The organism is Paenibacillus xanthanilyticus (assembly GCF_042682185.1).
Taxonomy (GTDB): domain Bacteria; phylum Bacillota; class Bacilli; order Paenibacillales; family Paenibacillaceae; genus Paenibacillus_Z; species Paenibacillus_Z xanthanilyticus.
This window is the reverse complement of record NZ_JBHUHA010000002.1, coordinates 3,335,172-3,391,915: the sequence shown is the minus strand read 5'-3', so window position 1 is coordinate 3,391,915 and position 56,744 is coordinate 3,335,172. Positions and strand designations below refer to the sequence as shown.

General features: G+C 60.3%; 51 protein-coding genes and 1 pseudogene (2 of these 52 cut by a window edge). 17 read left to right on the top strand and 35 right to left on the bottom strand.

Going from position 1 to position 56,744, the window contains the following annotated elements:
• Positions 1-162: the 3' portion of a hypothetical protein gene (locus ACFSKT_RS32455; protein WP_377717340.1), read on the top strand. Its footprint begins 87 nt before the window's first position; 162 of the gene's 249 nt are visible here — the last part of the coding sequence; its start codon lies beyond the left edge, outside the window; it ends in the stop codon at positions 160-162.
• Positions 163-236: 74 nt separating this feature from the next.
• Here ACFSKT_RS32455 and ACFSKT_RS32450 read toward each other — a convergent pair whose 3' ends face one another.
• The 7 genes from ACFSKT_RS32450 to ACFSKT_RS32420 form a co-directional block, all read right to left on the bottom strand.
• On the bottom strand, positions 237-527 hold the full coding sequence (locus ACFSKT_RS32450) for an alpha/beta-type small acid-soluble spore protein (RefSeq protein ID WP_377717342.1): 291 nt from the start codon (positions 525-527) through the stop codon (positions 237-239).
• Positions 528-593: 66 nt separating this feature from the next.
• Positions 594-2,012, bottom strand: a complete 1,419-nt coding sequence (locus ACFSKT_RS32445; protein WP_377717344.1) for a transglutaminase domain-containing protein — start codon at positions 2,010-2,012, stop codon at positions 594-596.
• Positions 2,013-2,392: 380 nt separating this feature from the next.
• Positions 2,393-3,493 carry a DegT/DnrJ/EryC1/StrS family aminotransferase gene (locus ACFSKT_RS32440; protein WP_377717345.1) on the bottom strand — a complete coding sequence of 367 codons (1,101 nt, stop codon included), beginning with the start codon at positions 3,491-3,493 and terminating at the stop codon, positions 2,393-2,395.
• 31 nt (positions 3,494-3,524) lie between these two features.
• On the bottom strand, positions 3,525-4,853 hold the full coding sequence (locus ACFSKT_RS32435) for a UDP-glucose dehydrogenase family protein (RefSeq protein ID WP_377717346.1): 1,329 nt from the start codon (positions 4,851-4,853) through the stop codon (positions 3,525-3,527).
• A 602-nt stretch (positions 4,854-5,455) separates the two neighbouring features.
• Positions 5,456-6,373 (bottom strand): hypothetical protein, encoded by a 918-nt coding sequence (locus ACFSKT_RS32430; protein WP_377717348.1) that lies wholly within the window; start codon positions 6,371-6,373, stop codon positions 5,456-5,458.
• 364 nt (positions 6,374-6,737) lie between these two features.
• Positions 6,738-7,220, bottom strand: a complete 483-nt coding sequence (locus tag ACFSKT_RS32425; RefSeq protein WP_377717350.1) for a hypothetical protein — start codon at positions 7,218-7,220, stop codon at positions 6,738-6,740.
• A 166-nt stretch (positions 7,221-7,386) separates the two neighbouring features.
• The gene (locus ACFSKT_RS32420) at positions 7,387-8,274 is read right to left on the bottom strand and encodes a LysR family transcriptional regulator (protein ID WP_377717351.1); all 888 of its coding nucleotides are present in this window, start codon (positions 8,272-8,274) and stop codon (positions 7,387-7,389) included.
• A gap of 133 nt (positions 8,275-8,407) precedes the next feature.
• Between ACFSKT_RS32420 and ACFSKT_RS32415 the strand changes: the two genes are divergently transcribed.
• Together ACFSKT_RS32415 and ACFSKT_RS32410 are read left to right on the top strand one after the other, a co-directional pair.
• A complete protein-coding gene (locus ACFSKT_RS32415; protein ID WP_377717352.1) occupies positions 8,408-9,745 on the top strand; it encodes a uracil/xanthine transporter in 1,338 nt (445 codons plus the stop codon).
• A 330-nt stretch (positions 9,746-10,075) separates the two neighbouring features.
• The gene (locus tag ACFSKT_RS32410; RefSeq protein ID WP_377776384.1) at positions 10,076-11,614 is read left to right on the top strand and encodes an IS1182 family transposase; all 1,539 of its coding nucleotides are present in this window, start codon (positions 10,076-10,078) and stop codon (positions 11,612-11,614) included.
• A 126-nt stretch (positions 11,615-11,740) separates the two neighbouring features.
• On the opposite strand, the gene ACFSKT_RS32405 is transcribed toward ACFSKT_RS32410, so the two are convergent.
• From ACFSKT_RS32405 to ACFSKT_RS32380, 6 genes are all read right to left on the bottom strand, one after another.
• A complete protein-coding gene (locus ACFSKT_RS32405) occupies positions 11,741-12,706 on the bottom strand; it encodes a Gfo/Idh/MocA family protein (RefSeq protein WP_377718782.1) in 966 nt (321 codons plus the stop codon).
• Positions 12,707-12,802: 96 nt separating this feature from the next.
• Positions 12,803-13,285, bottom strand: a complete 483-nt coding sequence (locus ACFSKT_RS32400; RefSeq protein WP_377718783.1) for a hypothetical protein — start codon at positions 13,283-13,285, stop codon at positions 12,803-12,805.
• 258 nt (positions 13,286-13,543) lie between these two features.
• Positions 13,544-14,944, bottom strand: a complete 1,401-nt coding sequence (locus ACFSKT_RS32395; RefSeq protein ID WP_377718784.1) for a sensor histidine kinase — start codon at positions 14,942-14,944, stop codon at positions 13,544-13,546.
• On the bottom strand, positions 14,941-15,615 hold the full coding sequence (locus ACFSKT_RS32390) for a response regulator transcription factor (RefSeq protein WP_377718785.1): 675 nt from the start codon (positions 15,613-15,615) through the stop codon (positions 14,941-14,943). Before ACFSKT_RS32390 ends, ACFSKT_RS32395 begins: the two co-directional genes overlap by 4 nt.
• A gap of 24 nt (positions 15,616-15,639) precedes the next feature.
• Positions 15,640-17,199, bottom strand: coding sequence for a serine hydrolase domain-containing protein (locus tag ACFSKT_RS32385; RefSeq protein ID WP_377718786.1), 1,560 nt, complete (start codon positions 17,197-17,199; stop codon positions 15,640-15,642).
• A complete protein-coding gene (locus ACFSKT_RS32380; protein WP_377718787.1) occupies positions 17,192-18,694 on the bottom strand; it encodes an alpha/beta hydrolase family protein in 1,503 nt (500 codons plus the stop codon). Before ACFSKT_RS32380 ends, ACFSKT_RS32385 begins: the two co-directional genes overlap by 8 nt.
• 190 nt (positions 18,695-18,884) lie before the next feature.
• On the opposite strand from ACFSKT_RS32380, the gene ACFSKT_RS32375 reads away from it, so the two are divergent.
• The 3 genes from ACFSKT_RS32375 (at position 18,885) to ACFSKT_RS32365 (ending at position 20,592) form a co-directional block, all read left to right on the top strand.
• Positions 18,885-19,802 (top strand): DNA-primase RepB domain-containing protein, encoded by a 918-nt coding sequence (locus tag ACFSKT_RS32375; RefSeq protein WP_377718788.1) that lies wholly within the window; start codon positions 18,885-18,887, stop codon positions 19,800-19,802.
• 182 nt (positions 19,803-19,984) lie between these two features.
• On the top strand, positions 19,985-20,173 hold the full coding sequence (locus tag ACFSKT_RS32370) for a CsbD family protein (RefSeq protein WP_377718789.1): 189 nt from the start codon (positions 19,985-19,987) through the stop codon (positions 20,171-20,173).
• Between the two features lie 218 nt (positions 20,174-20,391).
• Entirely contained in the window at positions 20,392-20,592 is a 201-nt protein-coding gene (locus ACFSKT_RS32365; protein WP_377718790.1) for a hypothetical protein, read from the top strand.
• 103 nt (positions 20,593-20,695) lie between these two features.
• On the opposite strand, the gene ACFSKT_RS32360 is transcribed toward ACFSKT_RS32365, so the two are convergent.
• From ACFSKT_RS32360 to ACFSKT_RS32325, 8 genes and pseudogenes are all read right to left on the bottom strand, one after another.
• Complete coding sequence (locus ACFSKT_RS32360; RefSeq protein WP_377718861.1) at positions 20,696-20,944, bottom strand: YiaA/YiaB family inner membrane protein; 249 nt, start codon at positions 20,942-20,944, stop codon at positions 20,696-20,698.
• Positions 20,918-21,139: pseudogene (locus tag ACFSKT_RS32355) on the bottom strand (YiaA/YiaB family inner membrane protein); the annotation flags it as partial. The pseudogene ACFSKT_RS32355 and the gene ACFSKT_RS32360, both read right to left, overlap by 27 nt.
• Before the next feature lie 137 nt (positions 21,140-21,276).
• Complete coding sequence (locus ACFSKT_RS32350; RefSeq protein WP_377718791.1) at positions 21,277-21,720, bottom strand: DoxX family protein; 444 nt, start codon at positions 21,718-21,720, stop codon at positions 21,277-21,279.
• An 83-nt stretch (positions 21,721-21,803) separates the two neighbouring features.
• A complete protein-coding gene (locus ACFSKT_RS32345; protein ID WP_377718792.1) occupies positions 21,804-22,652 on the bottom strand; it encodes a M56 family metallopeptidase in 849 nt (282 codons plus the stop codon).
• A 3-nt stretch (positions 22,653-22,655) separates the two neighbouring features.
• Complete coding sequence (locus tag ACFSKT_RS32340) at positions 22,656-23,069, bottom strand: BlaI/MecI/CopY family transcriptional regulator (RefSeq protein ID WP_377718793.1); 414 nt, start codon at positions 23,067-23,069, stop codon at positions 22,656-22,658.
• Between the two features lie 55 nt (positions 23,070-23,124).
• Entirely contained in the window at positions 23,125-23,613 is a 489-nt protein-coding gene (locus tag ACFSKT_RS32335) for a CBO0543 family protein (RefSeq protein ID WP_377718794.1), read from the bottom strand.
• On the bottom strand, positions 23,573-24,106 hold the full coding sequence (locus tag ACFSKT_RS32330) for a CBO0543 family protein (protein ID WP_377718795.1): 534 nt from the start codon (positions 24,104-24,106) through the stop codon (positions 23,573-23,575). Before ACFSKT_RS32330 ends, ACFSKT_RS32335 begins: the two co-directional genes overlap by 41 nt.
• A gap of 241 nt (positions 24,107-24,347) precedes the next feature.
• Positions 24,348-24,947 (bottom strand): 5' nucleotidase, NT5C type, encoded by a 600-nt coding sequence (locus ACFSKT_RS32325; RefSeq protein ID WP_377718796.1) that lies wholly within the window; start codon positions 24,945-24,947, stop codon positions 24,348-24,350.
• Between the two features lie 136 nt (positions 24,948-25,083).
• Here ACFSKT_RS32325 and ACFSKT_RS32320 point away from each other — a divergent pair, with 136 nt between their 5' ends.
• Positions 25,084-25,899: a PPK2 family polyphosphate kinase gene (locus ACFSKT_RS32320; RefSeq protein ID WP_377718797.1), complete on the top strand. Its 816-nt coding sequence runs from the start codon at positions 25,084-25,086 to the stop codon at positions 25,897-25,899.
• 217 nt (positions 25,900-26,116) lie between these two features.
• Here ACFSKT_RS32320 and ACFSKT_RS32315 read toward each other — a convergent pair whose 3' ends face one another.
• From ACFSKT_RS32315 to ACFSKT_RS32295, 5 genes are all read right to left on the bottom strand, one after another.
• Positions 26,117-26,287, bottom strand: coding sequence for a nucleotidyltransferase domain-containing protein (locus tag ACFSKT_RS32315; protein WP_377718798.1), 171 nt, complete (start codon positions 26,285-26,287; stop codon positions 26,117-26,119).
• A 69-nt stretch (positions 26,288-26,356) separates the two neighbouring features.
• Entirely contained in the window at positions 26,357-27,034 is a 678-nt protein-coding gene (locus ACFSKT_RS32310) for a DUF421 domain-containing protein (RefSeq protein ID WP_377718799.1), read from the bottom strand.
• An 81-nt stretch (positions 27,035-27,115) separates the two neighbouring features.
• A complete protein-coding gene (locus tag ACFSKT_RS32305; protein ID WP_377718800.1) occupies positions 27,116-27,778 on the bottom strand; it encodes an HAD family hydrolase in 663 nt (220 codons plus the stop codon).
• Between the two features lie 93 nt (positions 27,779-27,871).
• A complete protein-coding gene (locus ACFSKT_RS32300) occupies positions 27,872-28,561 on the bottom strand; it encodes a queuosine precursor transporter (RefSeq protein WP_377718801.1) in 690 nt (229 codons plus the stop codon).
• Positions 28,562-28,756: 195 nt separating this feature from the next.
• A complete protein-coding gene (locus tag ACFSKT_RS32295) occupies positions 28,757-29,254 on the bottom strand; it encodes a glutathione peroxidase (protein WP_377718802.1) in 498 nt (165 codons plus the stop codon).
• A gap of 281 nt (positions 29,255-29,535) precedes the next feature.
• Here ACFSKT_RS32295 and ACFSKT_RS32290 point away from each other — a divergent pair, with 281 nt between their 5' ends.
• The 3 genes from ACFSKT_RS32290 to fdhD all read left to right on the top strand — a co-directional run bounded on the left by ACFSKT_RS32290 (position 29,536) and on the right by fdhD (position 33,224).
• A complete protein-coding gene (locus ACFSKT_RS32290) occupies positions 29,536-29,886 on the top strand; it encodes a Na-translocating system protein MpsC family protein (RefSeq protein WP_377718803.1) in 351 nt (116 codons plus the stop codon).
• A gap of 156 nt (positions 29,887-30,042) precedes the next feature.
• Entirely contained in the window at positions 30,043-32,400 is a 2,358-nt protein-coding gene (locus ACFSKT_RS32285) for an FdhF/YdeP family oxidoreductase (RefSeq protein WP_377718804.1), read from the top strand.
• Positions 32,397-33,224: a formate dehydrogenase accessory sulfurtransferase FdhD gene (fdhD, locus tag ACFSKT_RS32280; protein ID WP_377718805.1), complete on the top strand. Its 828-nt coding sequence runs from the start codon at positions 32,397-32,399 to the stop codon at positions 33,222-33,224. The genes ACFSKT_RS32285 and fdhD overlap by 4 nt, the downstream gene beginning before the upstream one ends.
• A gap of 56 nt (positions 33,225-33,280) precedes the next feature.
• Here fdhD and ACFSKT_RS32275 read toward each other — a convergent pair whose 3' ends face one another.
• From ACFSKT_RS32275 to nirB (ACFSKT_RS32250), 6 genes are all read right to left on the bottom strand, one after another.
• On the bottom strand, positions 33,281-33,769 hold the full coding sequence (locus tag ACFSKT_RS32275) for a hypothetical protein (RefSeq protein WP_377718806.1): 489 nt from the start codon (positions 33,767-33,769) through the stop codon (positions 33,281-33,283).
• Positions 33,770-34,154: 385 nt separating this feature from the next.
• Complete coding sequence (gene nasC / locus ACFSKT_RS32270; RefSeq protein ID WP_377718807.1) at positions 34,155-36,302, bottom strand: assimilatory nitrate reductase catalytic subunit NasC; 2,148 nt, start codon at positions 36,300-36,302, stop codon at positions 34,155-34,157.
• Positions 36,299-38,704, bottom strand: a complete 2,406-nt coding sequence (gene nirB / locus ACFSKT_RS32265; RefSeq protein WP_377718808.1) for a nitrite reductase large subunit NirB — start codon at positions 38,702-38,704, stop codon at positions 36,299-36,301. The genes nasC and nirB (ACFSKT_RS32265) overlap by 4 nt, the downstream gene beginning before the upstream one ends.
• Positions 38,705-38,759: 55 nt before the next feature.
• A complete protein-coding gene (locus ACFSKT_RS32260) occupies positions 38,760-39,944 on the bottom strand; it encodes an MFS transporter (protein ID WP_377718809.1) in 1,185 nt (394 codons plus the stop codon).
• Between the two features lie 37 nt (positions 39,945-39,981).
• Positions 39,982-40,317: a nitrite reductase small subunit NirD gene (nirD, locus tag ACFSKT_RS32255; RefSeq protein ID WP_377718862.1), complete on the bottom strand. Its 336-nt coding sequence runs from the start codon at positions 40,315-40,317 to the stop codon at positions 39,982-39,984.
• Between the two features lie 26 nt (positions 40,318-40,343).
• Positions 40,344-42,773 (bottom strand): nitrite reductase large subunit NirB, encoded by a 2,430-nt coding sequence (gene nirB / locus ACFSKT_RS32250; protein ID WP_377718810.1) that lies wholly within the window; start codon positions 42,771-42,773, stop codon positions 40,344-40,346.
• A gap of 952 nt (positions 42,774-43,725) precedes the next feature.
• On the opposite strand from nirB (ACFSKT_RS32250), the gene ACFSKT_RS32245 reads away from it, so the two are divergent.
• The 3 genes from ACFSKT_RS32245 (at position 43,726) to ACFSKT_RS32235 (ending at position 45,695) form a co-directional block, all read left to right on the top strand.
• The gene (locus tag ACFSKT_RS32245) at positions 43,726-43,953 is read left to right on the top strand and encodes a PspC domain-containing protein (protein WP_377718811.1); all 228 of its coding nucleotides are present in this window, start codon (positions 43,726-43,728) and stop codon (positions 43,951-43,953) included.
• A 150-nt stretch (positions 43,954-44,103) separates the two neighbouring features.
• Positions 44,104-44,832 carry a PspA/IM30 family protein gene (locus tag ACFSKT_RS32240; RefSeq protein ID WP_377718812.1) on the top strand — a complete coding sequence of 243 codons (729 nt, stop codon included), beginning with the start codon at positions 44,104-44,106 and terminating at the stop codon, positions 44,830-44,832.
• A gap of 524 nt (positions 44,833-45,356) precedes the next feature.
• Positions 45,357-45,695, top strand: a complete 339-nt coding sequence (locus ACFSKT_RS32235; protein ID WP_377718813.1) for a hypothetical protein — start codon at positions 45,357-45,359, stop codon at positions 45,693-45,695.
• Between the two features lie 121 nt (positions 45,696-45,816).
• Here the strand turns inward: ACFSKT_RS32235 and ACFSKT_RS32230 are convergent, their stop codons facing one another.
• Complete coding sequence (locus ACFSKT_RS32230) at positions 45,817-47,202, bottom strand: amino acid permease (protein ID WP_377718863.1); 1,386 nt, start codon at positions 47,200-47,202, stop codon at positions 45,817-45,819.
• Positions 47,203-47,621: 419 nt separating this feature from the next.
• Between ACFSKT_RS32230 and ACFSKT_RS32225 the strand changes: the two genes are divergently transcribed.
• The 4 genes from ACFSKT_RS32225 to ACFSKT_RS32210 all read left to right on the top strand — a co-directional run bounded on the left by ACFSKT_RS32225 (position 47,622) and on the right by ACFSKT_RS32210 (position 53,840).
• A complete protein-coding gene (locus ACFSKT_RS32225) occupies positions 47,622-50,417 on the top strand; it encodes a multicopper oxidase domain-containing protein (protein WP_377718814.1) in 2,796 nt (931 codons plus the stop codon).
• A 395-nt stretch (positions 50,418-50,812) separates the two neighbouring features.
• Entirely contained in the window at positions 50,813-52,099 is a 1,287-nt protein-coding gene (locus tag ACFSKT_RS32220; RefSeq protein ID WP_377718815.1) for a glycoside hydrolase family 18 protein, read from the top strand.
• Between the two features lie 572 nt (positions 52,100-52,671).
• Positions 52,672-53,406, top strand: a complete 735-nt coding sequence (locus ACFSKT_RS32215; RefSeq protein WP_377718816.1) for a DsbA family protein — start codon at positions 52,672-52,674, stop codon at positions 53,404-53,406.
• Positions 53,403-53,840: a disulfide oxidoreductase gene (locus tag ACFSKT_RS32210; protein WP_377718817.1), complete on the top strand. Its 438-nt coding sequence runs from the start codon at positions 53,403-53,405 to the stop codon at positions 53,838-53,840. Before ACFSKT_RS32215 ends, ACFSKT_RS32210 begins: the two co-directional genes overlap by 4 nt.
• A 198-nt stretch (positions 53,841-54,038) precedes the next feature.
• On the opposite strand, the gene ACFSKT_RS32205 is transcribed toward ACFSKT_RS32210, so the two are convergent.
• On the bottom strand, positions 54,039-55,028 hold the full coding sequence (locus tag ACFSKT_RS32205; protein WP_377718818.1) for a hypothetical protein: 990 nt from the start codon (positions 55,026-55,028) through the stop codon (positions 54,039-54,041).
• Positions 55,029-55,046: 18 nt separating this feature from the next.
• Positions 55,047-56,744, bottom strand: partial view of a heavy metal translocating P-type ATPase gene (locus ACFSKT_RS32200; protein ID WP_377718864.1) — the 3' portion only. The gene runs 543 nt beyond the window's last position; only the last 1,698 of its 2,241 coding nucleotides appear in the window; its start codon lies beyond the right edge, outside the window; its stop codon occupies positions 55,047-55,049.

Genomic DNA, 56,744 nt, shown 5'->3' with positions numbered 1-56,744 from the left:
CCTAACCTGCAGAGCCTGGAGCGGCTGGAAGCCGGCGGCCCGATGAAGGTGACCGATTGGAGCGTCCTCCCTGCCCAGACGCGTCTCCTCGTGCTGCTGCTGGCAGTGGCGGCGCTGGGAGCCGTCGGCTTCGCGGCTTACGCCGCGATCGCGGTCCATTGATGACGTCCGCCGCGGCAGACGGCGAGAAAGCCCCGTCCGGTATCGGACGGGGCTTTCATATTGTGGAATCGATGCTACGGCTGCCGCTGCTTGACCAGCTGCTCCTGCGCGAGCCGAATCATCTCGCGGACCATGGTACCGCCGATTTGGCCGCCGATGTGACCGGCCGCCTCCGTGGTCAGATTGCCGTTGTCGCCTTCGCGCGTCAGCGGCACGCCAAGCGATTTGGCCACCTCGTATTTGACGTCGTCCGGCCGGCTGGGATCGACCGCGTAGCCTTGGCGACGCATCACTTCCGCCTTGAACGCCGCCAACCCCTGCTCGGAGCCGGGCACGACGTGTTTTCTCCGGTTTCTTCGCGCCATCTTCGCTGCACCTGCCTTATCTGAAAGGATGTGCCGTTATCGTGCCCGGGATGGCGCGCTTCTATGCTACAAATAGCGGAAGGTCAACGTTACGACGCCTCCGCTGCCGAAGGCGCATTCGAAGGAGTGCACCGCTCCGGTCCGGAATACGGCGGCTTTGAGCGGCTCGATGTCTTTGGCCGACGTATAGATCCGCTTCATCGTCAGCATCGGCTCGCGATTGGCGATGGCTTCCTCCACCTTCGCTTCGAATTGAAGCGGATCCGCCGCCAGGAGCTGGTTAACCCGATAATAATTGTACAGCGTCCCCATCGCGGCGGGCAGCCCGGTATCCAGCCACTCGTGATCCTGCCGCAATTCTTCGTCCGTGACGTTGAAATACCCGTAATAAACGCGTCCCTGCTTGTCGGGTACCGGATCGTCCCACGTGACGTCCACATTGTAGTAATCGCCCTCGAGCCGGATTTTATTCCAGGCATGCGGCTCGCCGCCGACCGTCCCGGTCACGATGTGCGCTTCGAGCCCGGCCATGTTCAGCAATAAATTGGCCGCGTTCGCGTACCCCTGGCACACCGCAATGCCCTTCACCAGCGCGCCGTAAGCGCTGTAGGAGTCGTCGGGTACCGTCCCTTGCCTGTAATTCGCTTCGTCGTATGCGGTATGCAGGACGAGGTAATCATGGATGGCCAGCTCTTTCTCGTAGTCGCTCATGCCCGGTTCCACGATATGCCGCAGCGCCGATTGGGCGGCACGGTAAGTCTCGGCCATTCGCTCATCCGTCACGACCGGCGCATAGCCCCGTCGCACCGCCTCGAGCAGTTCCTCCTCGCTGGACGCGCGGATGGCGCCGTACTGCTCGCGGATGCGGTTCACGAGCACGGCCGCCTGCTCGACCGTCGCTTCGCCTTTGGGCATGAAGTACACCCCATTCGACCGGATGCTGCCCTGCATGAGTCCGCTTGCCGCCATCGCCCCTACGGCCTTCTTGGACCAGCCGGCGATGCGGTCCGCGTCCGCGAACGTTTCGACCGGTTCGACCTTCATTTGGTCCCGAATGCCGGCCTTGCCGATCGCATTGTAGAGCATGAGCGCCATCTGCTCGCGCGTGACCGGCGACTTCGGGTCGAATCGCCCGCTGCTGGCGCCGTTCACGAAGCCCAGCTTATACCCAAGCGCCGCGTAGAAGTTGCGCGTATCCTGGAACGGATTCGCGACCGGATCATCCAGATGCTGATCAGTCAACGCTTCAAAAAGAAGCACCGCGAGTTCCGCAAATTGCTCTCTAGTGATCGTGCTGCCATAACGGCCGCTCGCCCATGACGGCATCAAGTTGTACGCGCTCGCTTCCCGTATATCATCGGCCGCCCATTGGCTGGGCTCTCGTCCCGCTGCCGCTGCTTGCGGTTGTCCCGCTCCCCATGGCCCGAACGCCGCGCCGCCCGCAATGGCGAGCAGCAGTCCTACTAGCATCGTTGTCGTTCGCATGCGTCCCATATTCCCGTTTCCCAACTCCCGTGTTCAATCCGCGCGGAAGCGCGTTCCGGTTTCCCTTCCGCCTCCGCGCGCCTTAAATTAAACGCCTCCAGCAGCAAGAAGTTTCGCGCCGAACAGGAACTTTTTTACAGGCGAAACAAAACGGCCATTGCCGTCTTCTTCGAAGGCGCAGCCGGAATACACACGTTGACCAGCTTACTTCTTGCCTCCCGCTTCTGGATCGCTACGGATAAGGCTTCCTCAACCGCCTCACCCGATTCGCGACTTGCACAAAAATAAGGCGATCCTTAGGCCTCCATAGGATGAGCGCAAGAATCGCCTATTTGCCCGGAAGCGCGCGGCAGCGGTAGCGTCATTATGACGTTTGTCTATCAGACCGCGCTTACGGACGCCGCATCTCGGGGAGCATAGTTAACTTCTTGATAAAAACGCTCCACGCAGCTTGCGATGTAATGCGCATCCGCCTCGCTAAGATGGATCCCCATCGGCAAGCTCAAGAGCTCGGTCACGTAATTTCTCGATTTGTACGCAGCATATAACAGCTCATTATCGGGAAGGAATGATTCCTGACTAATAGCGGTTGGATAATGAATGCCGCATTCCACGCCTGACTTCAAAAGGAATTGTATCAATTCATCCCTGTATTCGCATCGTATCGCATATTGATGGTAGACATGGCGATTCCCCGGGTCAGCCGTTGGAATTACGATAGATTGCACACCCGCGAAGTTTCGCGCGTAAGCTGCAGCGATCGCATTGCGCCCTTCAATCCAAGTTTCCAAATAATCTAATTTGGTTGCGAGTACGGCCGCTTGGATTGAATCCAACTTGGAATTACGGCCGGTTCGGCGATATTCGTATTTGGATATCCGTCCATGGTCTCGGATCAACCTGATTCTGTCCGCTAAGGTCTCGTCATTCGTCGTAATGGCCCCCGCATCGCCGAAAGCCCCCAAATTTTTGCTCGGATAGAAGCTGAAGCATCCCAAGTCTCCGATCGAGCCGGCCATGCGGCCCTTGTACAATGCACCGTGGGCTTGGGCGCTATCTTCAATGACCGCTAGGTTATAGGTCCTCGCTAATGCCATGATCGCGTCCATATGAGCCGGATTGCCGTACAAGTGAACGGGAATGATCGCTTTGGTGTCCTTGGTGATCAATCGTTCGAGTCCATCCGGGTTCATCGTCAAATCAAGGCCTACATCCGCAATCACCGGTCTCAGACCGGCGTTGACGACGGCATTCGCGGTTGCGATAAACGTGCAGTCCGGAATGATCACTTCCGCATTCTTCGGCAATTCAAGCGCCGCCAAGGCAATCTCTAGCGCATCCGTCCCATTGCCGACCCCAAAGCAATACTTCACCCCTAGATAGCGGGCGAACTTCTCTTCGAAAGCGAGAACGTCGCTTCCGTTAACAAAGGCGTTATCACGAATGATCGCCGTAATTTTTTCGATGACCTCGACGTTCACCTGCTGATTGACGGCTGCGATGTCCGATAATTTAATCATGATCGCGTCCCGCCCCAATTTGGATAAGTTCGACTCGGCTAGTGCGGCATTGCGCATTCTTCAGCACTCTTCTGCCGTCATAGATGAGCGGCTGGCGCATGCGTTCTTTCAATTGTGCCAGATCAGGCTCGTAGAACTCTTCCCATTCCGTTAGAATCAGCAAGGCATCCGCATGGAGGACGGCTTCGTACTTGTCGGCCGCCATTTCAACCGACGTCCCCTCCAGCAGCATCTGAGCTTTGCGCCGCGCGGCCGGATCATAGGCGCTTATGGACGCCCCCAGCGCGCTTAATGCATGAATCACATCGAGGCTTGGCGCTTCCCGCATATCATCCGTACCGGGTTTGAACGCCAATCCCCAGACGGCAAATCGGTATCCGGCCAGATCATTTCCGAACCGCCGAATGATGTGCGCGACCAAACGCTGTTTTTGCCTGTCGTTCACGGACTGAACCGCCCTCATGATCGGCACGTCGAGACCGTAGGTATTGGCCGTTTTGATCAGCGCCTCGATATCTTTGGGGAAACAACTGCCGCCATACCCGATTCCGGCATTCAAAAATCCGTTTCCGATGTTGGGATCCAGCCCGACGACATTCCGAACGGAAGCAATATCCGCGCCTACAGCCTCGCAAAGATTCGCCAATTCGTTAATTATCGATACTCGCGAGGCCAGCAAATAGTTAGAGGCGTATTTGGCCATCTCCGCCTCCACCGGGCTCATGATTTGAATGACCGGATTGTGCAAACATGACGCATACAAGCGCGCCAATCGGTCTGCCGCACGGTTATCCCTCGCTCCGATGACAACCGAGTGGGGATGAAGAAAATCCTGCACGGCGCAGCCTTGGCGCAAAAATTCAGGGTTCATCGCAATGTCGAAATCGACTTGTCTGCCATGTCGGGCGGCCGCATCCCGAATGACGCGTTCCAATCGCGCCGTCGTGCCGGCCGGAACCGTAGATTTGACCACGACGAGCGTGTCCTGTTCAATGGCAGCCCCCAATTCTTCGCACACGTGAAGCAGGCTGGACAGATCGGCGATTCCATGTTTAACGGAGGGGGTCGGCAAACAGAGGAAAATCATTTGCGCGGATTGGAGGACATCGGACAACTTGGGATGAAACGAGAGTCTTCCATCACGAATGCCTTGTTGGATCAACTCCTGAAGACCATCTTCGTAAATATCAATCGTATCCGTCTCTAACTGCTTCAGCTTGTTCTCGTTATTCTCGACACAATACACCCTGCAGCCCAAGCTAGCGAAGGACGCAGCGGCAACCAAACCAACATATCCTGCTCCGACAACGACAATATCCACGTATTTTTCTCCTTATGTTGTAGTCATATTTAGTGCCATAGCCCCTTTGGCGTGGCACCTACACTTTCATCTTGATACAATTTGTATACTCCAGAAAGTGGAAAAGGTTGCGGGACCTATGCACTATTCTAGCTTTCCATATACTTGAAGTTGCGTTTTCATGCCGTTTCCTGTAGAATATTGATTTGTAGTGCAAGTAACCCCTTATTATTTCCTCGATCAGGATTATTGGATTTATCTCACAATTCCTCACATCCGAACACCATTCCTTTTTATTCAAACGGCTGCAAGAAGGAACACGGATTCACACTGGCGCGGTCTTCGGAACCGCAAGGACGATTGAGAGGTTAGGGCTTTCGTTGTTTTCGTGCAAGACAAGACATTACGGAAAACATGAGCGGTTACGCTACTATATATGGCGCAGGCAAGCGCGTAAATCGAGGCGAAACGGCTAGCGCAGTCTTTTGCGGCGAGGCGCGTTTCGTTCCGGAGTCATAGAGGCTCAAGTTTAAGTGTGCACCTTATACTGGCCTATATGAGCAAAAAAAGACCCCCGTTTCTTCGCGAAACGGGGGTCGTCTAATTTTCATGGCATTCGTCTTCTACGCGCCCCGATGGACGCGCGCCGCGCCGCCTTTATTCCCCAGGGCAGCCGCTGCCGCGGATGCCCCAAGCCCCAGCCCGAACAAGAAGCAGAGTCCCGCCGCGACGGACATCGCCGACCACTCCATGATCGGATGGCCGAGCATCGTTTGCCCGCCCATCAGCAGCAAGCCGATGGCATACGATAGGCCTGCGGCATGCACGACGCTGCGGCGAGTGCGGGCCGGCCAAGGCGCGCGCAGCGTTAGCCATGCGAGGATCGGCAGCGCCTGCAGCGCATGGAAGCCGAGGCCGTGCAGCCAAATAATGTTGCCTTCCGCCCCGACGTGGCGGCCGAGATTAAGCGAAATCCAGATGCCCGCGCCGAACGAGATCATGACCGCCATCATCGTATATCGAAGCGCCAGGGTAAGCTCAGGATGACGTTCATAGGTCCGGCGCCGGAAGAAATACGTGGCGAATACCGCGTAGAAAAGCACCAGCAGCATGGCGACCAGACCGAACAAATTGCCGGCCATGACGTCGAAGTCGTTCGTGCTTTGCGTAAACCGGGGGTTGAAGCCCCGCGCGTTCTGCACCGTCTCCGCCGCGTACGAATACAGCGTGAGCACGATATACGACCACCGAAAGAACGCGCGCGCCCTCGCCCCCATGCCCGCCAGCGGCAGGACCGCCGCCGTGGAGATAATGAACATGCCAAGCGCCGCATTGAACGAGAACGCGTTCATCATATTGCCTTCCGCCCCGACTTCCGCTCCGTTCACCAGCGTCCAAATCCCGCAAAATACCGCCAGCGCGAAGCCCAGCAGTCCCATCCCGACCAGCCATCGCTCCCCTGCGAAAAACGTCGGATTCGCCGCGCCTTTTGCCGTCATTGCCGTTCGATTGCCGACCATCCTCAGCCAACCACCCTTCATCGATTCGATACTCCCATTCTAGTGGAAGGATATGGATAGGCACGACGGGCGGCAGACGGAGCGGGAGCTGGACTTAAGGGACGCCTCTCGGGTCCGCCCCAGGAAGGAGCGTAGAGGAACGGAAGACGGAGCGGAGGAGCGGATGCCGCGATAGACAAGAAGCAAGGAGCGCAGTTTGGAAGACAGCTGTCTAGGGAAGGCGGAAGCCATTCTTGGCCGCAGACAAAAAAGCCCGCTCCGGCGCGTGACCGAAGAAGGCTAAGGGCTGAGGGGAACCGAGCAATGCGCCAATGTCTCTGGAACGGGGCTTGCGATGACGTTCAAACACGCTTCGTTCGAATGCGGCGATACGCGCAGCGTCCGTTTACAGCGGGTAGTGCACCGGCACGAAATACGTGACATAACCGCGGTAGCCGCTTTGCGCGGCGTAATCCTCGGACCGCCAGCAGGACGGATGCCACGGCGTGAATGCGCACCAAGGCGGCCTCTGCGTTCCGCCGCCGCCAGGGAACGGCGGGAATGGAGGCTGCGGCTGCGGTGGCTGCGGCTGCGGCTGCTGCGGAAGCGTCGGTCCCAAGTATTGAATGCCCACCAGATCCTGATTGCTTACCTGCGTGAATTGGAAGCTGCCGTCGGGATTGACGATATTAATCGAAACGGTGCCGCTGCCAAGGTCAGCGCCCGGCGCCGGCGGCGTGAAGGCTATGAGCTGCCATGTCACGAGGCCGAATCCCGGGATGCTGGAGCGGAAGAAATGGCCTACGCGCCCGTTCAAAATTTGTTGATTAATGACTTGCGGGTTAATGAACTGCGGCATGATCGACAAGCGGATCGTTCCCTTCATCATAAAATTCACTCCATACAGGTGTACGCCCATTGGCTTGTATGGGTGAATCGTCTCCGCTCCCGCCCAGAACTTTCGCGCAGGCCCGCGCCTAGCGGTGATCGGCGCAAGCTGGACTGTGCCGCCTTGCACTAGACGAGCATGTGACCTGCCCCTCATCCAGCCCGGTTTACTCGTCCACCCGCCCCGCCTCGCGGTAGGCGTCGATGAACGCCTGCGCCGCCTTGGACAGCATGCCGTTTTGCAGGCCGATCAGCCCGCACAGCGCGGGCGAAGGATTGCCCTCCAGCTCGAATGTGCGGATCGGAACGCCGCGGTGGAGCTTCACCACCGTCTCGGGTACGATCGTCGCGCCGAAGCCCGTCGAGACGAGCTGCATGAGCGTCGTCATGTCCGAGCACTCGCAGACGATGTTCGGCGACAGTCCGCGCTTGACGAATTCGTCGCGGATCATCTGGTTAATGCCAAGCCCCTCCGTGCTGGGGACGATCAACGGATACCGCTCGATCCGACCGAACGAGATCGAGCCGCCTGGCTCTGCGATATCGGGGCCGCCGACGAAATAATAGGGCTCCGACTTGACGTAGTGCAGCGCGAATCCGCTTAGCTCGAGGGGCAGCCGCACGATCGCCAGATCCAGCGCCCGCTCCCGGACCAAGTGGCACAGCTGGGACGAGTCGTTCTGCTTGATGCTGAACGTGAATTGCGGGTAGCTCTGCTGGAAGAGGCGCAGAATGCGGGGAAGACGCTCGTCCGACAGCGTGTTCACGCCGATCGACAGCCGTCCGGTCCAGCCTTGGCGGATCGCCTGGATTTCTTCCTCCGCTTCCTGCAGGGACGCGATAATCCGGACCGCATGCCGATACAACGCGCGGCCCTCGTCGGTCAGCTGCATCCCCCTGCCTTCCCGCTCGAACAGCGCCGCGCCGAGCTCCTGCTCCATCGCCTTGAGCTGCTGCGACAGCGGCGGCTGCGCCATGTGCAGCCGCTTGGCCGCGGCCGTAATCTGCCCTTCCTCCACGATCGCCACGAAATACCGCAGCTGCTTGATGTCCATGCATGGCCCCCCTCTCGTACGAATCCATATGAAAAAGATATGGTAAACAGATGATTTTCATACTTTATATATCTTACATCCCATGTTACCATGTTGGCTGACATCAAGGAGAACTTATTTAGGGGGAATCGCCATGAATAGCGGGCGAATAACGCCGAAAGTCGCGTTAGCCGGCATCCAATGGATGTTCTTCATCCTCGCCAATACCATCGTCGTGCCGATTACGCTCGGCCAGCTGTTCGAGCTTTCGCCTGGGCAAATCGCTTTTACGCTGCAAATATCGTGTATCTTGACCGGCGCCGTCTGTATCTTACAGGCGCTCGCTGGCCACCGTTTCGCGATCATGGACGGTCCGTCGGGCGTCTGGTGGGGCATCACGCTCAGCCTCGTCGCCGCCGCTTCCGCGAGCGGCACGCCGGTCGCCGAGATCGGCGGCGGCCTCGCGGCCGGCTTCATGCTGGCCGGCCTGCTCATGGCCGTGCTCGGCGGTCTCGGCTTCAGCCGGCAGCTAACGAAGTGGTTTACGCCGGTCGTCATGAGCATTTCGCTGTTCCTGCTCGCCGTGCAGCTCATCATGCACTTCTTCGAGGGCATGCTCGACATTCAACCGAACGGCCACATGAACGTTCCGGTTGCCGCGTTGTCCGTCGGCATCGCGGTGCTCGTCGGCCTTCTGACCGTCAAAGGCCGCGGCCCGCTCGCCAATTTCTCGATGCTGATCGGCATGACGGCCGGCTGGATCGCGTTCGAGCTGCTGTTCCCTTCCGCCGGCGGCAAGGCGGCCGTCCATGAAGCGAGCGCGACGCCGCTGTTCCCGTGGGGAGCGCCGCGCCTGGATGCCGGCATTCTGATCGCCGCGTTCATCGTTGGCCTGATCAATATGTCCAACACCGTCACGGCGCTCCATACAGCCGGCAACCTCTACGGCCAAGCGCCGACGGACGGACAGCACCGGCGCTCCTTCCTCATCACGGGGCTGTCGTCGATGATCGCTCCGCTGTTCGGTCAGCTGCCCTTCGGCACGTTCGTCTCCTCGCTCGGGCTGCTGGAGAGCACGCGCATCCTGCACCGGCAGGCGCTGGCGATCGGCGGCGCGCTGTTCCTGGTGCTCGGCCTCGTGCCGCAGCTGGGCCAGTGGTTCGCCGCTCTGCCGATCAGCGTCGGCAGCGCCGTCTTGTTCGTCGCCTATCTGCAAATGTTCGGCACCGCGTTCCGCGCCATCCAAAGCCAGGGCGTCGACGCCCGCGGCTTCTACCGGATCGCCGTTCCGCTCTTGCTCGGCATCAGCATCATGAACACGCCGGCCGCCGTCTTCGCCGAGCTGCCGCTCTTCCTCCGCCCGCTTGTCGGCAACGGGCTCGTCGTCGGCATCCTTGCCTCGATCGTGCTGGAGTTTCTCGCCAGGCGGGCCGCGCAAGCGGAGCTGAAGCTGCCAGGCGTTCGGACAGAGCCGCTGAAGATGGACGGATAACAGCCAGCCTTATCCGCAAATTCAAAAAGGGGGTGTCCCAAAAGTCATCAAAAGATGACCTTGGGATACCCCCGTTTTTTAAAAACAATGTCTGGGTTACCGCACCCACTGCGCGGTCACATGTTCTTCCGATCGCTGTTGTTCCCGGATTCCCTGAATGTAATGGGCGAAGGTAGGAATCCGCTCACAAAGGCGAACGCTGACGCTTCTCCAGAATCATGCGACCTGCTCCGTTTTGGCTAACCATTCATTAAAGTTTCAAAACAAAAGAAGCCTGTCCTTGTTAGAATGGAAGTACCACCAACCATCTAACCAAAGGAGAGGCTTCTTTTGTACAAAGAATATACCATGGACCAACTGTCCTTGCCAATGGACTTGCAAGAAGATATCCCTCAAAACCATCTCGTTCGCATCGTCAATGATGCGGTCGACCGCTTAAATATGAACCTCTTCACCAAGGCCTATCCCGGCGGCGGTCGGGACAGCTACCACCCCAAAATGCTGACGAAGATCATCATCTACGCTTACACGCAGCGGATTTACTCCTCACGCCAAATTGCCAAAGCCGTTCGGGAGAACATCATGTTCATGTGGCTGGCTGCGCGGCAGCGCCCAGACTTCCGCACCATTAATCGCTTTCGTTCCGAGCGCATGAAAGACGTATTGGAATCCATTTTCACCGCCGTTCTTCAGTTTCTCATCGAAGCGAAGTACGTCAAACTCGAGCATTACTTCGTAGACGGGACCAAGATTGAAGCCAATGCGAACCGCACGGTCATTAAACACAAAATGAAACTGCAGGAGAAAGTACAGACCTTGTTCGCGACCATCGAAGAAGCGGAGAAGCAGGAAGATCAAGTCCTCCGCGGTCTGGATCTAAGTGAGCTTGGTGAAGCAGCAGACATGACGAGCGAAAAGCTGGAACATGCGGTGCAGCAGCTCGAACAACGACTCGAAGCGAAACCAAAGGACAAGCCGCTCAAGAAAACAGTTCGCATCCTTCGTAAAGACCTGCTGCCGCGACTCCAAAAGTACGAATCCCAGCAAACCATCTTGGGGAGCCGCAACAGTTTCAGCAAAACAGATCCAGACGCCACCTTCATGCGCATGAAAGAAGACCATATGCGAAATGGTCAGCTCAAACCCGGCTACAATGTACAGATCGGAACCGAGAACCAATTTATCCTAGGGTACAGCGTTCACCAGCGTCCAACGGACACCAGATGCCTGAAGCCGCATCTGGAGAAAGTGAAACACGCATTAGGTGTACTACCTGGCACGATCATCGCGGACGCCGGCTATGGCGGAGAAGAGAACTACGCGTACCTGGAGCAAGAAAACGTGGAAGCCATTGTGAAGTACGCAACGTACCATCGCGAGAACACCAAGGCTTGGCAGCAAGACGTGAGCAAACTAGATAACTGGACGTACACCGCTGAAGAGGACAGCTGGGTATGTGTGGCGGGACAAACGCTTACCTTCCGCAGAGAAAGCAAAGAACGTACGGAAAGCGGCTATGAACTTCGTCACCGTCATTACCGTAGTGCCAGCTGCGAAGGATGTCCGCTAAAAGTAAACTGCACAAAGGCAGCTGGTGACCGCGAGATTAAAGTGAGCCTGGATTATCTTCGCTACAAGCAACAGGCACGTGAGCGCTTCAAGAGCGAAGAAGGCTACGCACTCTCGGTTCGACGAATGCATGAACCCGAGAGCGTATTTGGACAGATGAAGAACAACCGGGGATTCCGAAGATTCCTGCTTCGGGGCTTGCCAAAAGTGAGCCTGGAGGTCGGGTGGCTTTCGCTCGCCCATAATTTGCTGAAGAAAGCCGCAATGGACCGAAAATGGCAAATGGCGTCACAGGGATAAGACCCTGTAACGCCATTTTTTGTGCAATTGGAGGCCATTCGCGAGTTAGGAGTCACTTACTTCAACCCTTTTGAGACGGCCTCTTTTCATGTTCCTAATGATTCACCCAGCTAATTCTTCGCGTCCTTAACCGTTCGCGAGCTTCGCCGCCAGCCGCTCCACCATGTAGTGGCTGCCCAGCGCCTTGTCCGCGCGGATCGCGCAGCGGGACGGATCGGCGATCGAGTCCAGCGTATGCTGGACGACGCCCTCGAAGCCGCGGCGCTTCAGATGCGAGTCCCAGCCGCCGAAAGCCAGCGTCCGGCTGCCTTCCGCCGCGCCGAACAGCACCGCGCGCTCCAGGTCTTCGACGACCGCCGACCGGCCGCCGCCGTGCAGCTCGACCCGCTCGGCGTCCGCGCCGGCCGCGCGGTCCATCGAGAACGCGCCGGCGCAGCCCCGGCTGTCCGCGCCTTGCAGCATGCCGAAGACGGAGCGCAAATACCCCTCCCCATCGACCGCGAGCGAGGCAGCGGCCAGCTCCGGATCGGCGCCCTCGCCGTCGCCGCACAGCCACATCGCCAGGTCAATGCCGTGAATCGCATCGTCGTAGAGCGTCTCCTTCGCGGAGCGCTTCTGCGGCTTCGTCCGGTTCTTCTGCACGATGACCGTCCCCGCGCCGCCCGCTTCCGCGAGCCAGCTCCGCGCTTCGGCGACCATCGGCGCGAAGCGGCGGTTGAAGCCGACGGCCAGCAGCAAGCCCTGCCGTCTCGCCTCGGCCGCCATCTCCTCGGACTGCCCAATATCGCACGACAGCGGCTTGTCCACGTAGACGTGAATCCCTTCGGCCAGGCAGCGCATGACGATATCGTAATGCGTCTCGGTCGCGCTGTGGACGAAGACCAGCTCCGGGCGTCTCTCCAGCAGCGCCTCCAGCCGGTCATAACGGCCTTCGATCCGGTACGGATCGGCCGCGGCGTGCACCGAAGCCAGCGTCCGGCTCATCAGACCGACGACCTCCGCCTGCGGATGAACGCCCAGAATCGGCAAATACGCTTTGCGCGCGATATCCCCGATCCCGACGATGCCTACTTTAATCCGGTTCTCTACCATTTCTATCGCTCCCTCTCCCTAACTATCGCCAGCATAACACGATCCCGTCCGCCCGACAAAAAAGAAACCTCCGCGCCCGGGAGGGACGACGGAGGTTTACTCGACTTCCATGCTTTTCGGCTGCCTGGCGACCAACCCCTGCAGCACGGGCATCCGATTCTCCAGCCAGTGGACGCCCATCAGCACGAACGTCAGCCCGGCGAGCGAGCAGCCCACGAGCAGCGGCACATGCCAGGCCGCCACCGCGCCGGAGAAGAACGGGATAAAGGATACGGCGAGCACCGGCGGCGCATTGAGTTTCATGAGATGCTTGAGTTGAATGACGATCAGCGTATTCAAGAACAGGGCGGCAATGCCCGGCACGAAGTTGAAAATAACCGTCCCGATCAGCGTGGCCATAAACGCGCCGAGCGCGATTCTCGCGATTCCCCGGTAATCGGTGCGGGACATAAACAGGAAGCAAAAGGCCCCAAGGGTCGGATAAAACAGCATCCGCAGCGAAGGAATGTGATGGGAAACCCAATAAATTAGCGCGACGTAACCGCAGATCGCCCAGACGCGAAAATTGAATTGAAACATGTACGTTCAACACCCCACTTTAACATGTGGTGTCAGGTTAAACCCGACATTTGACAATTCTACTCCCCGTAGTCCGATGCGTCAACCGCTATTTATGCGAGTTTGTCCGCTCCATATTCAAACGCCATCTCCTAATTCCTTCCTTTCAAAATATCCTTGCCGCAAGCTTCGTCGACCACGGAGCAGCCTGCCGGCACTCGACAAACACGCGACCTTCCCTTCGGATGGCTGCAGACTACAACTGGGCACGGCCGTCGCTTATCGCGCGACTCCTCGCTCGGCTGGAAAGCTCGCTCCCGCCGGCCGTCGTGCCGCCGGAAGATGTACCGTAAACGCGCTGCCGCTCCCCGGCACGCTGGACGCTTCGATGCGCCCCTGATGCAGCAGGATGATTTGCTTCGCGATGGAGAGCCCCAGCCCGCTGCCCTCGACATTGCGGCTGCGCGCCTGGTCCGCCTTATAGAAGCGCTCGAAGATTCGCTCGAGATCCGCCGGATCAATGCCGATGCCCGTATCGGCGACGGTAATCGAGATCTCGTCCGCCACGCTGGTTCCGGTCACCGCGATCCGGCCTTTGGCGGGCGTATATTTGATCGCGTTGCCGAGCAGGTTCACCCAGAGCTGCTCCAGCAGGGCGTGATTCCCCGCCGCGGCAAGCGCCGGGAGATCGCAGGCGACCTCGATTTCCTTGGCGGACCACAGCGGCTCGAGCAGCAGCATGCTCCGGCGCACCTGCTCATCCACCCGCACCGGCTGGGGATCGAACGGACAATGTCCCGCATCCAGCGTCGCCAGCATGAGCAGATGGCCGCTCAGTTTCGACAGCCGTCCGCTCTCTTCATGAATCGCGCGCAGCGCGCGGTCCCGATCCGCCTCCGGTATCCCCGGAGAGCGGAGCATGGAAGCGAAGCCTCTGATCGACGTCAACGGCGACTGCAGCTCGTGCGAGACGTTGGCGACGAACTGCTGCCGCATCCGATCCTGCCGCTCCAGCTGACCGGCCATATGATTGAACGCCCGGGACAGGTCGCCCAGCTCGTCTTTGCTCCTCGTATCCGGCAGACGGATGCGCAAATCTCCTTCCGACATCCGCGTCGCGGCGGCGGTCATGCTTCGGATCGGCCCGACGAGACGACCCGAGACGAACAGGAATAGACCGCTGCCGGCCGCAAGCACGACGCCTAGAATGACCAATACGCTGTAATCCCCTTCGATCGGGCGCGGAAACATGACCAGCACGGTCCCGGCCCCGCCCCCGCTTAACCGGGTGCCGACGGCGAGTTCGCAGCCGCAGGCCGGATCCGCCTCGAGCGTCGGTTCTCTTCCGTCCAATATGGCGGCGATATCGCCCGTGCTCACGACGGCCTCCTCCATCCCAACCGCTTCCCCGTATTCGCGGTACGCGCCGTCGGCTTCATAGAGACGCAGCGCTGCGCCCCGCGTACGGGCGATCCCCTCCCAGAAGACATCCTCGTCCGCCGGCTGAACCCGCTCGTACAGCTGAACGGCCGCATGCAAGGCAGCCTTCGCTTCCCGCTCGTACCGCCTCGTCTCGGGACCCGAGAAGGCGAGGTTGTAGACGAGGAACGCCGCGACCACGCTGACCGTGACGACGCCGATGTACGTCAAGACGACGCGCGCCCGGAGCGTCCGGATCATAGGCGGCTCACCAGCTTATAGCCCAGCCCGTGAACCGTCATAATCGCGAACCCGCACTCGAGCGGCGCAAGCCGCTCCCGCAGCCGCCCGATATGCACGTCCACGGTCCGTTCCCCGCCCTCGTAATCGTAGCCCCAGCATTGCTCGACCAGCTGCTGCCGCGTGAAGGTCCGGTCCGGGGAGCCGGCCAGACAGAAGAGCAGCTCGAATTCCTTCGGCGGCACATGCACGCCGGCGCCGTTCACCAAGACCGAATATTGGAGCCGGTCGATGATCGTCCGGCCCAGCTCGATGGTTTGCGACGCGTTGATCCGATACCGCTTCAGCAGCGCCCGGATGCGCACGACGAGCTCCGCCGGCTCGAACGGCTTCACCAAATAATCGTCGGCCCCTTGGCGAAACCCTTTGACGATATCCTCCGTCGATCCAAGCGCCGTCAGCATGAGCACCGGGATGTCCCCGTAACGTTTGATTTCGTCGCATAGCGCATACCCGTTCATCCGCGGCATCATTAGATCGACGACCGCCAGATCAATCCTCGCCCGGTCCATCGTCTCCAATGCGGCTAGTCCGTCCTCCGCGGGATATACCGTAAACCCTTCCCGGTCTAAGGACATCCGGATCAAATCGCGGATATTCACGTCGTCATCCACGGCCAAAATGCTCGGCACAAGCGCTCCCCCCTACGTATACGGCTAGTTTTCGTTTTCCACCATTATAGCAAGCTGATCTTTGACTCGCTTCCTTTTTCTGGATAACGAGATAATAAACCTCATCCCATGATAGAGACACCACAGCGTCAAGCCGACGGCCAGCAGCACGCTTCCGACCGCGATATCGTACGGATAGCCGTAAAAGAATACGCCGGAGGGCCGAATGACAGCGAACGCGTACCAGATGAAGGCGGCCGGCAGCCCCGAGAGTATCGCGAAGAGCCAAGATCGCCCCGAGCGACGCGCCCGCAGACCGGCGCTCCGCAGCCTTTGGATGAAGAACAAGAGGAGCACGGCACCTGCCCCCGCGAGCGCCAGCGCTACCCAACCCATCAGATAGCCGAACGTGCCGCGAGCAGCGATCGGCTCGGCTTTCTCCCCGAGCAGGATACGGGCCATGCCCATCGCAATCGGCTCCTGAATCTCCGGATGAAATTCACCGATGAGCAAGAGCACGCCGAGCTCCCGTTCGGGCAAGAGCAAGAGGAACGCAGCCGTTCCGATACCGTCTCCCCCTTTATAGACGACCGGCGTGCCATGCAGCATCTTCGTCTCGTAGCCCCCGTCCGTGTAGCGCGACCCGCCGCCGGATGCGATCATCCCTCTGAACGCGTCCTCGATCGCGCGCGACGATGGCTGCAGCGGAGCCGACTTGGCGTAACCCAGCTGCCAAGCCGCGAATTTGGCCAAGTCTTCCAGTGTCGTATATAAGCCGCCATCGGGATCCGCGCTTGCGCCGAACGCCTCATACGAACGCGTTAGCTCCGTCTTGCGGGTGAACAGCCAGAAGTATTCCCGGGCCAGCTCCAGGTCCGGCGCGTCTTGCGGCGGCTTCCCATAGAAGGATCGCGACATGCCAAGCGGCCGGAAGAGATTCTCCGTCATGTAATCCGCGTAATCCATGCCCGTCACCTGCTCGATGACCAGCCCTAGCACGTTGAAACAGCCGTTGCAATAAGCAGCCGCCGTGCCGGGTTCGCTGCGCATGTCCGCTTTGCGAAGCGATCGGATATAATCCTCCAGGCGGTGACGCGCAGCCGGCGTATCGAACAGCAGACCATCCGTCGCCCAGGAGTCGACGCCGCCCGCCGCGTGGAGGAGCAGGTGACGCAGCGTGATCTGGGCGGACAGCGCCTCGTCCTTGAAGCGAAACCACGGGAGGTAGCGCCGGACCGGATCGTCGAGCCGCAGCAGTCCCCGTCCCTCCAACTGCAGGATGGCGGCTGCCGTGACCACTTTGGTGACGGAAGCCGCGTTGTATACGGTACGGGCGTCCGGCGTCTTGAACGCGCGCAAGTCGATCGTCCCCATCCCTTTGGCCAACACCAACTGGTCTTTGTGCACGACCCCGTAGACGCCGCCGACGACGCCGGCCCGCTCCAGCTGCGCTTCGGCATAGTCTGCGGCCGCCTTCAACCGCTCGGGGAAATCTACGGCCGCTCCCGCCTCATCCTCGGCGGCCCTCGCGACCTGCGGCAGCAGCAGGGCGAGCAGCAGCAGGAAGCCGAATGCCCGTCGTCGGCGCTGCAGACGGTTACTCATCCGACTTCGCCCCTTCGCCCGGCGTCGCCGCTTTGATTGTATAATCCAAATCCTTCGGCGCGGATGGCGACAGCAGCCCATTCGCCCGGCCCAGCAGGTGCTGATCGAAGAACGCCAGCACGATTCGGTCGATCTTCTGGTAGAACGCCTTCCCGCTGACGCTCCCGATCAGCGGCGAATACAGATAGCCGTCCGAGAAATCGTAGTGATTGGCCCCGTGCATCGCAACCGTGTAGCCGCCGTTCCGCACCGCGAGCTCATGCCGCTCCGCCTGCTCGCCGGCAAACCGCTCGTATTCCGCCAGCGTCGGAATCGCGAACGTCCGCTTGTCGCCCCAGACGCTGCGGTCCAGCTTGCCGCTCTCGAACGCCGCCGTATCGTCCGTGATCATGTACAAATAGGGCTGCTTCAAGCCGTCGGTCAGCTTCCTGCCGTACAGGAACCCATCCATGCCAAGACCGGCCTTGATTCGGCTATCGGCCGCCATCGCCTGCGCGGTCACGGCGCCGCCGAAGGAATGACCGAGCATGCCGAGCCGGGCCACATCCAACTTGCCGGCCAGCGCGCCGCCCGAAGCGCCGCCCGCCAGCTCTTCCAGCTTATCCAGGACGAACCGGACGTCCGGGACGAGGATATCGTCGATCAAGTCCTCGGATCGCTGCCAGTCGTCCGAGGCGCCCGGATCGAACATGCCGCGCGCGACCCGCCCGTCCGGGAACCGGGTCGAGAAATAGCTGAAATACGGGTGCTGAATCGCGGCGACGATGTACCCCCGGCTCGCGAGCTCTTCGAGAATAGACGCGTACATGAAGCTCGACCCGCCGAAGCCGGGCGAGAACACCAGGACCGGATACGTCGCGGACGCCTGCGAGATCGGCGCCGCCTCGTATGCGTTGGCCTTGGCCGTCCGGTTGGATGCCGCGATCACCTTGTACAAGAAGGGCGCCGCGCCGGAGCGGTCCGTCTCTTCGCCGCCGAAGCCGTAATTCGCCCGCTTCGCGCCGCTTACGCGCTCCGCCGGGTACCACAGCCGCACCAGCACCTCCCGACGGTCGCCCGCGCTGGCCGTATACGTCTCCTCCCTAGCCTCATCCACCCAATGATGCAGCACCGTACCCACTGCATAAGGGCCGGTCGGCTCCTCAACCTGGACGTCCGGGAATGCGTAGCCGCCGATGACGAGCGCGCCGCCGGCGTACACGAGCGCCAGCCCCCCCGAAGCGCTCCTCGCCCATCGGTTCGACGGGCGATACGTCCCTTTCCGAAGACGGTAGACGGCGATCCCGCTCAACAGGCACAGCAGTATCACTAGCGCATATAAAGGCACCCACTTCCACTCCACCCCTTCCGCCAGCAGCTGCGCGGCACCCGCCCCCACCATAGCCAAGCTCGTTAACATCGCAAGACGCATTCCCCAACTCCCGCCTGCTTGCCGGAAGCGGACGAGGATCGCAGCCAACACGGACGCCGCCAGCGCATATTCATAGCCGGACATCGCTCATTCCTCCATTCGGATTTGAATGGAGCTACCGTAACAAAAAGTTGTGAACGAGTTATAAACAACCGCCGTCGTTCGTGACCAAAATAGACGCCGATTCCCACACGCGCGCGATTCCCGCGGCATACGATTATCTAGCATCTCGCAATCTAGCAACGGCAGATTCTATCGAAAAGGAAGTGATGCGATGAACGACCGGTTCGCCCCGTATTCCCCCGTTATGAAGAAGAGCTCCGAGCAGCTGCATCGCTTTATCCGCAAGCTGCGCTATACACGTCGGGAGAAGCTGCGCTTTCTCCTCGTGTACGACGTCGAACGCCATGGCCCCAAAGCCCCGCCTAACGCAGATGGATGCCGTGCCTCCTCGGCATCCGCTTGGTCCGCCTCCCATTCCCATTCCTACTCCTCCGGCTCCTCCTCGGATCAAGGGGCGATCCTGCTCCAGCCGCCGGCTGCGCGCTTGTCCAAATCCGTGACGCAGATCAAGCTGGCGTCGAGCCGCCGCCGCTCCGTTCATTTACTCGGTCGGAACGCGCAGGGCTACGCCGTGTTTATGGGCATCAACCAGGGCGGCGTCAAGGATCGCGACATCCGGCGCGTCAACGCTCAGTTCATCGACGTGGATTTGAACAAAATCGTGGAGTCGTTCCCGACGAGAGCCGAGCTCGACCGCCGCGTCCGCGCCTTGAAAGCCAACCCGGCCGAGCAGCTCCGGATGCTTGCGGTCAGCCGTGATGCGAGCGGGCGGTTCGTGTTGAAGGCCCAGCGAACCGATGCCCGAGTAGCCCAACTGAAGGCGCGATTCCTCAAGAAATACGGGGGATTGCTGCGGCAGGCCATGATCGTGGAAACCAAGAACGGCTATCACGCGTATTGGCCCATCCGCGGCGGGGCGATCGCCAAGTTCGTGCCGATCCAGAACGCCTTGACCAAGAAATTCGGCTCCGATCCCCACATCACCAATCTGTCCCGCGTCATGCGCGTGCCGGGCTTCTACCATATGAAAAACCCGGACCAGCCGTTCCTCGTCCGCGTGGTTAGCTGGGGGCGGAAGAAGCCGTTCACCCAGGAAGAGCTGGTGAAAAGCCTCGGTCTTAAGCTGTAAAGCGGAATCCTCGCGCGAGCGGGTATGCACAGGACGCGACAAGAAGGAGACGCCCCCTGCCGGACGGCTCCTTCCCTATCGACCGCCATGGTGGCCGCCGTCCCGTATAGCCTGGAATGTTTGAACAAGCCCCCAGCCGTGTAAAGAAACGTACAGCCTTTACATCGAAAGGAGCGATTGACATGAGCAATCATGACAACGGGCTTGGCGATAAAGTGAAAGGTAAGGTATCGCAGGTCAAAGGCGAGCTCAAGGATCAATGGGGCAACGCCACCGATAACGCGTCTTTGCAGGCCGAGGGCAAGCTGGACAAGCTGAAGGGCAAGGGCCAAGAGGCGATCGGCGAAGCGAAAGAGAAGCTAACGAAATAGCGAAACGCCGCGCGATCGCCAGCGGTCGCTATCCGGCGGGACTCGTTCTACCCCATAACAGACATGCCCTGTTTTGAGTCAGTTGGCTCATGCCGGGCGGGAAGTCGCCGTAACCCGCATCCACCGCGGTTACGGCGGCTTTTTTTATTTTCAGGAACGGCGATCCCTCCTCACCCGTATGGACAAATACGGAAATGTAAAGTTTGAGGAGGTCTGTTATGATCTTGGCGCGGTTTTGGATGTTATTCGGCGCAATTCTTGGTGTCCTTAACGGGTACGAGTTCTTGTCGGCATGGATCGGGGAATCGGAGATGCGATACGGTAAGCTGTTTCTCTCTCTCGGCGGCGTGCTGCTGGTCGTCATTCATTGGCTGGAGCTCAAGCAATTGAAGAAGAAGCCGCGGCAGGACCGGAATTGACCGAGCAGGACAACCCTTTCCATTCCTTTCCTGAACGTGGAAAGGCGCCAAACATCCCCTAATCGGGACATTGGGCGCCTATTTGATTTCGAGCCGCTGCCGCCTATTCTTCCGTACGGTGACCGCCGTCTTGCTTCGCATCCTCGCTATTATCGCGAATCGTCTTCTGGAGCACGAACGAGGACATCGTCAGGAACAGCGCCGTCACGGCATAGTAGCCTTTGACCGGCAGGTCCTGCTTCAGCGTGTAGATCCCGATGAACATCGCCAGCATCGCGCAGCCGAACGCCGCCCACGCCATGAACGTGAAGGCCGCCGTGTTGCGCTTCTTGCCTTCCTCCGCGTCCTCCATGTTGTCGCGCACGACCTTCTGCAGCACGAATGCGGACATCGTCAGGAACAGAGCGGTTACGGCATAGTAGCCTTTGACGCTGAGCGCCTCGTCAAGGGTGTAGATGCCGACGAACATGCCGGCGAAGGCACAGGCGAAGGCGACGTAAGCCATAAAGGTAAATGCGGAAGTGTTGCGTTTGCGTGTCGTGTTCATTGTATTTCCTCCATTTAATGGGTTGTGGTTGTGCTTCATATCCACATTATAGGAGGAAGGTCGCAGGTCTCACAGTACCAACTTCATCTAGTACCAGGTCTTAGCCCCAGCCTTCAATCAATCGTCTACCGCCCCCATTATCCGGCGATGCGCCGCACCTTGCCTTCGCCTTCCGCCAGCTGCTTCCGGCCTGCGAGAAGCTGGCGGACCGAATACGTCCCATCCCCGCTCAGCGTGAAGAACAGCGATACCGCGATCAGCAGCAGGTCGAATTCGTACCCGCCCATGAACGGCTTTTTGTACCCCAAGGTGATCATGACGACGGTCATGATGACGACGAATGCCGCCCCGATCAAGCGCGAGCCGATGCCGACCGCCAGCAGAATGCCGCCGACGAGCTCCACGATCGCCACGACGTACGCCATCACTTCCGGTAGCGGGATGCCCAGACTGGCGAAGAAACCTCCCGTGCCATCGATCCCGTTCTGGAACTTGCTCAGGCCATGCGCGAAGAACGTAATCCCGAGCAGCACCCGCATCACCAGCACTCCAACGTCTGTTTGCGCCTTGTTCATCAACATCCATCTCCCTCCAAAGTCGCGGACGAAGCCGCTTATATGGTTCATCAACACTACATTGTGTAGTGTATAATGACAAAAAAAGATTAGGAGCAGGCAAGCATAAATAATGCTCCTAATATGGCCATCACATGGGCGGAAATCGCAGCCTGGATAAGCGGCACCTTCAGTTGGGCCCGGTCGCTCGGCTCCAGCAATTGCCGGATGCGCTGGTTCACGCCCGTATCCGCGAACGAGACGTGCGCCACCGCCACCTGTCCCGTTTTGCCGTAACGCAGCATCTTGACGAGCGCGCCCGACAGGGAAGCCGGCGTGCCTTGACGCTCGATCGCATAGCGGTCGGCGAGAATTTCGCGGGTCAGCTTATATCGCGCGTGGCCCCATCGCAAGATCGGGATATACCACAGCACGGCGCCGAAAAAATGCAGCAAATACGTCTTCACCGGATCGTGGTGGCGCTGATGGAACCGCTCGTGGTGAATGACGGCCGCCAGCTCGCCCGCATCCATCAGCTTCACCAGCCCCGTCGACAGCACGATGAGCGGGCGGCGGAATCCGAACGTGAAGGCGATCGGCTCCTCGCAGCGCACGACGATGATTTTGCCCGCGCCGCTGCCGTACAGCCGGTTGTACTTGGCGCTTGCCCGCACGTCCATGGCCGCGTACAGCTTCCGGCGTGTTCTGCGCGCGACGGCAATCTCCCGCACCACCATCGCCAGCGCCATGACGAGCGTCGAGACGACGACGGCATCGAGCGAATACACGGCCAGCATGAAGCCAAATTTGCGCACGACGCTGCTGCACAATTGGAACAGATTGAAGCGGAGCTCGAAGCCGATCGCAAGATGCAGGGCGTAGATCACCATCTGGGACAGCAGCAGCGCCGCGGGCAGCGCGCATGTCCAAAATAAACGTTTCGAATGTTTATTCCACATCGGCTATTGTCCTTTTTTCCATTTTTGAATTTTTAGCTCCAGCTTCTGGATCAAGTCCTCGTCCGCTTCGTCGAGCGCGTCGAGCATATGGCTGACGACGAGCGGTCCGAATTCCTCCATCAGCTCGTTGGTCAATTCCTTTGATTGCGTCTGCAGAAACTCTTCGCGGCTCTGCACCGGACGGTAGTAGGAGCTGCGGCCTTCCGTGCGCTTGCGCAGAATGCCCTTCTCCACCAGTCGGTTCATGACGGTCATGACGGTGTTGAAATTCATCGTCTTCTCCCGCTCCAGCCGCTGCTGCACATCCTTGATCGGCATTTCGTCGCCGGCCCATAGGATGTTCATCACTTTCGCCTCGAGCGGGCCGAAGAAGCGGTTCAGTCCGCTTTCGTTCGTTTTAAAATTGGGAATTTTCATGGTAGCACCTCACACTACCGATTGTAGTGTTTGTCGTTTCGGACTGTCAAGGGACTTAAGACTTGAGCGGCCGCGGCCTCGCGCTTCCGAAGAACCAGACGGCGAACAGACGCGAGAGGACCAGCACGCCCATGACGCTGAACAGCGTCCAATACCAGTCCCAGTGAATGTAGTGGATTAGCCGCGTCGTGCGCATGATGATGTATTCCGGCACCGTGATCGCAACGCCGAAGGCGAGCGTATAGAGGAGCTGTGTCCAACGCGTCGCCTTTACCGGGAACAGCAGGTTATAATACACCGCGATCGTCGGGAGCAACAGGAACTCGAACGAGAAGCTCGTATGACTGGCCTTTTGATATTCGCGCACCGGGTAGCTGATCCAGCCTAATTCCACGACCGCGAGCCCCAAGAGCCAAGCCGGTAGCTGCTGGAACAGAAAGATCGCCGCCGCCTCCTTGCGCCTCTCTTTCGGCACGAGCGCCAGCAGCATAATGCCGATCGCGTCAGACGCCATCAAGAGCATCGTCTCTCGCCATGTCTGCACGCTCCCCGCCTCCTTTCGCGCCGAAAGGGCCCCGCCCGAAATACCACAAATAGCCGATCCGCGCGCTCGCCAGCCCGACGCCGAAAACGAGGATGCGCAGCGGCCAGCCGAGGCGCTGCATATCCATTAGAGAGGTGAAGCTGCTCACCGTTTCCGTAAATACGCCCAGCCCTGCCATGAACAAGCCGAGTTGCAGGACATTCCGCCATGCTCCTCGGGGCACATGCAGCGCGTAGAACACGGCAATCGTCGGATAGAGAATGAAATTAAACGAAAAATTGCTGCCCGACGCCCGAACGAATTCGCGCACCGGATTGGAGACGAGGCCGCCCTCTACCAAGACCAAACTCATACTCCACGTGTAGGTTTGATTCCATAGAAACACGAGGACCATCTCTCGCCATCTGGCTCGGGCAACTCCGAGAAACAGCGCAGGCAGGCAGATAACCCACACGCTCAGCAATACCCACCGTTCGGCATTCATCGCGATCATGCCGCCCCGCTCCTTCTTTCGCGTTTTGCCGGCCCGACCGCTTCATTCGCGTTCGTTTGCCGGTCTTAACAATATGCGCATCCGGGACCAAAATAAACCAAGCCGGGTGAGCGTCAAACCTATTAAGGCTTGACGCTCACCCGGCTTGTCTGCGCGCTTGGCGGCGGACCGGCAGCGTTACGACGGCGCTCCGCCGGCTGCCCGCGTTATTTTCGGCTGCGGTTCGGCTCCGCGCCGGACCTCAGTTCTCCCGCCGCCCGTCCCCGCCCGTCCCCGCCTCCCGCAGCACCGTTAGCAATTCATGCCAGTCGGTAATCCGGGGAATAGTAAGATGCCGGTTGTACGACGTATCTTTCACATAGGCCTTGAGCCGCGGCAGCTCCGCCAGCGTATCCAACACGGCCGGCTTGTCGTCGAAATAATAGTCCAGCTCGAGCTTGCGGATGATGTGTACCTTCTCCGTATCGCTCATGCCGCAGTAGAACTTGTCCGGATCGACCGGGAACCCGGCCGCGATCATCCAATCCCGGGTCTGCTCGCAGAATTCCGGCGCGCGCGCGGTAATGTAGTACACCTCGTGGCCGTCCTGCACCAGCTGCTGCAGCACCTCGATCGCGTTCGGGAACGGGGGACACGCGGTAAAATAAATCTCGCCCCGGTTGTCGTTCCACATCTGGCCGCCTTCCTCGCGCGTCAACCCGAACAAGGAATGAATCGGCACGTCGGTAAGCTTGTGGAACTCCGCGATGTCCACTTGTTTGTTCAGTTTTTTGGCATAGAGCTCGAACGCGAACTCCCGCAAGTTAATGAGCGTATCGTCAATATCGAAACCGAATTTCATCGAATCTGTTCTCCTTCGTCACTTCAGCGTCATGCTTCCATTGTACCAGATGCGCGCGCGCCCTGCCTGATTGGCCGATGCGGATTTCCGGTGAAGAAGAAGAACATCCGGCTTGGCCGAAAGGAGACCTGCCTACATGCTGAACCGATACAGAAGGAGCGGCAAGGAAGAGATCGCGCTTGCGGATTTCGATCCGGCCGATACGGCGGACATCGCCTCCAAGGAGGCCGTCGCCGAAGAGATGAAGCAGTTGAAGGAACGCCTGCAGGAGGAGCAGGAGAAGCTGTTCGCGAGCAAGACGAACGGACTTCTCGTGATTTTCCAAGGCATGGACTGCAGCGGCAAGGACGGCGTGATCAAGAAGACGCTCGCCGGCCTTAACCCGAACGGCTTCCGGGCGGAGAGCTTCAAGAAGCCGACGAACGAGGAGGCCGCCCACGACTTTCTGTGGCGCACGCATCGGCTGGCGCCCGCGAAGGGCTTCATCACCGCCTTCAATCGCTCCTATTATGAAGAAGTGCTGATTACGCGCGTGCATGAAGAGATCGACAAGGACGAGGCGGAGCGGCGGCTGAAGCATATTCGGAACTTCGAGAAGCACTTGTCGGACAGCGGCATCGTCGTGGTGAAGATTTTCCTGCATATATCGGCCGACTTCCAGCTGCGCAAAATCCAGGAGCGGATGCAAAATCCGGAGAAGCTGTGGAAATTCGATCCGAACGATCTGGAGGAGCGGCGCTTCTGGGACGAGTACCAGGAAGCCTACGAGGCCGCCTTCGCCGCCACCGCCTCCAAACGCAGCCCGTGGCATATCGTGCCGGCCAACAATCGCTGGTTCCGCGACTATCTCGTCCTCCGCATTCTGGTGGCGGCGCTGGAGAAGCTCGAGCTGTCCTATCCGCAGGTGGAGATGACGTCTCCGTTCCCGGGCACCGAGACGACGGGCTACTAGGGCGGCGCTTGCTTGTCAGCAGGGGATAAACGCCGTTAATCTTCCATGACGCTAACTAACTTGCCTGTTTCGCGAGTCAGATCTTGCAGCAGGCCAAGAGCCCTCTCCAAACCGGCCCGGTCGTCTGTCACTAAGGTCATTGCTTCGTTTATTCGATGGGAGCAGCCGCTTGGGACCATGCTGAACGCATCGGCGATAGCGGCCGCTCCTTTTTCGTTCATCCGATCCGATTAAGCTCGGCAATGTTCAACGCCTTGCCAGGGCTATAATAAATGCCGATATCGATATCCGAGTCCGGATTGTCAGTCCCCCTGGCTCTTGAACCGCCCAGCACCAGAGCCTGCACCCCGTCGATTTCCTTAAGAAAATCCACAATCTTAGCCATCATGCTTGGCACATCCATGCTTCTCACTCCGTTCCGAATCTACCTACTCCTAAGATCCTCCGGATAGGCCGACTAGCCCTTCGTCTGCAGACGCAGCCCGCTCCCCGCCGACCATTCCGCATACAGCACATCCTCCGCCTGCTCGACGCCGCACGCCTGCAGCGTCTTCATCAGCCACCGCTCGTCGCGGCCGATCTCCTTCAGCAGCGTACGCTCCACGCAGCCGTGGTCGATCAGCATGTACGTCATATGGACCGGCTTCTCCGGCAAGCCGAGATCCTCGCGGCTGACCTCGTCCGTCTTCGCGTTTCGCATGACGCTCAGCTTGCCGTTCGTCTCGAATATCGCATAGGCGACGTCCTGCACGCTGAACACATTTTGCTCGCGCAGCAGCATGCCCAACTGATGCATGTCCAACTTGTTGCGTTTCATCGCCGGCTCGTCGATGCGTCCGTTCCGAATAACGATATCCGGCCTGCCGCTCAGCGGACGAGATAACAGCGGGAACCGCTGCTGCAGCTTCTCGAGCGCCAGCGAGAGCACCAACCAGACCGCGAGCGCGAAGACGACCTCGGCGAGCGAGATCTTCCGGTCGTAGACCGTTTCGCCGACCAGCTCGCTCAACATCAGCGACGTGACGAAGTCAAAGGGCGTCAGCTGCGAAATTTCCTTCTTCCCGAGCAGCCTCGTCATCACCCACAAGCCGAGAAAGCTGGTTACCAGCTTCATGGCGATATGCGCATAGTCCACGCCTTATCCCTCCCGTTCCATCGGAAACTTATGTTTCCTTAACCGGGGGCGGGAGGCGCAGAAACGAGGCGAGCATCGGTCTTACGCGCCTTTCACAAACCCAAGCAGCTCCAGTAGTTGCCCGATCCGCCCCGCATACGGTATCCCACGGCTGTCCAGCGCCTCCGACGAGGTGCCGTAATGCACGAACGGCACGTTCGCCTCGCAGGCCGCCCGCCCGTCGATCCACGAATCGCCGACCGCGATCCAGCCCTGCTCCGGTACGTCGGCAAAATGCGCTTTCGCCACCAGATAACCCGACGGATGCGGCTTCATCGATATCATTTGCTCACGGCCGACGACGAGCTCGAAATACGTTAGAATCCCCGTCCGTTCCAGCGCCTCTACAGCTGCTTCACGCGCGTTGTTGGTTACGATCGCCAAACGCAGCCCGCGCTGCCGCAGCGCCTCCAGCAGTTCTGTGGCGCCCTCCTCCAAATCGGCATCGTGCATCCCCGCCTTCTCGTGCACCGTGCAGATGCACATCGCTTCCTCGTGTCCTTCTGGCGTCAAGCCGCCCTGCGCGGCCGCAAGCGCCAGCAGCGTCGCGGTCGTGTGCTCGCGCGGGTCCACATGCGGCGGCAGCGCGCCGATCGCCCTCAGATAATCCGCCACCGCCGCTTTCATCGCCGCAAAATCGATCCGCGACCGCAGCACCGTATTGTCCATATCGAAAAGGACGCCTTCTATGATCCGAGTATCCATGCGTATTCCTCCTCTGCCTTGTATGTAAAAGCGGCTCATGCAAATCGTATGCATGAGCCGCCCGGATGATTGCCGAATTCGATTGTTGGATGCTTACGCCTCCGGCTTGAACTTGAACGTGCGCGCGATATACAGCACCGGCGTCGACGCCGCGGAAATAATGAACTTAAATAAGTACGTCGTGAAGAAAATTTGAATCCACACGTCGAACGGATAATCCCCGTTCAGCCCGAACGCGATCGTGCAGAAGATGAGCGAATCGACGAATTGGCTGACCAGCGTGCTGCCGTTGTTGCGAATCCACAGCTGGCCCGGCTTCGGGAATCGCCGCTTCAAATACGTGTAGATGCGCACGTCGAGGAACTGGCTGACGAAATACGCTAAGAGACTGCCGATTGCAATCTCCGGCAGCAGGCCGAAAATAACCGCCATCGGATCATGGCCAAAGTCCGACTCGCCGCGCTCGAACTTCAGCGCCATCTGCATAATGATCGTCGAAGCGATCAAGGAGAAAAACCCGAACCAAACCGCTTTCTTCGCGTCCCGCTCGCCGTACTTCTCGTTAAGCAGGTCGCTCGCGAGATAGATCGTGCCGTACGCGGTATTGCCGAGCGTCATGACGAGCCCGAACATGTCGATCGTCTTGACGACTTGAATGTTGGCCAGCACCGTCGCGAACCCGATCCAGGCGTACATGCCGGACTTGCCGAACGCCCGGTAGCAGATCAGGAACAGCGCGAAGTTGACCAGGACGAACAGAACGCCCCACCCGAAATTAAACATCTCTTTCTTCCTCCTAGTTTTGATAACGCGGGAGTTTTCGAACCGCGGCCCCTTCCCGGAGCTTGGATCATTATAGCACAGGGCGATTGGGCGGCAAGCGGAAATTATTCGGGAGCGGACGTTGGGCCGCACCATGCCAAAAAGCAGACCCGCTCCGGTCTGCTTCACGCTTCTTATATATTCACAGCTATTGGCTTACACCGTCGACGCCGGCTTCTTCTCCAGCAGCTTCACGATGTCCTTCTCGAATTTCGCCGGGGCCGTCGCCGGGGCGATCCGTTTCACCACGCTGCCGTCGCGGTCGACGAGGAACTTCGTGAAATTCCATTTGATGCCCGAGCCCAGCAAGCCGCCCGCTTCTTTCTTCAAATAGTTGTACAGCGGATCGGCTTCCGGCCCGTTCACGTCAATCTTCGCGAACAGCGGGAAGGTCACGCCGAAGTTGATCTTGCACGCCTCTTCCACTTGGCCGTTGTCGCCCGGCTCCTGGTCCATGAATTGGTTGCTTGGGAATCCAAGCACGGCGAAGCCTTGGTCCTTATACTTCTCGTACAGCTCCTGCAAGCCGTCGAATTGGGGCGCGAACCCGCATTTCGTCGCCGTATTCACAATGACCAGCACCTGCCCGCGATAATCGGACAGCTTCTTCTTCTCGCCGCGAATCGTCGTTACCTCGAAATCATATACGCTCATGGTCTCGCCACCTCATTTGTATTGTTCACAATTATATTGTACACAATTTAATTTACTTTGAAAACCCCTTTCCAAAAGAATTTGCCTTTCCCGGATGCCGACGACCGCCCTCCTCTCATTCCCGCCGCGCATTCATCCCGCCTATCCTGCTCCTGCTTTTACGATTCTTGTCATGAAGCCGCTTTCTTGCTAAGATGGGGAAAGATTTGGTCACGTCCGCGGGATACGGAAGCAGCGCTCCTGCCACCGGTTTGCGGCATGTGATCGTTAGGATGATCGCGATGAACAAATTGGAAGCCGAATTCAGCAATCTCGTGAAGGCGTACCGCAAACGTCATATGGGCAAGGGCCCCGGCCGCATCACGACGACGTTCTGCAAGAACTGGGCGATCTGCGAGATGGAGGGCAATCTGTCCCCCGTGGAGAAATTCATCGCGGGCGCCGAGGACGGCAAGCAGATGCTCCGCGAAGCCCGCACGCAGTGGGTGAAGGAGATTTACCGCAATAACCCGCCTGTCGAGATGGAAGAGCTGCTCGGCGCGCGTTTCCTCGACCTGTACGTCGATATTGATATCGATAAGGACTTCGGCATGTCGATCTTCGTGTTCGACCGCCCTTTGCCGCAATCATAAGCCTATACGCATACGAAGCCAGTCCGCGCTCGGCAGCGAACCTGCCGGAGACGAACCGCTAAGAGACATTTTTCATTCCTGAAAAATATTCCTCTTGAGCGGTTTTTTTATTCTCGAAAGGTGACATTCTAGTCTGTCAAGAAAGAGGGAGATGCCATGGGACGCACCAAACATACCGGCCCGATCAAGCTGCCGTCGAAGCCCGACCCGAAGCTGTGGGTAAGCAAAATGCCGTTCGGCCTCGGCCGCGTGAAGCCCCGCCATATCCGCGAGACGATGAAGGTGATGGCGGACAACCGCGACAATCTGCCTTACGCGCTGCGCATTCTGACCCAAGGCGTATGCGACGGCTGCGCGCTCGGCGTCTCCGGCTTATACGACCAGACGCTGGCCGGCCCGCACCTGTGCACGACGCGGCTCAATTTGCTGCGCCTGAATACGATGCCCGCGATCAAGCCGCACGTGCTGCACGCGGATATCGACGAGCTCCGGCGATTGGACAGCACCGAGCTGCGCAAGCTCGGGCGACTCCCCTATCCGCTCATCCGCCGCAAGGGCGAGCGCGCGTTCAGCCGCATTTCATGGGATGAGGCGCTGGAGACGATCGCCTCCAAGATCACCGCCATCGATCCGAAGCAGCTCGCCTTCTACCTGACGGCGCGCGGCATCACGAACGAATCGTATTACGCCGCCGCCAAGGTCGCCCGCTTCCTCGGCACGAACAACATCGACAACGCCTCCCGCATCTGCCACTCGCCGTCGAAGACGGCACTCAAGCGGTCGGTCGGCATCGGGGCGTCGAGCTGCAGCTATAAGGATTGGATCGGCACCGACGTGCTCGTGTTCTGGGGCAGCGTCGCGGCCAACAATCAGCCGGTCTCGACCAAATATATGTACGCCGCCAAGCGCAAGGGCACGAAGATCATCGTCATCAATCCGTACCGGGAGCCGGCGATGGACGGTTATTGGGTACCGTCGATTCCCGAGTCCGCCCTGTTCGGGACGAAGCTGGCCGACGACTTCTATCAGGTTAATATCGGCGGCGATATCGCCTTCATGCACGGCATCATGAAGCACTGGTTCGAGATGGAGCAGCGGGAGCCCGGGTCGGCGATCGACCGCGCGTTCGTGGCCGCGCACGTCAACGGCTACGAGGCGCTTCGCCAGCACGTTCGGAAGCAGGACTGGGAGAAGCTTGTCCGCTCCTCCGGCCTCTCCCGCGAGCGCATCGCCCAATTCGCCGAGCTGCTCGCCCGCTCGAAGTCGGCCGTCTTCGTCTGGAGCATGGGGCTGACGCAGCACCGCTTCGGCACGGACAATATTTCGCAGGTCGCCAATCTGGCGCTGCTGCGCGGGTTCCTCGGGCGCGAGCACTGCGGCCTGATGCCGATCCGCGGGCACAGCGGCGTGCAGGGCTCCGGCGAAATGGGCGCCGATCCGTTCAGCCTCCCCGGCGGCGAATTCAAGGGCGAGGATATCCCGCGCATCGAGAAGACGTGGGGCTTCGCGCTGCCGCGATGGCAGGGCGACATCGTCGGCGTCTCGCTGGAGAACGCGCTGCTGCCGGACGCGCACGAGCGCAAGCTGAAGCTGTTCTATACATCCGGCGGCAACTTCATCGAGACGATGCCCGACCCGGATTTCGTACGCCGCTGCCTGGAGTCGGTCGACATCCGCGTCCATCAAGACATCCTGCTCAACACCTCGACGCTCGCGGATGCCCGCGAGGCGGTCATCGTCCTGCCGGCCATGACCCGCTACGAGCAGCCCGGCGGCGGCACGTCGACCTCGACCGAGCGGATGGTCTACTTCTCGCCGGAGATCGAAGGACCGCGCATGCCCGAAGCGCGCCCGGAGTGGCGCATCTATACCGAGCTGGCCGCCAAGGTGGATCCGGACCGCGCGGCGCTCGTGCAGTTCAAGGACGCGGACGCCATCCGCGCGGAGATCGCTGTCGCCGCGCCGAATTATGACGGCATCCAGCACTTGAAGCGCAAGGGCGACGTGTTCCAGTGGGGCAACGCGTGGCTGTGCGAGGACGGCGTCTGCCCGACGCCGGACGGCCGCGGCAACCTGATCCCGGTCGAGCTGCCGGAGCTGCGGAAGCCGGAGGGGCATTTCTACGCGACGACGCGGCGCGGCAAGCAGTTCAACTCGATGCTGTACGGCGCGGTCGATCCGTTCAATGACGCGCACCGCGATGATATTATCGTGAGCCGGAAGGATGCGGGCGACATCGGCATCCAAGACGGCGACGCGGTCGTGGCCTACAACCGGCACGGCGTCTTCCACGGCCGGGCGAGAATCGGCGACGTGGCGCCGGGCAATCTGGAGCTGTTCTGGCCGGAGGGGAACATTCTCCTCGCCCAGGGACGCTACGAGCCGATGGCCGGCATTCCGGAATACAACATCGCCGTCGTGCTCGAGAAAGCCGAGACGTACCATGCCTTCAAGGACACCCGCTACGTGGAGAAGCGGATCGAAGAGCTCGAGACGGAGGCCCCGGGATTATGAGCCGGCAGCCGACCGCGAGCTGGCCGGTCGCGAAATTCACCGTAGGCGGGGACGGCGGCAGCGCGCGATTCGAATACGAGGATGCGATCGCGGCCGAGTCGCCGTTCACCTTCCGGGTGAACGGGCGGGAATTCGCGACGATCGTCTGCACCCCTGCCGATCTGGAAGACATGGCGTATGGCTTCCTCGCCTCCGAGGGCGTGATCCGCGCGGCAGCCGACGTCCGGCGGCTCGACATCGACGAAGACCGCGGCTTCATCTACGCGGAGCTGGCCGGCGAGCTGCCTGAGTCGGCGCTGGCCGATACGTCCAAGCGGGTCATCGGCTCCTGCTGCGGCAAGAGCCGCCAGTTCTATCTGGCGAGCGACCGGGCGACGGCGCGCACGTCCACGTCCCGCATCCGGCTGACGCCTGCCCAGTGCCTGTCGCTCCTGCGGCAGCTGCAGGAGCGCTCCGCCGACTTCCAGGCGACGGGCGGACTGCACAACGCCGCGCTCTGCACGCCGGACGCCCTGCTCGCCGTCCGCTCGGACATCGGGCGGCACAACGCGCTCGACAAGTTGCTCGGCGCAAGTCTCCTCGGCAAGCTGAATACACGCGACCTCATCGTCGCCTTCAGCGGCCGCCTCTCGTCGGAGGTCGTGCTGAAAGCCGCGAAGCTCGGCGTCGGCGTCCTGCTCTCCAAGTCCGCGCCGACTGACCTCGCGCTCCAGCTCGGGCACGACCTCGGCATCACGTGCGTCGGCTTCATCCGGGACGGGTCGTTGAACGTGTACACGCATCCGGAGCGGATCGTCATGCAAGCCAGTCATGACGGCGTGTAAGCAAAAAAGCGGAAGGGCTTGATGCCCCTCCGCTTCTTTTCATTATAGGCCGTTCATTAATCCTCGAAATAATCAAGCTTCGTCAACCGAGCATGCACGGCTTTCGCTTCCTCCGCATTGTTCGCCGGCGAACCAATGATCAGCTTGGACTGCTCTTCCGGCTTCTTGCCCGTTAACGACGCATACAACGCGGCATCCGTGACCTCGATGGCATAGGCCGACGTTTCCTTATCGTAATAAATAAGCCCTAAATACGTCCGCTCGGGCCCCTCTCCATTCGCCAGATTCCTCTCATCATAATGGAGCAGCCCCGTACCAGGCGTAAAAACAATCGTCTCCAGCTTCTTGTCCCCGATCCGCATTGAGCCGGTAAACAAATTATCCGCGTGCGAGAACGGCCCACCGATCGTCACCTCGACAGACTTTGCCTGGTCGCCGTACATGTACGCCGGAGCGTCAATCTGCAGCTTATCGATTTTCTCCATGCAGCCTGCCAGCACCGCGGCGGCAAGCAGCAGAACGATCACCAACATCCGTTTACGCATGATGTTTCACCTCACCCCCACCATACCACGCCGAGCAACCGCCAGTCATGAGCAGAAATGGTTATTTTCTCCTTCTATCTTTGTAACGCACAGCTCATACAAGGGTTTCCTCTTCTCCATCTGCCGAGAGACTACCGCCATAAGAAAAAGCAGCCCCCCTATGGACTGCTTCCTCTTCATCCCTAACACATTATGCCGCTTTCCGACGCTCATCCACAAAGCTCGCGACGAGCAGCAGTAGGCCCGCTCCCGTCAACCCCGCGCCCACGAGCGGCAGCTTGGCCAGCCCCTAATGCGTAATAACCGCCTCCTCGCAACAAAAAAGCCCGGGAATCTCATGATTCCCGAGCTTCATATCTACCGCCAGCCCTCGGCCGTCGCGATATTAATAATCGCCGACGGCCGATTCGCTTATATAAGACTCGATCCGCACCGCGCAGGCCTTGAAGCCCGGCATCCGGCACGTCGGGTCGAGCTCCGGCAGCGTCAGCTTGTTGACGTTCTGCGTGTCGCCCCAGTGCATCGGCACGAACACGGAATCCGGCCGAATGTCGGTGCTCACGCGCGCCCGCACGACGATGCTGCCCCGCCGCGACGTGACGCGCACCAGCTCGCCGTCGGCGATACGGTACGTTCGGGCCGCCTTCGGATGCAGCTGGACGAACGACTCGAAGTCCCGCGCCGCCAGCGTGTGGCTGCGCCGCGTCTGCACGCCCGTCAGGTACTGGGTCAGCACGCGGCCGGTCGTCAAATACAGCGGATACGCGTCGTCTGCCGGCTCCGGCAGCTGGTGATTCTCCACCGGAATGAGCTGTGCTCGGCCGTCCTCATGCGCGAAACGATCCGCGAACAAGCGGCCCTCGCCCGCCGATCCCGTCGACGGACACGGCCAGTAGACGCCCTCTTCGCGACGCAGCCGATCATACGTAATGCCGTAGTAATCGGCGATGCCGCCGCGGCTCGCCACCCGCAGCTCTTCGAAAATATCCTCCGCCGTCTCGAACCGGAAATACTGCCCCCGGCCCAGCTTCTCGGCGATCTCGCCCATAATGCGCCAGTCATGCCGAGCCTCGCCGATCGGCGCGCGGCTCGCTTCACGCAGCAGGACGCGGCCTTCGAGGTTCGTCAGCGTGCCCGTGTTCTCGATGTACGAGGTGCACGGCAGGACGAGATCGGCCAGCCGCGCCGTCTCGGAGAGGAACATGTCGGCCACCACGAGGAAATCGAGCTTGCGCAGCCCCTCTTCCACGAGGTTCGCGTTCGGGTTCGAGACGATCGGATTGGAGCCCATGACGATCAGCGCGCGAATTTCTTGCGCATGAATCTTCTCCATCATTTCGTAGGCGGAGACGCCCTTGCCCGGCAGCTCCTCCGGCTCGATATCCCACACGTCCGCGATATACGCGCGGTCCGCCGGATTCTCGATCAGCCGGTAGCCCGGCAGCTGGTCGGCCTTCTGGCCGTGCTCGCGGCCGCCCTGCCCGTTGCCTTGACCCGTCACGGCGCCGTAGCCGGAGCCAGGCTTGCCGATTTTGCCATTCATGAGCACCAGGTTCAGGAAAGCGCGCACGGCCATGTAGCCGTCGGTCTGCTGCTCGACGCCGCGAGCGGTGAACACCATGCCGGTCGGCGCCTTGCCGAACGCGAGCGCCGCCTTGCGAATATCCGCCGCGGAGACGCCGGTCAGTCCGGCGATCTCCTCGAGATCGAGCGCGGCCAGATGCGCCCGCAGCGCGTCGAAGCCATTCGTCCGCTCGCGCAGGAACTTCTCGTCCAGCAGTCCTTCCTCGAGCAGTACCTTCTGCAGCCCGTTGGCGAGCGCCGCGTCCATGCCCGGCTTCACCTTGAGGTGCAGATCGGCCAGCTTCGACGTGCCCGTCTCGCGCGGATCGATGACGATCAGATAAGCGCCGTTCTCCTTCGCCCGCGTGAAATACGGCATGAGCGTCGGCTGGCACTCGGCAATGTTCGTGCCCGCGAGAATGATGCACTTGGCCAGCTCGATATCCGACAGCGGATTGGTCAAGCCGCGGTCGACGCCGAACGCCTTGTTGCCCGCGGAAGCCGCGGCCGACATGCAGAACCTGCCGTTATAATCGATATATTTGGTGCGCAGCGCCACCCGCGCGAATTTGCCCAGCAAGTAAGCGGACTCGTTCGTGAGCGAACCGCCGCCGTAGACGCCGATCGCGTCGCGGCCGTAGATGCCCTGCAGCCGCTCGACCCGCTTGCCGATCATGTCGAGCGCTTCGTCCCACGAGATCGGTACGAAGCCGTCGCCTTCCCGGCGCAGCGGCTGCTTGATCCGCTCGCCGCTCAGCGCATGCTGGTAGGCGTTCATGCCTTTAATGCACAGCCGCCCTTCGGACGCCGCGTTCATCTTCGGCTCGACCGTGTAGACGGGCCGAGACGCGCCCGGCGCCCACGTCTCGGTCACGAGCGCCTTGCACTGCACGCTGCAGAACGGGCATTGCGTATCCAAGACTTTCACGGCCGGCGTCAGGCCGGCCTGTTCTCTCGTCTCTAGTTTCATCCGATCCCTCTCCCTGCCGTACCTGCCAAAATTCCGCCGCTCGCGCCGCTCGGGCAGCGCCCGAGCAGATCCGCCCGCCTCACGGGGTCGAACAGCCCCTCGCGCAGCTGCACGATGCCGACCTGCTCGATCCACTGCCAGACCCGCTGCCCGTACTCCGCTTCCTCGCGGTACCACTGCGTGAACGCCGCCGCAATCTCGAGCGCCGTCTCCTCGCCGTCCGCGACGCCGAGCAGCTCCGCCCGCTTCAATTCCTTCACCCGGCTGCCGCCGACGTAGATCTCCCAACCGGCCGGGGCTGCCGCCAGCCCAAGATCGGCCGTCAGCGTCCCCGCCTGATGCAGCGGGCTAGCCGAGACCGCTGCCGCGAATTCCGCCGGCAGCTGCATCGGCTCGAGCAGCCGCTCCAGCCGCTCCCCGAGCGCGACCGAATCGCGCACGGCGCCGTCGTCATAGCGCGGCGCGCCGCAGGTCGCAACGGGACTTACCGGCTTGCCGTACCGCGCGGAAGTCTCTTGCATCCCAAGCGCCGCCTTCACTTCGGTCAGCCGAAGCGGATCGACGCCCCGAAGCTCGATGCCGCCCGAGACGCCGAGCTTCACCTGCGGAATGCCGAAGCGCTCCGCCACCTCGGCGATGCGCCGAAGCTGATCGCCCGTCGCCACCCCGCCGTAGAGACGCGGCGTGACCGCGCAGGTGCCGTCGGCCAGCAGCACGATCGAAGGCTCGACGGCTTTCGCCTCCGCCGCCGACACGGACGCCGCAGCTGCCGCTTCGGCCGTCCCCTCTGCGCTTGCGGCCAGTGAAGCTGCCAGCCCCGCATAGTATCGCACCGCCGGACGGCAGGCGCGACATCCATCCGCGCTCTGCCAGCCGAGCGCTTGCATCGCCGTCCGCGCATCGGCATAGCCGCCCTGCGTGACCGCGGCGCGAAGCTCCTCGTGGCTCAGCGACGTACAGCCGCATACCGTCACCTTCGCCGGTTCCGGCTCCGGCTCGTTCGCGAGCGTATATGCCAGAATTGCGGAGACGAGCGGCTTGCAGCCGCCGCACGAGCTGGACGCCTTCGTGCAGCTGCGCACTTCCTCGAACGTCTCCAGCCCCTCTTCGCGAATCGCGGAGACGATCGCGCCTTTGCTGACGCCGTTGCAAGAGCAGACCGTCTCTTTGTCCGACATCGCGCAGACGAGCTCGTCGTCCGAACCGCCGGACGGTCCGGCCCCGTCTTGTTCCAATACCGACGAGTCGGCGCCTTGTTTGATATGGCCGAGCAGCTTATTGCCTTCGGCGCTGTCGCCGAACAAGACGGCGCCGACGACTTTGCCGCCCCGCACCATGACGCGCTTGTACGTGCCTTTAATGCCGTTAACCACTTTGAGCGAAGCATCGATCTCGCTCTCGCGGATCTCGCCCGCGGAGAATACGTCGACGCCGGACACTTTCAAGTGGGAAGCGAGAATGGAGCCTGCGTACCCCGGCGTTTGGACGCCGCACAGATGAGCCGCCAGCACTTTGCCCTGCTCATATAACGGGGACACCATGCCGTAGACCATGCCGCGGTGCTCCGCGCATTCGCCGACCGCGTAGACGTCTGGCACGTTCGTCTGCATATAGTCGTTCACCAAAATCGCGCGGTCGATCTCGATGCCGCTGTCCGCCGCCAGGCGGACGTTCGGACGGACGCCGACGGCCACGACGACGAGATCGACGGCGATTTTGGTGCCGTCTTTGAACAACAGCCCCTCGACCCGCTTCTTCCCGATGATCCGCTCGGTATGCTTGGCGAGCAGGAAGCGCATGCCCTGCTTCTCCAGCTCCGCGCGCAGCATGATAGCCGATTCCCGGTCCAGCTGCCGCTCCATCAGGTATTCGTTAATATGGATCACGTCGACTTCCATGCCTAAGTTAAGCAGGCCTCGCGCCGCTTCGAGTCCGAGCAGACCGCCGCCGATAACGGCCGCGCGGCGGTACTTCTTCGAAGCTTCCATCATCGTATTGCAGTCCTTGATATCCCGGAACGCCGTGACGCCAGGCAGCTCCGACCCCGGCAGCGGCAGCATGAACGGCAGCGATCCCGTCGCTAGAATCAGCTTGTCGTAGGGGACGCGCACGCCGCCTTGGCTCCACACTTGACGCTGCGCGATGTCGATCCGCACGACCGGATCGCCCGCGTACAGCCGGATGCCGTGATCCTTGTACCACTGCCAGTCGTTGATCGTAATATCCGCAATCTGCGTGTCGCCCTGCAGCACCTTGGAGAGCATGATCCGGTTGTAGTTCGGATGCGGCTCGCCGCCGAATATCGTGATCTCGAACTTATCCGGATCCTGCTTGAGGATCTCCTCCACGCATCGCACGCCGGCCATGCCGTTGCCGATGACCACCAGCTTCTTCTTCTCCATCCCGGTTCCCCTCCACGTTCCCCAGCTGGGCGCACACGGTCTCCCTCACTCCGTCCTAGGGAGCCGTAACCGCCGTTTTCTCTTGTCTAATTCGAAGGGCCAGCTGATTGACCCCCAGGCAAATGCAGGCGAACGCGATCAGCAGCGCGAAGCCGAGCGTGTACGAGCCGCTCATGTCGTTGATGATGCCAAGCGCCAGCGGCGGGAAGAATCCGCCGAGTCCGCCGGCCGCGCCGACGATCCCCGTCACCGCGCCGGTGTCGGCCGGCGACACTTCCGGCACCATCTTGAATACCGCGCCGTTCCCGATTCCGAGGAAACACGCGATGATCAGGAAGTACGCCGTGAACCACGCCGATTGATTCAAGGACAGCGCGAGCGCAAGTCCCGAGAGAGCGATGCCCGCGAATACCGCCGTCAGCACCCGTCGCGACCCGAACCGGTCGGCCAGATAACCGCCGCACGGGCGGATGAGCGTCGCGGCCAGCACGAACGCCGCCGTCCGAAGCCCCGCTTCCGCCGCGGATAAGCCGAACAATTCTTTCAAGAAGGTCGGCAGATACACGCTGAACGCTACGAAGCCGCCGAACGTGAGCGAATAGTAGAAGGACAGCGTCCACGTCGACTTCACCTTCAGCACCTGCATCGATTGCAGGAGCGTCTTCGGTTTGGCCGGCTTCGGCGGATCGGATGCCAACATCCAGAACAGGACCGCCACGATCGCAATCATCGCCGCCAAGCTATAGAACACGCCGTCCAGTCCGATGAAGCCGTGCAGCACCGGCACGCCGTAGCTTGCCGCCGCGACCCCGAGGTTCCCGAGTCCGGCCAGCCCGAGGACGAGCCCCTGCTTCTCCGGCGGATACCAGCGGGACACGTACGTGAGCGAAATCGCGAACGTCGAGCCGCCCATGCCCAGAAACAGGGCGCACAGCAGCATCGCCGAGAAGGAATTCGCGAAGCTCGCCGCCAGGAGCGGAAGGATAAGGAACAGCATCGTCACCGCGAATACTCGGCGCCCGCCGTACCGGTCCGTCAGGACCCCCATCGGAATCCGCATGACCGAACCGAGCAGCACCGGCGCCGCGATGAGCGCGCTCTTCTGAAAGCCGCTAAGCCGGTACAGCTCGCTAAGCTGCGCCGCGAGGGGCGCGAGCATATTCCAAATCACGAAGGACGCCGCCATCGCGATGGTCGAATACCACAATGCCTGTGCCTGAGTGCCCTGTTTTTTCCCCATTTGCTTTCTCCTCCGCTTTCGCTTGCCTCTTACGTCTCTAAGAAGCGATCGTGCTTTCCTCCGGCAGGCTGAGCCACAGCTCGCCGCTCGCCGCGTCGATCTCGATCGGGAAGGTCGTCACGCAGCCTTCGTCCGGCGCTTGCGCGAGGCCGTCGCGCAGGCTGATTTTCCAGTCGTGCAGCGGACAGAAGACGTGATGGTCGCACACGATGCCTTCCGACAGCTTGCCGCCCTTGTGGGGGCAGCGATTCTCGATCGCCCGAAGCTCGCCGCCCGTCATTTTGAATACCGCAATCTCCAGTTCCCCGATCCGGACGACCCGCGCCCGCTTCTCCTTGATGTCGCCCACGTTGCCGATATGGATTCGTTTCATCGTCATGGTCATCTTGGCTCCTCTCCTTACCCTGCGGTCGCAGGCGTCTCTTCGCTCAGCGGCACGAATGTCTCGTTCAGCTCGCGTTTCTCGATGATTTCTTTCCATGGGTCCTTCGTCAGCGAAAGCGCGTGCTCGATGCGCTCCATGAGCGCCAGCCGGTCTTCCTTCTTCTCCAGCGCCGCCTTGATCGTATCCAGACCCATCCGCTCGACCCATTCGCTCGTGCGTTCGTTATATTTGCCGGTCTCCCGGTAGAATTGGACGTAAGCGCCGCTCCACTCGATAACCTCGTCCTCGGTCTTCACCTTTGTAAGCAGGTCGCAGCCGCGCAGCTTCGTACCGCCGTTGCCGCCGACGTACAGCTCCCAGCCGCCGTCGATCGCCACGACGCCGAAGTCCTTGATCGTCGCCTCGGCGCAGTTGCGCGGGCAGCCGGAGACCGCCATCTTCACCTTCGCCGGGGCGCTCAGCCGCTCGAACTTCTTCTCGAGCTTGATGCCCATGCCCATCGCGTCCTGCGTGCCGAAGCGGCAGAACGTCTCGCCGACGCACGTCTTAACCGTGCGCAGCGTCTTGCCGTACGCGTAACCCGACGGCATATCCAGATCGGCCCACATGCCCGGTAAGTCTTCCTTCTTCACGCCGAGCAGGTCGATCCGCTGGCCGCCGGTCATCTTCACGAGCGGCACGTTGTATTTAAGAGCGATGTCCGCGATCTTCTTCAGGTCCTCCGGCGTCGTCACGCCGCCGTACATCCGCGGCACGACGGAATAGGTGCCATCCTTCTGGATGTTGGCGTGATTCCGCTCGTTGACGAAGCGCGATTCCCGCTCGTCCTCGTGCTCGTTCGGCCACACCATGCCGAGGTAGTAGTTAAGCGCCGGGCGGCATTTCGAGCAGCCTTCCTCGTTCGCCCAGCCGAGCACGTTCATCACTTCTTTGGACGTCGTCAGGTGCATGCCGCGGATCGCCTCGACCACTTCGTCCCGGCCAAGCGTCGTGCAGCCGCACATGCCTTCCTTCACCGTCTTGACGCCGTCGGCGCCGAGCACGTACGTCAGCACGTCGCCGACGAGCGGTTTGCAGCCGCCGCAGGAGGCAGATGCCTTCGTGCATGCCTTGATTTCGCCGATGCTCGAGCAGCCCTTCTCCTTAATCGCGCTTACGATCGCGCCCTTGGTGACGCCGTTACAGCCGCACACGACCTCGTCGTCCGGCATCTCCGCGACTAGATCGGCGCCGGATTTCGCCGGTGCGCCGGAGGATGGGATCAGCACCTCGCGTTCGCGGCCGGTCACGTCTTCGCCCGTGCGGATCATTTTGAACAATCTCGAGCCGTCCCCAATGTCGCCGAAAAGTACCGCGCCGATGACTTTGCCGTCTTGAATGACGGCTTTCTTGTAGATGCCCGCGAAATCGTCCTGCACCCGCACCGAGCGCGTATCCGGCCGGTCGGCGTACACGCCGGCGGAGAACACGTCGACGCCCGATACTTTCAGCTTCGTGGAGACGATCGAGCCATGGTAGCCGTCCGTCTCGACGCCCGCCAGCCGCTTGGCGATCACCGCGCCTTGCTCATAGAGCGGCGCGACCAGGCCGTATGCGACCCCGTTGTGCTCCGCGCACTCGCCGACCGCATGGATATGCGGGATGTTCGTCTCCATGAAATCGTTGACCACGATGCCCTGATTGATCGTAATGCCCGTAGTGCGGGCCAGCGCGATGTTCGGCCGGATGCCGATCGCCATGACGACCAGGTCCGCCTCTTCGCTCGTCCCGTCGCTGAACCGGATGGCGCTGACGCGCTTCTTGCCTAAAATCTGCTCCGTGTTCTTGCTCATCAGGAACCGCATGCCCTGTCCTTCCAGCTCCTTGCGAAGCAGGATCGAAGCCGTCTGGTCGAGCTGGCGCTCCATGAGGAACGGGTGCTTGTGCACGACCGTCACGTCCATGTTGAGGTTCAGCAAGCCGCGCGCCGCTTCGAGACCGAGCAAGCCGCCGCCGATGACGACTGCTTTCTTATAGTGTTTGGCCGCGTCCATCATCGTCTCGCAGTCCTTGATATCGCGGAAGGCGATAACCCCTTCCTTGTCTGCTCCCGGCACCGGAAGCATGAATGCGTTGGAACCCGTCGCGATGATCAGCTCGTCGTACGCTGCGCTGAGTCCTTTATCCGTCGTGACCGTCTTCTTGACCGGGTCGATACCGGTTACCGTGTGGCTCGTATGAAGCGCGATGCCGTTCTCCGCGTACCAGGAGCGCTCGTTGATCACGATGTCCTTCATATCCGCGTCGCCCGCCAGCACCGAGGAGAGCAGAATGCGGTTGTAGTTCGGATGCGGCTCGCTGCCGAAAATCGTAATGTCATACCGGTTCGGCGCCAGCTTCAGCAGCTGCTCGATGCAGTTCACGCCGGCCATCCCGTTGCCTACCAAAACAAGTTTCTTTTTCATGTGAGCTCCACACTCCTACCCTAATATCTAACATGATATGTTACTATCGACCCTAAATACCTATTCGTTACCCAGGTGCAGCTTGTTTTCTTCCGTCTGTGTAATGTTATCTAACATTAATTATTCATACTTTAGCTCAGAGTTGCGATTTTGGCAACAATTAACGAAATAATTATTTTTTATCGCCCAGACGCCCGGTTGTAAGCGTACGTTATACCTTACGTGCCTAGTAAACGTTCGCCATTAGGTGAAATAAGGTCTATTGTTCGGATGTAACCCCTTACAATTTGAAACGTTAACCTCTATATTTATCCTTTTGTCCGACGAAATCGACGTAAAGTTCTCTGACATCGTTGTGAACGTTTCACAAAAGGTAGACGGGTGCCGCGATGGCGAGTGGTCAATTAGTGAGTTTTTACGAAAAAAGGAGGAAATGCGGGCGGATCGTTTTCTGAAAACGGAGTTTGTGCCACGATCGAACGGGATGCCCGAACAATCGGCGAAAGCTGACATGCGAGCTCGCTTATGATCCCGTTTGATGCTGGAGGGCGAACACAGATTGCCGGAGCTTCTGATGAACATTTCGTGACGGAGCATCACGATCGACTGTGCAGCTGCTGCCGGCGGGTATGCCAACACGCCCCAGTCGGCGTCCTCGCGTGCAAGCGAGCCTCGTGCTGGAGCGTTTCTACTTAGAAAGGTGTTGAATCGTATTGCCGCATATGTCCGCGATCCCCTGCCGCGCGGCACTAAATAGCGTCCGTAACCGCCCAACCGTACCGGGGTCTCAGCCTTTCCCCGCCTTGAGACCAGTTCCAAATACCGTCGCGGGACTGTTATCTCCTTTTGCCATTCGGTCTACAATTAAGCCATAAGAACACAACGCAAACGAAACACCGATGGAACCGCGGAACATCCGAGCGGTTCTCCATTTAAAAGGAGCGATGCGAATATGAAACGTTTATTTCGTTCAAGAACAGACAGCAAACTGACCGGCGTGTGCGGCGGTTTCGCCCAGTACCTCGGCTTCGATGCGACGATCCTTCGTCTGGCGCTGATCGTTACGGCCTTCTTCAGCTTCGGCAGCGTGCTGCTGATCTACGCCCTGGCCGCGGTCGTCATCCCGAAAGAGCCGGAACTGACCGGCTTCTACGACGAAGCGATGTACCACCGGTTCTAGTACTAGACGGCAACCGTTAACCGGCTGCGCTATCCCGAATGGAATCCGGGATTCAATCACCGCATATCCACAGTCGCAATGCCGCGCGGGACGCCCCGCGATTAATCCAACCAAACTACGCTTATTCAACCTAAAAGGAGTGTTTGAACAATGGGAGTATTCGAACGTATTGTAAACTTGACGAAAGCCGCTGCGCATGAGGTGCTGGAGAAACTAGAAAGCCCCGTGCTGATGATGAACCAATATATCCGCGACGCCGAGCAGGAAATCGGCCAAGTGCAAGCCGAGATTGCCCGCCAAGAGGCGGCGGCGCGCGGCTTCAAGCAGCAGCATGCCGAGCACACTCGCCTGGCGGAGCATTACGAGGCGAAAGCCGCCGAGTCGCTCGCCGCGGGCCGCGAAGCCGAAGCGCGCGAAGCGCTCGCCGCGAAGCTGCACTACGCCGAGAAAGCCGCCCTGCAGCTCGAGTGGCATCACCAGGCGTTGGCACGCAAGGACGAACTTACTTATAAGCTCGATAACGCCAAGGCCGAGCTGGAAGTCATGGTGAAGAAACGGACGGAGCTTGTCGCCCGCGTCGAGCAAGCCGAAGCGAAGTCGCGCACGTCGATGCCGAGCTTCAGCAGCGGCCCTAGCTCCTACCTCGAAGGCGGCTCCGCGGCGCGCGGCTTCCAGCGGATGGAGGAGAAAATCCACCAACTCGAAGCGCGCCTCGAATTGTCCGGCAAGCAAGCGCCATACGCCGGTACGCCATATGGCAGCCAAGGCGCGTACGGCACGCCGGCAAGCGCGGGCGTACCGACGGTAACCGATCCGGCCAAAGAAGCGCTCATCGCCGAGCAGCTGGAACTGCTGCGCAAGAAGCAAGCTTCGGAGTAACGTGAATGAAAAGTCCGCCAAACCTCGGGTTGGCGGACTTTTGTATTTCTATAAGACCCCTTACAGCATCTCCTACTGAGTAACAGAGACTCGCTATTCGATCCTTATCACACTTTATCTTCGCGACAAGGCTGTAGATGTCTTTTTTATCCGAGCACTATCCTTTCAAATTTAATTCCATTTAAGATTAACATATATAAATAAGGGTAATATTGGGTGGCACTTTTTATCCTTTAAGGAGTGATTTATTTGAAAAGAAAATATGCGCTAGTTTCATTCGTTTAATAGCTCTTATATCATTTTCTGCAATAAACGTTGAAGCTAAAGAAAAGAATATTAATATCAGTGACAAGCTCGACTTAAATACTCCAATAACAGAAAAGATATTATAATGTTAAAGTTTCTGGGAAAGTAATGTATGAGGTGCAAATTTATGATGGGCTTGGGACCTACTATTATGACTACGGCTGGTCAGGTACAGCATCTGTTCAACATACAATTAATCGCGCCTAAAGGAGCAACTCATGACTCGTAAAGCAGCTACTATACTCCTTGCTTCCCTTCTCATCATAGTCACGATCGCCTTTTTAGCAAAAAAAGACGCGGAAGATTTCGTGCGCGAAGAATTCCCGCCTACTGGAAGCGATTGGGGCAACATGAAAATCGTTAAGGTAGAAAAATGGGGAGGATATACGTCCGTCGATGTCATCTATCAAACCAAAAAGGACTTCACGCCTCCCGACCGCTGGTTTATCAAAGACCGCAAAAAGGTAAGGGACATCGAAGGCGATGTACTTACCGAATGGGAAGGGACGATTTACCTCATAAGAAACTACATGATTTCCTGGAAGGCGATCTTGTAACCCCCCCAGTATTGCCACATACATTATGGATAGGACGCCCACATCTGTTTCAGGTGTGGGCTTTGTTTTACCCAAAAAGCCCGCCATCGCCTTCCGGCGACAACGGACTTCTCTACTTATCCTATTCTTGCGTACTATCCAAGTCGCACTCGCTCAGCTTGAGCAGCCGCGTGCGGTGTTTCCACTTATGTCCGAGCCAGAGCGCCAAGAACAGCGGAATGCCGACGTATGAAGCGAACAAATACGGCCAGTCCACCTCGCCGTCCGACAACGCGCCGTAGCTTTGGCCGATAATAACGATGATGCAGAGCACCATAGCTAAGAGCGGGCCGAACGGGAACCATTTGGCCCGGTACGGCAGATCGGCCAGCGAACGTCCTTGCGCGATGTAAGCTTTGCGGAACCGGTAATGGCTGATCGCGATGCCGAGCCATACGATGAAGCCGGACATGCCGGAGGCGTTCAGCAGCCACACATACACGGCGCCGTCGCCGAACAAGGACGAGAAGAACGCGATCGTGCCGAGCGCCGCGGTGACGAGCAGCGCGAGCACGGGCACGCCGTTCTTGGACAGACGGGCGAGGAACCGCGGCGCCTTGCCTTCCTTCGCCAGCGTCCACAGCATCCGGGTCGACGCGTACATGCCGGAGTTGCCCGCTGACAGCACCGACGTCAGGATGACGGCGTTCATGACGGAAGCGGCGATGCTAAGACCCGCTTTCTCGAAAATAATCGTGAATGGACTCGTCGCGATCGCATCGCTCGCCAGCCGCTCGTCCGCATACGGAATGATCAGGCCGATGACGAGAATCGCGAGAATGTAGAACAGCAGGATGCGCCAGAAAATCGAACGGATCGCCCGCGGAATCGTCTCGCGCGGGTTCTCGCTCTCGCCCGCCGCGACGCCGATCAGCTCCGTCCCTTGGAAGGAGAAGCCCGCCGCCATGAACACCCCGAGCACGGCGAGGAATCCGCCAGGGAACGGCGTGTCGCGGAAGGCCGTGAAGCCGACGGCGTCCCCGCCCCAGATGCCGATCAGCATCAGCAAGCCGACGCCGATGAATACGATGACCGTCACGATTTTGATCATCGCGAACCAATACTCGGATTCGCCGAACCCTTTGACCGACAGCAAGTTCAAGCCGACCATCACGATCAGGAACAGCGCGCACCAGAGGAAGGACGAGCTGTCCGGGAACCAGAATTTCATGATCATCGTCGCGGCCGACAGCTCGGCCGCGATCGTGATCGCCCAGTTATACCAGTAGTTCCAGCCGATCGCGAACCCGAACGACGGATCGACGAAACGCGACGCGTACGTGCTGAACGTGCCGGATACCGGCATGTACGTCGCCATTTCGCCTAAGCTGGTCATGAGAAAATACACCATGATGCCGATAAGCAGGTACGCGAGCAGCGCGCCGCCCGGGCCCGCCGAATGAATGGCGCCGCCGCTGGCCAGGAACAAGCCCGTCCCGATGGAGCCGCCCAGCGAAATCATCGTCATATGCCGGGCCTTCAAACCTCTGCGCAGACGGCCGGAGCCTTCGGCTGCGCTTGTGTTGCGATTGTCGTGTTGCTGATCCACGCTGTATGTTCACTCCCCGTGTTGTTACGTATATTCATGAAGGCTGCAGGAGCTGGCTTGCGCCAAAAAGTGGGATACTCTTCTCACTAGCTTTCTTCCGATACGCAAATATTAACCAGCGTATATTGTAAGAAAAACGATCGGCATTACGCAACTGTCAATAAATAACTTCGCCCAAGGCGGGCGCTATTCTGCTTCGCAGCCCCCCCTTTCCCCGGGCGAAAGTCTAGGTCGCAAACCATTCCCGCGTCCGTTCCGCCCCCTCCTCCCTCCCGGTAAACTGGGGACTAGAGATGAACGCCCGAAGCGTTCTTACATCATTAGGGAGGTTGTTTAGGTTGTACAGTTTATTCGCAGGTCTCACGCTCGCAGCGCCGGCTTTGCTGCTGGCGCTCGGCTGGATCGCCGGGACGAAAGCATCCCGGCTCGTATACAGCGGCTCCGCGCCGCGCATGCGCCGCAAGGCGCGCAAGCTCATCACATGGACGTTTATTTTGACGCTGCCCGTCGCGGCGCAGACCGCAGGGGCCATCCTGCTTATGCAGCGATTCGAACCTGTGTATTGGCAGGATCGCGTATTCTTTCTGGCGCCGATGACCGTGCTGCCGCTGCTGGCCGCCTGGTTCGTCGCGGTGCCGAAGCTGCTCTTGCTCCGTCGGGAGCTGTCCCGATACGAAGAGGAGACGCCGCTGGCCAACGAGACGCTCGGCCGCGCTTCGCAGCCGGGCATCGTCGCGCCTTTCCAAGCGTTGGCTTGGAGCGGGGCGGCCGTCTTCCTGCTCGCCATGACGATGGCCGCGCCGTTCGATTGGATCGACGCGGGCATTCCCGTCGCGGTCGTGCTGCTGGTCTGGTACGGCTTGTGGGTCAAACACCGCCGCCGCTCGCGCAAAATCGCCCTGACCGAAACCCCGGTCGTCTCGCGTCCATGGCGCAGCGCGGCCGCCGGATTCGGCGTTGCGCTCCTGCTCGCCGCCGTCGCCGCGCCATTGGGCTATCTCGCCCGGGAGACCAGCTTATTGCCGGCCACGGTCGACATGGCTAGCGGCCCGGCCGATTTCGGCGGCGGTGCGGCGCTCGCTCATGCCCACGGCACGGAAGCCGCCGCGCCAGGCTCTGTATCCGTGTCCGACCTTACCGGTCCTCGAGAAGGCGCGCCCGACCAGCGCTTTACGCTGACCGCCGAGAAGAAGACCGTCAAGCTTGCCTCCGGCAAATCCGTGGAAGCATGGACGTTCAACGGCCAGATCCCCGGCCCGCAGCTGCGGATGAAGCAAGGCGAGCTGATCGAAGTCACGCTCGTGAACAAAGACATCGAGGGCGGCGCCACGATTCATTGGCACGGCCTCGACGTGCCGAACGCCGAGGACGGCGTCGCCGGCGCTACCCAGAACGCGGTCATGCCGGGCGAGACGCATACGTACCGTTTCGTCGCCGAGCAGACCGGCACGTATTGGTACCACTCGCATCAGCATTCGCGGGAAGCGGTCGCCAAAGGCTTGTTCGGCGCCTTGATCGTCGATCCTGCCGCAAGCGCGGATACTGGAAGAACGGAAGCATTCCCGGATACCGGTGTCGTCACGGACGGATCGGATATCGAGCAAAGCACGGAGCAGCTTATGCCTTCCGAGGGGGCGATCGGGACGGAGCAGCCTAGCGGGACCTCGAATGGCGGTACGGGAACGAGTCCTGCTCCCGAAGCCCCGAACACCGAGCCCGCTCTCCCCGCGGAAGGAACGGCTCCAACCGATGCGACGGAAACGCCGACCGACGGGTTCGCCGACCACGAGACCGGCTCCGACGCCGACTTCGACTTGGATGAGGAAGGACTGCTCGATCTCGCTCGACCGAAGACGGATGAAGGCTCGGCCGGGACGCAGCAAGGCGATATGGCGCAGCCGAGCGTTCCGAAACCAAGCGAGACGAACGATGCCGGCGCAGCGCAGCCAACCAACCCGCAACCAAGCGCGCCGCAGCCGCAGCCGAAGACGGGGAAAACGCAGGATCAATTGGAGGCGCGAACGCCCTCGTTTGATCTGGAGACCGGAGATGGCGCAGCCCTTGCTTCCGCTCATGCATCTTCGTCGTCCGATGACGGCTTCGCTTTAGCCTCGTATGAGCCATCGTTCGCGGCAGAGTCGGCGGCAACCGCTCCGACGGCCGAGGATACCGCTCCGGGCGATAGTTTCCAGAGCAGCGACGGCGGCGCGGTCAGCGTAGGTGATACCGTACCCTTCGCGCCAATAACGGAGACGATCGAAGTCGAGCGGGATTTCACCGTCATGACCCATCTATGGGGTAGCACCTTCGCGATCGGCGCGAACGACGGCGTGCAGCGGTTCGACGTGCAGCCGGGGACGCCCGTCCGCCTGCGGCTCATCAACACCGACGATTGGGTTCGCCAATCGTACCTGCTGACCGGCACCGCCTTCCGCGTCGCCGCGACCGACGGGACCAACGTGAACGAGCCGGGCGAGCTGCGCGACGTGAAAGTGACGCTCACGACCGGCGGAAGGTACGACCTGACGTTCGACATGCCGGAGGGCCCCGTATTTCTAAGCGTCGGCGGTCGGAAGGACCTCGGCATCTTCCTCAGCCCGGACGGCCAAGGCGATCTCCCCGCCATCCCGGCGATGGAAGAATTCGACCCGCTGCATTACGGACAGCCGGCGGCCACGCCGTTCGATGCCGCGAGCGCGTTCGACCGTTCGTTCGAGATGATCATCGACAACAAGCTCGGCTTCTACAACGGCGGCTTCGACCAGCTCTACACGATGAACGGCGAGGTGTTCCCGAACACGCCGATGTACATGGTCCGCGAAGGCGAGCTCGCGAAAATCACGATCGTCAACCGGTCCATGGTCGATCATCCGATGCATTTGCACGGCCATCACGCGCTCGTGCTCTCGCGCAACGGCGAAGCGGCGGACGGCAGTCCGTGGTGGATCGACACGCTCGACGTCCTGCCGGGCGAAACGTACGAGATCGCCTTCCGCGCCGACAATCCCGGCTTATGGATGGACCACTGCCACAACCTGCTGCATGCCAAAGCCGGCATGTCGATGCATCTGATGTATGAAGGCATTGTAGCCCCGTACACAGTCGGCAGCGCAACGCAGAACCACCCGGAATAAGAAAAGCAATGCACCCAGGCGGGTCGGGCTCACACGAGTCTGGCCCGCTTTTTTTGTCATTCGGCACCCACACATCCCGGAAGCCAGGCTATGGGGCCCGGCAAAGATGCACAGGGAGCGACACCAATGTTAGCTTTGTCCGACAGGACAAAAGCGTGCCAACTCCATACCACCCGCCTACCACGAACAATCGCTCCGCACGAAAACGGGAGTCCAGAGGGCAACGCCCTTTGGAGCCTCCTCGGCGGAGGAGGTGGGAGGAGGGAGACCTCGAGGGGGATGGGGTCGCGACAACTGTCATGCGCAGCCCAACACGCGAATACGCTAGCCATGACGGCAGTTTTGCGCAACGGGAAATGAAGCGGCGACATGCCGCATAAGGGGGATAACCAATCATGCAAATCCATGTCGTGCAGCCAGGCCAATCGCTGTTTGGCATCGCACAGGCGTACAGTACGTCGGTGCAGGAGATCGCCGAGGCCAACGAGATCAATCCCGCTCTAACGCTGGTCATCGGCCAGGCGCTGGTCATCCCGATCGTCGGCCGGTACTACTTCGTGCAGCCGGGCGATACGCTGACGACGATCGCAAGCCGCTTCGGCACCGACGCCGCCACGCTCGCGCGCGTCAATAACATTGGCGCGGGCAACCAGCTCGTCGTCGGCCTCCGCCTGTACATACCGCCGCGGCCGAAGCGGAACGCGGAGATCAACGCCTACGTCGAGCCGCGCGCATCGGGCGTCACGCCGGCGCTCGAGCAGTCCGTCCGCGATGCCGCGCCGGATCTGACGTATTTGGCCCCGTTCAGCTTCCGCATCAACCGGGACGGCACGCTCGCCCCGCCCGAGCTGAACAACTTCCGCGCCATCGCGGACCAGAACGGCGTCACCCTGATGATGGTGGTCACCAATCTGGAGAACGACCAGTTCAGCGCGGAGCTGGGCCAGATCATCCTGAATGACGAAGCGCTCCAAAATACGCTGCTGAACAATATCATCGCCACCGCGCAGCGGCTCGGGTTCCGCGACATCCATTTCGACATCGAGCACCTGCGTCCGGCCGACCGCGAAGCGTACAACCAATTCCTGCGCAAGGCTGCCGACCGCCTGCACGCCCAAGGCTACCTCATCTCGACGGCGCTCGCTCCGAAGACCAGCGCCTCCCAGACGGGCGAATGGTACACCGCCCACGATTACAAAGCACACGGCGAAATCGTCGATTTCGTCATCATTATGACATACGAATGGGGCTACAGCGGCGGCCCCGCGATGCCCGTCTCCCCGATCGGGCCGGTTCGGCGCGTCCTCGAATACGCCCTGACCGAGATGCCCGGCAGCAAAATCATGATGGGCCAAAATCTGTACGGCTACGACTGGACGCTGCCGTTCGTCCAGGGCGGCCAGTACGCGCGCGCCGTCAGCCCGCAGGAGGCGATCAACATCGCCCGCCGCGAGAACGCCCGGATCGAGTACGACTACACCGCCCAGGCGCCGACCTTCCGCTATTGGGACGACAACCGCAAGGAGCACATCGTCTGGTTCGAGGACGCCCGCTCCATACAGGCCAAGTTCGACCTGCTCAAGGAGCTCGGTTTACGCGGCATCAGCTACTGGAAGCTGGGCCTCAGCTTCCCGCAGAACTGGCTGTTAATCCAGGATAATTTCAACGTCGTGAAACGTTAGTCGGGTGAACGATAGGCGACTCGGGAGGATCGAAGAAGCTGAACCTCCCGGGTCTACGCCGCCCGGCGCGAATTCGGAACCGCGCGTCTTCCACAGCCCCACGAACCTCGTCTTGCATACAGCGGTACAAGCCCCTTCTTCGCCGGCCCACTCCCAACAAGGATGCTCGAAAACAAGGAATGTCTCCCCTTTCGCATATATCTCGCCAAAAACTTTAATTTTTTGTATAAAATGAATCCGTTTTCCATGTGAATTTAGTATGATACGAATAGGCGCTTGCCATCGGCCGAAATTCATTCCGGAAGGAGGGAGATTCATTTCCCGCGTTAAAGGTTAACGCCGCTAAACGTTAGCGCCAATCGCAAGCTCGCCCGAACAACCCCCGCAGCTTTCGCTCCGCCTGCATCGGCTTCACGCCGCCCGCAACCCTTCGGGATTGTTCGCCAGTCTGTCAATTGACGAAACTCCGTTTAAACACTACAATTTGTAGTGCGAGCAGATGCGGCATCGCCCCGCTTTTGACGAACGGCCCGTCTTCCCTCACATCATCCTTTATACTGGAGGTTTTTCCGTTGCAAAAAGCTACAGCCAAAGCTGCGCATAAGGCCAACTATAAGGCAATCCGCCAACACGAGGCACAAAAGAAGAAACAGCGGATGCGCTGGATCATGGGCCTGACCGCCGTCGTATTCGTCGGCCTGATCGCGCTTGCCATCGCATTCAAACCAAGCGATATCGTCGACTTCGACTACGAGGCGCTGCCGCTGAGCGGCCAAGCCGACGCGCCGGTCAAAATCGTCGAGTTCGGCGACTACAAATGCCCGGTCTGCCAAACGTTCAGCCAGACGATCGTGCCGCAAATCGAGAAGGATTTCGTCGACTCCGGCGACGTCGGCCTCTATTTCGCTAATTTCCAATTTATCGGACCGGATTCCTTCACCGCCGCCTATGCCGCCCAGTCGGTCTATCATCAGAACAAAGACGAGTTCTGGAAGTACTACGATTTGATCTACAAAAACCAAGGCCCCGAGACCGAGCAATGGGCGACGGTCGACTTCCTCGTCAAGCTGGCGCAGGACAACAACATCGCCGTCGATTACGATACGCTCCGCAGCGACATCGAGAACGCTACGTACGCCGATGAGGTCGAAGACCATAACGGACTAGCCCGCTCGTCCAAAGTCACGGGCACGCCTTCGATTTTCATTAACGGCGAGAAGTTCGACAACGTCATGGATTACGGGGCGATCAAGTCCGCGATCGAGAAGGCGCTGAGCGAAGCGAAAGCCGCGAAGGACGCCGCATGATCAAGTCGTACGCGCTCTATTTTGCCTGGGTCGTGTCGCTCGTCGCCACCGGCGGCAGCCTGTTTCTCAGCGAAGTGATGGATTTCATGCCCTGCACGTTGTGCTGGTACCAGCGCATCCTAATGTACCCGCTCGTGCTCCTGCTCGGAAGGGCGGCTTACCGCAACGACCGCGGGATCATCGGCTACGCGCTGCCGCTGAGCATCATCGGCGCCGGATTCTCGCTCTACCACTATCTGGAGCAGCAGATCCCCGCGCTGGCGAAGGTTCTCCCGTGCACGCAGGGCATCCCGTGCGATCAGGATTATCTCGACTGGTTCGGCGGCATCGTCACGATTCCGTTCCTGGCGCTCATCGCTTTCATTCTGATTACGATCTTCCTCATCGTGGGAAGAAGCGCGCAGCAAGAACCGGCAGAACAAGAGGAAGCGTAATCGATTTCGGAAAGCCCGGTTACCGTTCGCCAGCACGCATGCGTGCATGGGGGCGGCGGAACCGGGCTTTTTGCGTTATCGGGGACATGAAAATGGAAAAACCGATCGCCTCCCGGCAATCGGTTCCCTTACCTTCCTAGCTCCGTTGTCCCCGCCGGCCAGATGGCCGCCCTAGACCCGTGATCCCGTGCCTCCCCGTCACTCCGGCACGTTCACCGTGAACGGCACGACGAACGTCTCGCCGCCGCGTTGGAACTGGCCCCAGATTTTGTACACGCCGCTGTGCGGGAAGGTCGTCATGAACGTCGCGTCCGGGCCCTTGGCTTGCTCGTCGACCGGATGCACGTGAAGATAGTGCTCGGCATCCGCGCTCAGAATCACGACGTGCCCCACGGCGCCGAGATACGGCTGCAGGTCGGTAATCGGTTCCTTCGTCGCCGCGTCCTTCATCGCAAAGTTCAATTCCATTTCCATGTCGGCCATCCAATGCTCCGCTTCCAGCACGACCTCCACACCGTCCACCGTTCGCGTCAGCTGCTTGTCCGGCTCGATCTTCGCCGGCGCCGCCGGCGTCCCGCTAACCGTCAACCAGGCGCTCTTGGTCGTGGCGCCGCCGCCAGACGGAATATAATCCGCTATGAGCTTATATTCGCCAGCCGCCGGGAAAGCCGTCGTCACCTCGAACTCGCCTTCGCCTTTGTAGACCGGGTGAATGTGATTGAAGAAGCTCAAGTCCTTGCTGACGACGATGACGTGCATTTCCTTCTCATGGTTAATGTCGAACTTCTCGACAGCCTTGCCTGCCGCGTCCGTCACCCGAATCGTCACGACAGTATTCACGCCAGGCGACGGCTTATCGCTGGAATACGACCATGCCGCTTCCGTCTGGACCGCCGAGCCTGCGGACTCCTCATGCCCGCCGCCGGAGCTTCTGTGGCCGCCATGGCCGCTCGATGCTTCCGCCGGCGCCGTCTCGTCCGCGCCCTCCTCGCCGACTTCGACTGCGTCCTCATGAGCGCCGTGGCCGTCACCTGTCGCGGCAGCCTCCTCTTGCCCGCTGCTATGTCCGCCATGCGCGCTTTCCGTCGCTGCCGCCGGCGCCTCCTCTCCGTCCTTCTTCGCGCAGCCCGCCGCCACGCCCAAGACGAGCGCCGCAGCAAGCGCCGTGACCAGCCATTTGCGTACCATGATCCATCTCCTTCTCGATCAAAATTTGACCCGCTGCAGCCGCAGCGCGTTGAGCACGACCGATACCGAACTGAGCGCCATCGCCGCGCCAGCCAGCCATGGAGCCAGGAAACCGCTGGCGGCGATCGGGATGCCGACGACGTTGTAGGCCAGCGCCCAGAATAGGTTCTGCTTAATGTTTGCCATTGTTTTCCTACTCATCAGTATGGCATCCGCAATGCCGTTTAAATCACCGCGCATGAGCGTCACGTCCGCGGCTTCGATCGCCACGTCCGTCCCGCCGCCGATCGCGATGCCGACGTCCGCCGTCGCCAGCGCCGGCGCATCGTTGATCCCGTCGCCGACCATCGCGACGATCGCGCCGCTCTGCTGCAGCTTCTTCACTTCCGCCGCCTTGCCCTCCGGCAGCACCTCGGCCAGCACGCGATCCACGCCCGCTTCCTTGGCGATGGCGCGCGCCGTCCGCTCGTTGTCGCCGGTGATCATGACGACCTCGATGCCCATGGCCTTCAGGCGGGCGACCGCTTCCCTCGACGTCTCGCGGATCGTATCCGCCACGGCGAGCAGTCCGGCCAGCCGTCCGTCTACCGCGACAAGCATCGCCGTACGTCCCGCTTCCTCCAGGCCCGTCATATCTGCGAGCAGGGCCGAAGCATCGACGCCCTCTTCGGTCATCAGCTTGCGCGTACCGACGAGCAGCTCATGTCCTTCTACTGTCGCCCGGACGCCGTGGCCCGGAATCGCTTCGAAATGCGAGGCGGCCGGCAGCGCAATCCCTCTTTCCTTGATGCCCTCCACGATCGCTTCGGCCAGCGGATGCTCCGAATGGCGCTCGGCCGCGCCGATCCAAGACAGCAGCTCGCCGGCGTCCCAGCGGTTCTCCAGCTTCACGTTCGTTAGTACCGGCTTGCCGTGCGTGATCGTACCCGTCTTGTCGAGGACGACCGTCGTGAGCCGGTGCGCCGACTCGAGATGCTCGCCCCCCTTGAACAGAATGCCGAGCTCCGCCGCGCGGCCGGAACCGGCCATGATCGACGTCGGCGTCGCAAGACCCAGGGCGCACGGGCACGCAATGACGAGCACCGCGATCGCTTTCTCCAGCGCGCCGGATAGATTACCGGCATCGATGCCGAAGTACCACAGCAGGAACACGGCCGCGGCGATCGCCACCACGATCGGCACGAAAATACCGGAGATGGCATCCGCCACGCGCTGGATCGGCGCCTTGGAGCCTTGTGCTTCCTCCACGACACGGATGATTTGGGCCAATGCCGTCGCTTTGCCGACTTTGGTCGCCTGCACGGTCAGCACGCCGTTCTTGTTGAGCGTCGCGCCGATGACCGAATCGCCGGCGCGCTTGTCGACCGGGAGGCTCTCGCCCGTCAGCATCGACTCGTCGACCGCGGACGCGCCTTCGAGCACGACGCCGTCGACCGGAACCTTCTCGCCCGGACGGACGAGGACAATATCGCCCACGATGACCTGCTCGACCGGCACATCCGCCTCTTGACCGTCGCGCAGCACGCGCGCCGTCTTCGCCTGCAAGCCCATCAGCTTCTTGATCGCCTCGGAGGAGCGTCCCTTCGCCATCGACTCGAACAGCTTGCCGAGCAGAATGAGCGTGATCAGCACGGCGCTCGTCTCGTAATACATCTCTACGCCGCCATGATGATGCGGATTCGCCGCCGCTTCAAGCGTCAAATACAAGCTGTAGAA

What these genes read in the sequence shown, in the direction of transcription:
- ACFSKT_RS32235 (WP_377718813.1), top strand. Translation starts at nt 45,357, where the DNA reads ATGACTCGTAAAGCAGCTACTATACTCCTTGCTTCCCTTCTCATCATA.
- ACFSKT_RS32325 (WP_377718796.1), bottom strand. Translation starts at nt 24,947, where the DNA reads ATGAAATTCGGTTTCGATATTGACGATACGCTCATTAACTTGCGGGAG.
- ACFSKT_RS32420 (WP_377717351.1), bottom strand. Translation starts at nt 8,274, where the DNA reads ATGGACATCAAGCAGCTGCGGTATTTCGTGGCGATCGTGGAGGAAGGG.
- ACFSKT_RS32360 (WP_377718861.1), bottom strand. Translation starts at nt 20,944, where the DNA reads ATGGAGGACGCGGAGGAAGGCAAGAAGCGCAACACGGCGGCCTTCACG.
- ACFSKT_RS32210 (WP_377718817.1), top strand. Translation starts at nt 53,403, where the DNA reads ATGATCAAGTCGTACGCGCTCTATTTTGCCTGGGTCGTGTCGCTCGTC.
- ACFSKT_RS32305 (WP_377718800.1), bottom strand. Translation starts at nt 27,778, where the DNA reads ATGGATACTCGGATCATAGAAGGCGTCCTTTTCGATATGGACAATACG.
- ACFSKT_RS32405 (WP_377718782.1), bottom strand. Translation starts at nt 12,706, where the DNA reads ATGGTAGAGAACCGGATTAAAGTAGGCATCGTCGGGATCGGGGATATC.
- ACFSKT_RS32380 (WP_377718787.1), bottom strand. Translation starts at nt 18,694, where the DNA reads ATGTCCGGCTATGAATATGCGCTGGCGGCGTCCGTGTTGGCTGCGATC.
- ACFSKT_RS32230 (WP_377718863.1), bottom strand. Translation starts at nt 47,202, where the DNA reads ATGACGATGATTTCGCTGGGCGGCTCCATCGGGACGGGCTTGTTCCTG.
- ACFSKT_RS32375 (WP_377718788.1), top strand. Translation starts at nt 18,885, where the DNA reads ATGAACGACCGGTTCGCCCCGTATTCCCCCGTTATGAAGAAGAGCTCC.
- ACFSKT_RS32395 (WP_377718784.1), bottom strand. Translation starts at nt 14,944, where the DNA reads ATGATCCGGACGCTCCGGGCGCGCGTCGTCTTGACGTACATCGGCGTC.
- ACFSKT_RS32350 (WP_377718791.1), bottom strand. Translation starts at nt 21,720, where the DNA reads ATGTTGATGAACAAGGCGCAAACAGACGTTGGAGTGCTGGTGATGCGG.
- ACFSKT_RS32345 (WP_377718792.1), bottom strand. Translation starts at nt 22,652, where the DNA reads ATGTGGAATAAACATTCGAAACGTTTATTTTGGACATGCGCGCTGCCC.
- ACFSKT_RS32240 (WP_377718812.1), top strand. Translation starts at nt 44,104, where the DNA reads ATGGGAGTATTCGAACGTATTGTAAACTTGACGAAAGCCGCTGCGCAT.
- ACFSKT_RS32320 (WP_377718797.1), top strand. Translation starts at nt 25,084, where the DNA reads ATGCTGAACCGATACAGAAGGAGCGGCAAGGAAGAGATCGCGCTTGCG.
- ACFSKT_RS32430 (WP_377717348.1), bottom strand. Translation starts at nt 6,373, where the DNA reads ATGAAGGGTGGTTGGCTGAGGATGGTCGGCAATCGAACGGCAATGACG.
- ACFSKT_RS32445 (WP_377717344.1), bottom strand. Translation starts at nt 2,012, where the DNA reads ATGCGAACGACAACGATGCTAGTAGGACTGCTGCTCGCCATTGCGGGC.
- ACFSKT_RS32295 (WP_377718802.1), bottom strand. Translation starts at nt 29,254, where the DNA reads ATGAGCGTATATGATTTCGAGGTAACGACGATTCGCGGCGAGAAGAAG.
- ACFSKT_RS32220 (WP_377718815.1), top strand. Translation starts at nt 50,813, where the DNA reads ATGCAAATCCATGTCGTGCAGCCAGGCCAATCGCTGTTTGGCATCGCA.
- ACFSKT_RS32340 (WP_377718793.1), bottom strand. Translation starts at nt 23,069, where the DNA reads ATGAAAATTCCCAATTTTAAAACGAACGAAAGCGGACTGAACCGCTTC.
- ACFSKT_RS32365 (WP_377718790.1), top strand. Translation starts at nt 20,392, where the DNA reads ATGATCTTGGCGCGGTTTTGGATGTTATTCGGCGCAATTCTTGGTGTC.
- nasC (WP_377718807.1), bottom strand. Translation starts at nt 36,302, where the DNA reads ATGAAACTAGAGACGAGAGAACAGGCCGGCCTGACGCCGGCCGTGAAA.
- ACFSKT_RS32370 (WP_377718789.1), top strand. Translation starts at nt 19,985, where the DNA reads ATGAGCAATCATGACAACGGGCTTGGCGATAAAGTGAAAGGTAAGGTA.
- ACFSKT_RS32425 (WP_377717350.1), bottom strand. Translation starts at nt 7,220, where the DNA reads ATGATGAAGGGAACGATCCGCTTGTCGATCATGCCGCAGTTCATTAAC.
- ACFSKT_RS32285 (WP_377718804.1), top strand. Translation starts at nt 30,043, where the DNA reads ATGGGACGCACCAAACATACCGGCCCGATCAAGCTGCCGTCGAAGCCC.
- fdhD (WP_377718805.1), top strand. Translation starts at nt 32,397, where the DNA reads ATGAGCCGGCAGCCGACCGCGAGCTGGCCGGTCGCGAAATTCACCGTA.
- ACFSKT_RS32275 (WP_377718806.1), bottom strand. Translation starts at nt 33,769, where the DNA reads ATGCGTAAACGGATGTTGGTGATCGTTCTGCTGCTTGCCGCCGCGGTG.
- ACFSKT_RS32290 (WP_377718803.1), top strand. Translation starts at nt 29,536, where the DNA reads ATGAACAAATTGGAAGCCGAATTCAGCAATCTCGTGAAGGCGTACCGC.
- ACFSKT_RS32300 (WP_377718801.1), bottom strand. Translation starts at nt 28,561, where the DNA reads ATGTTTAATTTCGGGTGGGGCGTTCTGTTCGTCCTGGTCAACTTCGCG.
- ACFSKT_RS32315 (WP_377718798.1), bottom strand. Translation starts at nt 26,287, where the DNA reads ATGATGGCTAAGATTGTGGATTTTCTTAAGGAAATCGACGGGGTGCAG.
- ACFSKT_RS32330 (WP_377718795.1), bottom strand. Translation starts at nt 24,106, where the DNA reads ATGATCGCGATGAATGCCGAACGGTGGGTATTGCTGAGCGTGTGGGTT.
- ACFSKT_RS32450 (WP_377717342.1), bottom strand. Translation starts at nt 527, where the DNA reads ATGGCGCGAAGAAACCGGAGAAAACACGTCGTGCCCGGCTCCGAGCAG.
- ACFSKT_RS32400 (WP_377718783.1), bottom strand. Translation starts at nt 13,285, where the DNA reads ATGTTTCAATTCAATTTTCGCGTCTGGGCGATCTGCGGTTACGTCGCG.
- ACFSKT_RS32415 (WP_377717352.1), top strand. Translation starts at nt 8,408, where the DNA reads ATGAATAGCGGGCGAATAACGCCGAAAGTCGCGTTAGCCGGCATCCAA.
- ACFSKT_RS32260 (WP_377718809.1), bottom strand. Translation starts at nt 39,944, where the DNA reads ATGGGGAAAAAACAGGGCACTCAGGCACAGGCATTGTGGTATTCGACC.
- nirB (WP_377718810.1), bottom strand. Translation starts at nt 42,773, where the DNA reads ATGAAAAAGAAACTTGTTTTGGTAGGCAACGGGATGGCCGGCGTGAAC.
- nirB (WP_377718808.1), bottom strand. Translation starts at nt 38,704, where the DNA reads ATGGAGAAGAAGAAGCTGGTGGTCATCGGCAACGGCATGGCCGGCGTG.
- ACFSKT_RS32245 (WP_377718811.1), top strand. Translation starts at nt 43,726, where the DNA reads ATGAAACGTTTATTTCGTTCAAGAACAGACAGCAAACTGACCGGCGTG.
- ACFSKT_RS32205 (WP_377718818.1), bottom strand. Translation starts at nt 55,028, where the DNA reads ATGGTACGCAAATGGCTGGTCACGGCGCTTGCTGCGGCGCTCGTCTTG.
- nirD (WP_377718862.1), bottom strand. Translation starts at nt 40,317, where the DNA reads ATGAAACGAATCCATATCGGCAACGTGGGCGACATCAAGGAGAAGCGG.
- ACFSKT_RS32385 (WP_377718786.1), bottom strand. Translation starts at nt 17,199, where the DNA reads ATGAGTAACCGTCTGCAGCGCCGACGACGGGCATTCGGCTTCCTGCTG.